Source organism: Paraburkholderia eburnea (assembly GCF_002917095.1).
Classification (GTDB): domain Bacteria; phylum Pseudomonadota; class Gammaproteobacteria; order Burkholderiales; family Burkholderiaceae; genus Paraburkholderia; species Paraburkholderia eburnea.
In genome coordinates, this window is the sequence record NZ_PQGA01000010.1 from 172,323 (window position 1) to 215,731 (window position 43,409).

Annotated in this window: 40 protein-coding genes and 1 riboswitch (1 of these 41 only partly in view); of the genes, 24 read left to right on the forward strand and 16 right to left on the reverse strand. The window is 66.5% G+C overall.

Annotated elements, in window-relative coordinates; all coding sequences use genetic code 11:
- From flgE to B0G62_RS19085, 10 genes are all read left to right on the forward strand, one after another.
- Window positions 1-255, forward strand: partial view of a flagellar hook protein FlgE gene (gene flgE / locus B0G62_RS19040; RefSeq protein ID WP_103705768.1) — the 3' end only. It extends 990 nt beyond the left edge of the window; the window shows 255 of its 1,245 coding nt (coding positions 991-1,245); the start codon falls outside the window, past its left edge; its stop codon occupies window positions 253-255.
- A gap of 32 nt (window positions 256-287) precedes the next feature.
- Window positions 288-1,046: a flagellar basal-body rod protein FlgF gene (flgF, locus tag B0G62_RS19045; protein WP_103705769.1), complete on the forward strand. Its 759-nt coding sequence runs from the start codon at window positions 288-290 to the stop codon at window positions 1,044-1,046.
- A gap of 64 nt (window positions 1,047-1,110) precedes the next feature.
- Window positions 1,111-1,899, forward strand: a complete 789-nt coding sequence (gene flgG, locus B0G62_RS19050) for a flagellar basal-body rod protein FlgG (RefSeq protein WP_103705770.1) — start codon at window positions 1,111-1,113, stop codon at window positions 1,897-1,899.
- A 152-nt stretch (window positions 1,900-2,051) separates the two neighbouring features.
- The gene (locus tag B0G62_RS19055) at window positions 2,052-2,720 is read left to right on the forward strand and encodes a flagellar basal body L-ring protein FlgH (protein ID WP_103705771.1); all 669 of its coding nucleotides are present in this window, start codon (window positions 2,052-2,054) and stop codon (window positions 2,718-2,720) included.
- Window positions 2,714-3,913, forward strand: coding sequence for a flagellar basal body P-ring protein FlgI (locus B0G62_RS19060; RefSeq protein WP_103705772.1), 1,200 nt, complete (start codon window positions 2,714-2,716; stop codon window positions 3,911-3,913). Before B0G62_RS19055 ends, B0G62_RS19060 begins: the two co-directional genes overlap by 7 nt.
- Before the next feature lie 11 nt (window positions 3,914-3,924).
- Window positions 3,925-4,923, forward strand: coding sequence for a flagellar assembly peptidoglycan hydrolase FlgJ (flgJ, locus tag B0G62_RS19065; protein ID WP_103705773.1), 999 nt, complete (start codon window positions 3,925-3,927; stop codon window positions 4,921-4,923).
- Between the two features lie 314 nt (window positions 4,924-5,237).
- Complete coding sequence (locus tag B0G62_RS19070; protein ID WP_103705774.1) at window positions 5,238-5,993, forward strand: flagellar brake protein; 756 nt, start codon at window positions 5,238-5,240, stop codon at window positions 5,991-5,993.
- 306 nt (window positions 5,994-6,299) lie between these two features.
- Window positions 6,300-8,318 (forward strand): flagellar hook-associated protein FlgK, encoded by a 2,019-nt coding sequence (gene flgK, locus B0G62_RS19075; protein ID WP_103705775.1) that lies wholly within the window; start codon window positions 6,300-6,302, stop codon window positions 8,316-8,318.
- A 14-nt stretch (window positions 8,319-8,332) separates the two neighbouring features.
- Complete coding sequence (gene flgL, locus B0G62_RS19080) at window positions 8,333-9,574, forward strand: flagellar hook-associated protein FlgL (protein ID WP_103705776.1); 1,242 nt, start codon at window positions 8,333-8,335, stop codon at window positions 9,572-9,574.
- A gap of 229 nt (window positions 9,575-9,803) precedes the next feature.
- Window positions 9,804-11,006, forward strand: a complete 1,203-nt coding sequence (locus B0G62_RS19085; protein WP_103705777.1) for a Fic family protein — start codon at window positions 9,804-9,806, stop codon at window positions 11,004-11,006.
- Window positions 11,007-11,021: 15 nt separating this feature from the next.
- On the opposite strand, the gene fliR is transcribed toward B0G62_RS19085, so the two are convergent.
- The 13 genes from fliR to fliF all read right to left on the reverse strand — a co-directional run bounded on the left by fliR (window position 11,022) and on the right by fliF (window position 23,106).
- Window positions 11,022-11,813, reverse strand: a complete 792-nt coding sequence (gene fliR, locus B0G62_RS19090) for a flagellar biosynthetic protein FliR (RefSeq protein ID WP_103705778.1) — start codon at window positions 11,811-11,813, stop codon at window positions 11,022-11,024.
- A gap of 49 nt (window positions 11,814-11,862) precedes the next feature.
- Complete coding sequence (fliQ, locus tag B0G62_RS19095) at window positions 11,863-12,132, reverse strand: flagellar biosynthesis protein FliQ (RefSeq protein WP_103705779.1); 270 nt, start codon at window positions 12,130-12,132, stop codon at window positions 11,863-11,865.
- Window positions 12,133-12,143: 11 nt separating this feature from the next.
- Window positions 12,144-13,055: a flagellar type III secretion system pore protein FliP gene (gene fliP, locus B0G62_RS19100; protein ID WP_279629760.1), complete on the reverse strand. Its 912-nt coding sequence runs from the start codon at window positions 13,053-13,055 to the stop codon at window positions 12,144-12,146.
- Window positions 13,056-13,616 (reverse strand): flagellar biosynthetic protein FliO, encoded by a 561-nt coding sequence (fliO, locus tag B0G62_RS19105; protein ID WP_103705781.1) that lies wholly within the window; start codon window positions 13,614-13,616, stop codon window positions 13,056-13,058.
- A complete protein-coding gene (fliN, locus tag B0G62_RS19110; RefSeq protein ID WP_103705782.1) occupies window positions 13,613-14,107 on the reverse strand; it encodes a flagellar motor switch protein FliN in 495 nt (164 codons plus the stop codon). Before fliN ends, fliO begins: the two co-directional genes overlap by 4 nt.
- Window positions 14,100-15,098: a flagellar motor switch protein FliM gene (gene fliM / locus B0G62_RS19115; RefSeq protein ID WP_103705783.1), complete on the reverse strand. Its 999-nt coding sequence runs from the start codon at window positions 15,096-15,098 to the stop codon at window positions 14,100-14,102. The genes fliN and fliM overlap by 8 nt, the downstream gene beginning before the upstream one ends.
- Window positions 15,099-15,144: 46 nt before the next feature.
- Complete coding sequence (gene fliL, locus B0G62_RS19120) at window positions 15,145-15,648, reverse strand: flagellar basal body-associated protein FliL (protein WP_103705784.1); 504 nt, start codon at window positions 15,646-15,648, stop codon at window positions 15,145-15,147.
- A 303-nt stretch (window positions 15,649-15,951) separates the two neighbouring features.
- Window positions 15,952-17,451 (reverse strand): flagellar hook-length control protein FliK, encoded by a 1,500-nt coding sequence (locus B0G62_RS19125; protein ID WP_103705785.1) that lies wholly within the window; start codon window positions 17,449-17,451, stop codon window positions 15,952-15,954.
- Window positions 17,452-17,526: 75 nt separating this feature from the next.
- Window positions 17,527-17,976, reverse strand: coding sequence for a flagellar export protein FliJ (gene fliJ, locus B0G62_RS19130; protein WP_103705786.1), 450 nt, complete (start codon window positions 17,974-17,976; stop codon window positions 17,527-17,529).
- A 32-nt stretch (window positions 17,977-18,008) separates the two neighbouring features.
- Window positions 18,009-19,655 (reverse strand): flagellar protein export ATPase FliI, encoded by a 1,647-nt coding sequence (fliI, locus tag B0G62_RS19135; RefSeq protein WP_103705787.1) that lies wholly within the window; start codon window positions 19,653-19,655, stop codon window positions 18,009-18,011.
- Complete coding sequence (gene fliH / locus B0G62_RS19140; protein WP_103705788.1) at window positions 19,649-20,338, reverse strand: flagellar assembly protein FliH; 690 nt, start codon at window positions 20,336-20,338, stop codon at window positions 19,649-19,651. Before fliH ends, fliI begins: the two co-directional genes overlap by 7 nt.
- Window positions 20,331-21,326 carry a flagellar motor switch protein FliG gene (gene fliG / locus B0G62_RS19145; protein WP_103705789.1) on the reverse strand — a complete coding sequence of 332 codons (996 nt, stop codon included), beginning with the start codon at window positions 21,324-21,326 and terminating at the stop codon, window positions 20,331-20,333. The genes fliH and fliG overlap by 8 nt, the downstream gene beginning before the upstream one ends.
- Window positions 21,316-23,106 (reverse strand): flagellar basal-body MS-ring/collar protein FliF, encoded by a 1,791-nt coding sequence (gene fliF / locus B0G62_RS19150; RefSeq protein WP_103705790.1) that lies wholly within the window; start codon window positions 23,104-23,106, stop codon window positions 21,316-21,318. Before fliF ends, fliG begins: the two co-directional genes overlap by 11 nt.
- Before the next feature lie 318 nt (window positions 23,107-23,424).
- Here fliF and fliE point away from each other — a divergent pair, with 318 nt between their 5' ends.
- The 5 genes from fliE to B0G62_RS19175 all read left to right on the forward strand — a co-directional run bounded on the left by fliE (window position 23,425) and on the right by B0G62_RS19175 (window position 26,722).
- Window positions 23,425-23,760: a flagellar hook-basal body complex protein FliE gene (gene fliE, locus B0G62_RS19155; RefSeq protein WP_103705791.1), complete on the forward strand. Its 336-nt coding sequence runs from the start codon at window positions 23,425-23,427 to the stop codon at window positions 23,758-23,760.
- 158 nt (window positions 23,761-23,918) lie between these two features.
- Window positions 23,919-24,365 carry a flagellar export chaperone FliS gene (gene fliS / locus B0G62_RS19160; RefSeq protein ID WP_103705792.1) on the forward strand — a complete coding sequence of 149 codons (447 nt, stop codon included), beginning with the start codon at window positions 23,919-23,921 and terminating at the stop codon, window positions 24,363-24,365.
- The gene (locus B0G62_RS19165) at window positions 24,362-24,694 is read left to right on the forward strand and encodes a flagellar protein FliT (RefSeq protein ID WP_103705793.1); all 333 of its coding nucleotides are present in this window, start codon (window positions 24,362-24,364) and stop codon (window positions 24,692-24,694) included. The genes fliS and B0G62_RS19165 overlap by 4 nt, the downstream gene beginning before the upstream one ends.
- A 142-nt stretch (window positions 24,695-24,836) precedes the next feature.
- Window positions 24,837-26,339 (forward strand): flagellar hook-length control protein FliK, encoded by a 1,503-nt coding sequence (gene fliK / locus B0G62_RS19170; RefSeq protein WP_103705794.1) that lies wholly within the window; start codon window positions 24,837-24,839, stop codon window positions 26,337-26,339.
- Window positions 26,336-26,722 (forward strand): EscU/YscU/HrcU family type III secretion system export apparatus switch protein, encoded by a 387-nt coding sequence (locus B0G62_RS19175; protein ID WP_103705795.1) that lies wholly within the window; start codon window positions 26,336-26,338, stop codon window positions 26,720-26,722. The genes fliK and B0G62_RS19175 overlap by 4 nt, the downstream gene beginning before the upstream one ends.
- 34 nt (window positions 26,723-26,756) lie before the next feature.
- Here B0G62_RS19175 and B0G62_RS19180 read toward each other — a convergent pair whose 3' ends face one another.
- Together B0G62_RS19180 and B0G62_RS19185 are read right to left on the reverse strand one after the other, a co-directional pair.
- The gene (locus B0G62_RS19180) at window positions 26,757-28,211 is read right to left on the reverse strand and encodes a coniferyl aldehyde dehydrogenase (protein WP_103705796.1); all 1,455 of its coding nucleotides are present in this window, start codon (window positions 28,209-28,211) and stop codon (window positions 26,757-26,759) included.
- A gap of 25 nt (window positions 28,212-28,236) precedes the next feature.
- Entirely contained in the window at window positions 28,237-29,997 is a 1,761-nt protein-coding gene (locus B0G62_RS19185; protein ID WP_103705797.1) for an isovaleryl-CoA dehydrogenase, read from the reverse strand.
- 475 nt (window positions 29,998-30,472) lie between these two features.
- On the opposite strand from B0G62_RS19185, the gene B0G62_RS19190 reads away from it, so the two are divergent.
- A complete protein-coding gene (locus B0G62_RS19190) occupies window positions 30,473-32,107 on the forward strand; it encodes a GMC family oxidoreductase (RefSeq protein ID WP_103705798.1) in 1,635 nt (544 codons plus the stop codon).
- 249 nt (window positions 32,108-32,356) lie between these two features.
- Window positions 32,357-34,141 carry an OmpA family protein gene (locus B0G62_RS19195; protein WP_103705799.1) on the forward strand — a complete coding sequence of 595 codons (1,785 nt, stop codon included), beginning with the start codon at window positions 32,357-32,359 and terminating at the stop codon, window positions 34,139-34,141.
- Window positions 34,142-34,193: 52 nt separating this feature from the next.
- On the opposite strand, the gene B0G62_RS19200 is transcribed toward B0G62_RS19195, so the two are convergent.
- Window positions 34,194-35,141 carry a LysR family transcriptional regulator gene (locus B0G62_RS19200; RefSeq protein WP_103705800.1) on the reverse strand — a complete coding sequence of 316 codons (948 nt, stop codon included), beginning with the start codon at window positions 35,139-35,141 and terminating at the stop codon, window positions 34,194-34,196.
- 151 nt (window positions 35,142-35,292) lie between these two features.
- Between B0G62_RS19200 and B0G62_RS19205 the strand changes: the two genes are divergently transcribed.
- The 7 genes from B0G62_RS19205 (at window position 35,293) to B0G62_RS19235 (ending at window position 42,979) form a co-directional block, all read left to right on the forward strand.
- Window positions 35,293-35,754 (forward strand): CidA/LrgA family protein, encoded by a 462-nt coding sequence (locus B0G62_RS19205; protein ID WP_103705801.1) that lies wholly within the window; start codon window positions 35,293-35,295, stop codon window positions 35,752-35,754.
- Window positions 35,755-35,821: 67 nt separating this feature from the next.
- Window positions 35,822-36,544, forward strand: a complete 723-nt coding sequence (locus tag B0G62_RS19210; protein WP_103705802.1) for an LrgB family protein — start codon at window positions 35,822-35,824, stop codon at window positions 36,542-36,544.
- Window positions 36,545-36,743: 199 nt separating this feature from the next.
- Window positions 36,744-37,505 (forward strand): glycosyltransferase family 2 protein, encoded by a 762-nt coding sequence (locus B0G62_RS19215; protein ID WP_103705803.1) that lies wholly within the window; start codon window positions 36,744-36,746, stop codon window positions 37,503-37,505.
- A gap of 75 nt (window positions 37,506-37,580) precedes the next feature.
- A riboswitch (S-adenosyl-L-homocysteine riboswitch) is annotated at window positions 37,581-37,688 on the forward strand.
- Window positions 37,689-37,721: 33 nt separating this feature from the next.
- Complete coding sequence (gene ahcY / locus B0G62_RS19220; RefSeq protein ID WP_103705804.1) at window positions 37,722-39,140, forward strand: adenosylhomocysteinase; 1,419 nt, start codon at window positions 37,722-37,724, stop codon at window positions 39,138-39,140.
- 198 nt (window positions 39,141-39,338) lie between these two features.
- Entirely contained in the window at window positions 39,339-39,692 is a 354-nt protein-coding gene (locus tag B0G62_RS19225) for a phage holin family protein (protein ID WP_103705805.1), read from the forward strand.
- A gap of 52 nt (window positions 39,693-39,744) precedes the next feature.
- Window positions 39,745-40,575, forward strand: a complete 831-nt coding sequence (gene metF, locus B0G62_RS19230) for a methylenetetrahydrofolate reductase [NAD(P)H] (RefSeq protein WP_103705820.1) — start codon at window positions 39,745-39,747, stop codon at window positions 40,573-40,575.
- A 190-nt stretch (window positions 40,576-40,765) separates the two neighbouring features.
- Window positions 40,766-42,979 (forward strand): tetratricopeptide repeat protein, encoded by a 2,214-nt coding sequence (locus B0G62_RS19235; RefSeq protein ID WP_167401308.1) that lies wholly within the window; start codon window positions 40,766-40,768, stop codon window positions 42,977-42,979.
- The last annotated feature ends 430 nt before the right edge of the window (window positions 42,980-43,409 follow it).

A 43,409-nucleotide genomic window follows, 5' to 3' on the forward strand; every position in this document is an offset into this window, starting at 1 on the left:
AACTTCAACAACCCGAACGGCCTGCAGAACCTGGGCGGCAACCAGTTCCAGGAAACGGCGGCTTCGGGCGTGGCGCAGGTCTCCACGCCGGGCAGCACGAACCACGGCACGCTCACGGGCGGCGCGGTGGAATCGTCGAACGTCGACCTGACCAACCAGCTCGTCGATCTGATCACGGCGCAGCGCAACTATCAGGCCAACGCGCAGACCATCAAGACGCAGCAGACCGTCGACCAGACGCTGCTGCAGATGTAAGCACAGTTGTTGACTAACGCACCGGGCACATCATGGACCGACTGATCTATACCGCGATGACGGGCACGAGCCAGGCGCTCGAGCAGCAGGCCGTCGTCGCGAACAACCTGGCCAACGTCTCGACCACGGGTTTTCGCGCGCAACTGGCGAATTTCCGCTCCGTGCCGATGTCGTTCGGCGACGGCTCGACCGTCAACGACTCGACCACGCGCACCTTCGTGCTCTCGGCGACGCCAGGCTCCGACATGACGCCCGGTGCGATCTCGAAGACCGGCAACCCGCTCGACATCGCGATCCAGGGCAACGGCTTCATGGCCGTGCAGACCGCCGACGGCAACGAGGCGTACACACGCGCGGGCAACCTGCACGTGGACGAAAACGGCCAGCTCGTGACGGCCAGCAACCAGCAGGTGATCGGCGGCGGCGGCCCGATCGCCGTGCCGCCGGGTTCGGCGGTGACGATCGGCTCGGACGGCACGGTTTCGGCGATTGCGCCGGGCAGCCCTGCCAGCGCCATCGCCATGATCGACCAGATCAAGTTCGTGAATCCGCCCGCCGGGTCGCTGCAGCGCGGCGACGACGGACTGTTCCGCACCGCCGACGGCAATCCGGCCGACGCGGACCAGACGGTCCAGATCGCCACGGAATCGCTCGAAGGCAGCAACGTGAACCCGGTCGCCGCGATGGTCTCGATGATCACCAACGCGCGCCAGTTCCAGATGCAGACCAAGCTGCTGCAGACCGCCGACCAGAACGAACAGAGCGCCAACCAGCTGCTCAACTTCAGCTAAGCATTTTTAAGGCCGCCGGTCTCGCAGACACGATTTGCGGACTACGCGCCGGGAGAAAGACACCGTGAACCGATCGCTCTACATCGCCGCCACCGGCATGAACGCCCAGCAGGCGCAGATGGACGTGATCTCGAACAACCTCGCGAACGTGAGCACCAACGGCTTCAAGGGTTCGCGCGCCGTGTTCGAGGACCTCATGTACCAGACGCTGCGTCAGCCGGGCGCGAACTCCACGCAGACCACCGAGATGGCCTCCGGCAGCCAGGTCGGCACCGGCGTGCAGCAGGTCGCGACCGAGCGCCTCTACACGCAGGGCAACCTGCAGCAGACCGGCAACTCGAAGGACGTGGCGATCAACGGCGCGGGCTTCTTCCAGGTGCAGATGCCCGACGGCACGACGCAGTACACGCGCGACGGCTCGTTCCAGACCAACTCGCAGGGCCAGCTCGTGACGTCGAGCGGCTATCCGGTGATGCCCGCCATCACGGTGCCTGCCAACGCCACCTCGCTGACCATCGGCAGCGACGGCGTGGTGACGGTGACGACGCCGGGCTCCACCGGCAACACGACGATCGGCTCGCTGCAGGTCGCCATGTTCATCAACCCGGCCGGCCTGCAGAGCAACGGCGAGAACCTGGTGTCGGAGACGGCTTCGTCGGGTGCGCCCACGGTGACGACGCCGGGGCTGAACGGCTCGGGCACGCTCAACCAGGGCTATGTCGAGTCGTCGAACGTGAACGTGGTGCAGGAACTCGTGAACATGATCGAGACGCAGCGCGCTTACGAAATCAACAGCAAGGCGCTGACGACGTCCGACCAGATGCTCCAGACCTTGAGCCAGATGCAGGTCTAAGTCCGGGTCTAAGTTCAAGTCGCGGAGACACTTCCGGCGCCGCCGGGAACCTGAAGCAACAGTAATAGCAGCACGCAATAGAAGTGGTGAGGAACATGGGCCAGTCCGTTCAATTCAACTCTCGCTCGCGGCAGCAGCCAGTGCGCCGGACGATGCCGCGCGCCGCGATGGCGACGGTGTCGCTCGCGCTCGCCGCGCTGGCGGGCTGCGCCTATGTGCCGAACCGGCAGCCGATCGTGCAGCAGCCGATGACGGCCGTGCCGCCGCCGCCGCCCGTCAACAGCTCGCCGGGTTCGATCTACAACCCCGGCTACGTGGGGCGGCCGCTCTTCGAGGACCAGCGCCCGCGCAATACCGGCGACATCCTCACCATCGTCATCTCGGAAAACATCAACGCGACCAAGTCCTCGGGCGCGAACACCAAGCGCGGCAGCACCACGAGCTTTTCGGGCACCGCGAACTTCCTGCCGGGCGTCTTCAACCGCGCGAACCTGAATTCCCAGGGCGCGAACCAGTTCGACGCGACGGGCGGCGCGAACGCGTCGAACACCTTCACGGGCGTCATCACCGTGACGGTCACGAACGTGCTGCCCAACGGCAACCTGGTGGTGTCGGGCGAAAAGCAGATGCTCATCAACCAGGGCAATGAGTACGTGCGCTTTTCCGGCGTCGTGAATCCGAACACTGTTGCCGGAGACAACTCCGTGCTCTCGACCGACGTTGCCGACGCGAAGATCGAATACTCCGCGAAAGGCGTAATCGACGAAGCCGAGACCATGGGCTGGCTGCAACGCTTTTTCCTGAATGTCGCACCATGGTAAAGATCCGTTTCCAGCGCACGCGCCGCTCGCGCGCGAAAGACCTGCTGGCCGCCTTCGGCGTGGTGGCGGGCTTCGTGGTCGCGTGTTCGGCGCTGCTGACTTACGCGACGCCCGCGCGCGCCGAGCGCGTGAAAGACCTCGTCACCTTCGCGGGCGTGCGCGACAACCCGCTGATCGGCTATGGCCTCGTGGTGGGTCTGGACGGCACGGGCGACCAGACGACCCAGGCGCCGTTCACGACGCAGACGCTCGCGAACATGCTCGCGAACCTCGGCATCTCGATCAACAACACGTCGAGCTCGACGGGTTCCTCGCAGACGCTCAACAACATGCAGCTGAAGAACGTCGCGGCCGTGATCGTGACGGCGACGCTGCCGCCGTTCGCGCGTCCGGGCGAGCAGATCGACGTGACGGTGTCGTCGCTGGCGAACGCCAAGAGCATTCGCGGCGGCACGCTGCTGCTCACGCCGCTCAAGGGCGCGGACGGCCAGGTCTACGCGCTGGCCCAGGGCAACGTGGCGGTGGGCGGCGCGGGCGCGTCGGCCAACGGCAGCAGGGTGCAGGTGAACCAGCTCGCGGCGGGCCGCATCTCGTCGGGCGCGACGGTCGAGCGCGCGGTGCCTTCGCCGGTTTCGCAGCCCGGCGGCCTGCTGCAGATGGAAGTCAACGACATGGATTACGACACGACGCAGCGCATCGTGGCGGCGGTCAACAATGAGTTCGGCGCGGGCACGGCGGCGGCGGTCGACGGCCGCACGATCCAGGTGCGCGGTCCCGGCGATCCGGCCTCGCAGGTGGGCTTCATCGCGCAGATCCAGAATCTCGACGTGCGCCCGGCGCAGCCGGCGGCAAAGGTGATCCTCAACGCGCGCACCGGCTCGATCGTCATGAACCAGATGGTTACGCTGGAATCGTGCGCGGTGGCGCACGGCAATCTTTCGGTGGTCGTGAACACGCAGACGGCGGTAAGCCAGCCGGGCGCGTTCTCCAACGGGCAAACGGTCGCGGCACGCCAGTCGCAGATCCAGCTCAAGCAGGACAACGGCGCGCTCAAGCTCGTGACGGCGGGCGCCAATCTCGCGGAAGTCGTGAAGGCGCTCAACGCGCTCGGCGCGACACCGGCGGATCTGATGTCGATCCTGCAGGCGATGAAGGCGGCGGGCGCTTTGCGTGCCGACCTCGAAATTATCTAAGGACGTGAAAAATGGATAACTCGAATATCGGCAACGGCAATCTCGACCTCACGAACCGCTTCGCGCTGGACGTGCAGGGCTTCGACGCGATGCGCGCGGCGGCCAACGCTTCGCCGCAGCAGGGCGTCAAGGCGGCCGCCAAGCAGTTCGACGCCGTGTTCACGCAGATGATGCTCAAGAGTATGCGCGATGCGACGCCCTCGGACGGCCCGCTCGACTCCAACGACGGCGCGCAGTTCCAGTCGATGATGGATCAGCAGCTCGCGCAGCAGATGTCGAACAAGGGCATCGGCGTGGCCAATGCCATGATCAAACAGCTCATGCGCAGCATGGGCGGCGATTCCAGCGGCGCCGGTGGTGCAGGCGGCGCGGGCGGCATCGCCGGCGCGATGCAGGGCCTGTCGGGTTCGGCCGGCAGCGGCAACGAAGGCAACATGGCGATGCTCAGCGCGCTTGGCCGCGCCTACGGCAACGCCTCGGCGAACGGCGCGCTCGGCAAGGGCGCGGGCTGGGACGCCAACAGCGCGCTCACGCCGGCCGTGCGCAGCAGCGGCGACGACAAGGTCGACGCCTTCGTCAACAAGCTCGCCAACGCCGCGCAGCAGGCCAGCGCGTCCACCGGCATTCCGGCGCGCTTCATCGTCGGCCAGGCCGCGCTCGAATCGGGCTGGGGCAAGCGCGAGATCATGAAGGCGGACGGCTCGACCAGCCACAACGTATTCGGCATCAAGGCGGGCAAGGACTGGACCGGCAAGACCGTCTCGACCATGACCACCGAGTACGTGGATGGCACGCCGCATCGCGTGGTGGAGAAGTTCCGCGCCTACGACTCGTACGAAGACGCGATGAGCGACTACGCCAACGTGCTCAAGAGCAATCCGCGCTACGCCTCGGTCATCAACGGCTCGCGCAGCGCCGAGAGCTTCGCGCAGGGCATGCAGCGCGCCGGTTACGCGACCGACCCGCACTACGCGAAAAAGCTCATGTCGATCATGCAGCGCATGGCCTGATCCGCCGATCATTTCCTGATGCACCGCGCATAATATGTCGCGTGCCCTGTTCCGTGGCAGCAAACGTTGCCTTGGCGACGTTATGTCCGATTTGGCGAGCGATCGCGGCGCGATCGCGAAGGAAAGACGTCCGGCGCCTGCCGGACCGATTCGCGGATCGCAGAATTTTTCCGCGGAGCCCCTAAATTTCCGCGTCGTCCTGCCGCTAATGCAGGCGAGATCCAAAAGAATCAGGGGCGGCGAAGACCGCCCGGACGGCGCGCGACGAGACCTTTCGTGGCGCGCCGGCATGTCCACGAAATTCCGGCAAGCCGATGAATACCGCTCAGTCGAATCAACAGGAAGAAGTCGATGGCGAAAGCCCCGACTATGGCCGTCGCAACCCGCTCGAAGTCGGGGTGCAGTTGCGCAATCTCGCCAATCGCGGCGACTTCCTGACCTTGCAATACCGCGCAGGCCAACTGGTCACGCGCATCCTCGACGTCAATACGCGCGAGCGCACGTTCACGTTCGACTGGGGCGGCGTGTCCGAGCAGAACCGCGAGGTGCTTGCGCAGCAGACGTGCCAGTTCCATGCCTCGCCGGACGGCGTGCGCGTGGAATTCACCACCGGCACGCCGCGCGAAACGGTGTACGAAGGGCGTCCCGCCTTCGAGGCCACGTTCCCCGAAGTGCTCTACTACGTGCAGCGCCGCGAATATTTCCGCGTCGATACGCCGGTGATGGAGCCGTGCATCGTGCGCGGCGCGCTGCCGATGGACGGCCAGCGCTTCCAGTTCGAGGTGCACGACATCTCGTTGGGCGGTCTGGGCCTGCGCACCACGGACGAACGCGCGGCAGCGCTCGACATGGGCCTGAAGCTCGTGGACGTGGAGCTGGATCTGGGCGGTCACGGCACCTTGCGCGTCGATCTCGCGCTCATGGTGCTGCGCTTCATCGACCTGCCCAACGGCGATCGCCGCTATCACCTCGGCCTGCGTTTCGATACGCTGCCGGGCGCGGCGGAAAACAGCCTGCAACGCTATATCACGCAGCTCGAAATGAAGCGGCGCGCGTTCCAGCGCGCTTAAACACTCGCCGCGGCGGCATCGCTGCGGCGGCGGCCATCGTGGCTGCTGCCGCGCCTGCGGCAACGCTCGGGGCGCTCCACGCCCGCAGACTTCGCGGCGCGCCGTTCGCGTGTGCCGCACGCATTTCCGATGCGCCGCCCATGCGCGCACGGCGGGATGCAACACGCCCCTCGCGCCAAACGTTTCCCCCGCGAAATTCTCCCTTACCGCAGCTTAATTTCGGCGCTGCGCTGCCGTTATCACATAAGTTCACCCACGCGGCCCCTCCGACCGAGACGTCGGGCAGGCCGTCCACGAGGATCATGCATGTCCAACATTTTCTCGATCGGTCTCTCCGGGTTGCAGGCGGCCCAGATCGGCATCGCCACAGCCGGCGAGAACATCAGCAATTCGTCGACCGCGGGCTACAACGTGGAAAGCGCGGTGTACAGCGAGGCGAACGGCCAGGCGACCAGCTCGGGTTATATCGGCGGCGGCGTCAACACGGCGACCGTGCAGCGCGCCTATAGCCAGTACATCACGACCGCGCTCAACAACGCGCAGTCGACCAACGGCTCGCTTACCGCGTCGTACACGCTGGCGACCCAGCTCTCGAATCTCGTCGGCAGCCCGACGTCGGGCATCGCGTCGTCGATCACGTCGTTTTTCTCGGGCCTGCAGGACGTGTCGAATTCGCCGGACAGCAGCTCGGTGCGCCAGACCGCGCTGTCCGATGCGCAGACGCTCGCCGACCAGATCAACTCGGCCGGCGCGCAATACGACTCGCTGCGCCAGAGCGTGAACACGCAGCTCACCAACGCCGTCTCGCAGATCAACACCTACTCGCAGCAGATCGCGCAGCTCAACACGCAGATCGCCACCGCGAGCGCGGGGGGACAGCAGCCGAACCAGCTGCTCGACCAGCGCGACCAGGCTGTCTCGAACCTGTCGCAACTGGTGGGCGTGCAGGTCGTGCAGAACAGTAGCGGCTATAGCGTGTTCCTCGGCAACGGCCAGCCGCTGGTGGTGAGCGGCCAGAACTACAACCTCACGACCCAGGCGTCGAGCAGCAACCCGTCGGAGCTGACCGTGGCGTGGCAGGGCCTGCCCGGCTCGACCACCGCGGCGCAGTCGCTCTCCAGCGCCGCGCTCACGGGCGGCACGGTGGGCGGCCTCGTGTCGTTCGTGCAGAACACGCTCGACCCGGCCGAATCGCAGCTTGGCGCGATCGCCACCAGCTTCGCCGCGCAGGTGAACTCGCAGAACTCGCTGGGCCTCACGCTGAGCGGCTCGGCGGGCAGCAACCTCTTCACGGTGGGCGCGCCGGTCGTCACGGGCAATCGCAACAATACGGGCACCGCGACGGTTGCCGCGACGCTCACCAACGCCGTCAGCCCGCCGACCGACAACTACACGCTCTCGTATTCGAGCGCCTCGGGCGGCACCTGGACGCTGACCGATTCGACCACCAATACCGTGGTCGGCACGACGAACACGCAGCCGAGCGCAACCAGTCCGTTCGCGGCGGCCGGCCTCTCGATCACCTCGTCGGGCACGATGAACGACGGCGACTCGTACGCGATCCAGCCGACCGCGGGCGCGCTCGACAGCTTCGCGGTGGCCACGAGCGATCCTTCGGCGATTGCGGCATCCGCGCCGGTGCTGGTGTCGGCCGCGACCGCCAACGCCGGCACGGCGAGCGTCACGCAAGGCACGGTGAGCGCGGGCTACACGGTGTCCTCGACGCCCACGACGCTGACCTACACGGCGGCCACTTCCGGCACGGGCGGCACGCTTTCCGGCTTCCCGCCGAATTCGACCGTATCGGTGACGGTGCCGGGCTCCAGTTCGCCGCAGAGCTACACGATCGACGCGGCCGGCGACACGCCGGTGGACTACGACCCGAGCACGGGCGCGACCTTCACGATCACGTCGAGCACGACCGGCGACACCAACAACGTGAGCTTCACGATGACGGGCACGCCCTCGACGGGCGACACCTTCACCATCGGCAAGAACACGAGCGGCACGCAGGACGGCCGCAACGCGCTGGCGCTCGCGAACCTGACTTCGGGCACCTCGTTTACGGACTCGCAGACGCTCACCAACGCGTACTCGAACTACGTGAACGCGATCGGCAATACGGCGAGCCAGTTGCAGGCGTCGAGCACTTCGCAGACCTCGCTCGTCACGCAGCTGACCTCGCAGCAGCAGTCGGTGCAGGGCGTGAACCTCGACGAAGAAGCGGCAAACCTGCTGCAGTACCAGCAGCTTTATCAGGCCAACAGCAAGGTGATCCAGACGGCGGCGTCGCTGTTCCAGACCTTGATCGGCATTTTCCAGTGAGGCGCTGACCAACCATGCGTATCGCGACTTCCCAGATTTACTCGTCGAGCCTTTCGACGATGGAAAACCAGCAGTCCCAGCTTCTGGCTGTGCAGCAACAGATCTCGACGGGCATCGCCATCTCGAATCCGGCGGACAACCCGCTCGGCGCGGCGCAGGCCGTGCAGCTTTCGGCCACGAGCGCCAGTCTCACGCAGTACGCGAGCAACCAGAACACCGCGCTTTCGTCGCTGCAACTGGAAGACTCGACGCTCTCCAGCGTGACGACCACGCTGCAGGCGATGAGCCAGCAGATCCAGTCGGCCATCAACGGCTCGCTCAACGACTCCGACCGCCAGGCGCTGGCCAAGCAGTTGCAAGGCGAACGCAGCCAGTTGCTCACGCTCGCCAATACCACGGATGGCGCGGGCAACTACCTGTTCTCGGGCTTCCAGAGCACGTCGGCGGTGTTCACCAACCAGTCCGGCGGCGGCGTGACGTACAACGGCGACCTGGGCCAGCGCACGGTGCAGGTGGCGGGCTCGCGCTCGATCGCCATCAGCGACACGGGTGCGGCGGTGTTCCAGAGCGTGTCGTCGGTGGGCACCTCGGCGGTGGCGTCCGGCAGTCTGGGCAACCAGGGCACGGGCACGATCAGCGGCGTCACGGTGACGGACCCGACTCAGGCGACCAATGGGCACAACATGTCGATCGTCTTCGGCGGCACGAGCGGCGCGCTCACCTACACGGTGACCGACAACACGACCCAACCCGCCACGGTGCTGGCGCAGGACCAACCGTACACGGACGGCTCGACGATCGATCTCGGTACGGGCATGAACGTGACGATCTCGGGCACGCCGGTGGCGGGCGACAATTTTTCGGTGACGCCGGCGACGGCGCCGCAGAACAGCAGCGTGTTTTCGAGTATCGATAGCGTGATCGCCGCGCTGCAAACCTCCGCGACGGGCAACCCGACCGCGACGGCGACGCTGCAAAACTCGCTGCAGGCGGGCCTCACGCAGATCGGCAATTCGACCTCGAACGTGATTACGCTGCAGGCTTCGGTGGGCGGTCGCGAGCAGGAAGTGAAGGCGCTGCAGACCGTCACGTCGACGAACTCGCTGCAGATCACGTCGAATCTCGACGATCTGGTGAGCACGGACACGGTGGCGGCGATTACGCAGTACGAGCAGATCTCGAACGCGCTGTCGGCGTCGCAGAAGAGCTTCGCGGCCACGCAGCAGCTTTCGCTGTTCCAGTACATCAATCCTTGATGGCCTGAGGTAGCGGGTTGGCGTTGGAAAAAACGGCGGCAGGCCTTGGGGCCTGCCGCCGTTTGTGTTTTTGGGGCTGATTGCCTGGAACCCTACTTCAAACCCTACAGGGAACTCTACATAGATTTCGATGTAGAATGTGAAAAACTAATAATATTCAACGATATAGGTGATTAATTTTCGCCCTCTGAACCCTACTTGAAACTCTACTCGTAACCCTCTCGGACAAATGACTTCCGTTGCCACCTTCGAGCCATTGTTCCCCGAAGATCGCGTGCTGGATCCACTCGTCGAGCGCGCGGCCGGGCTTGCCGATTCGTCGCAGAAGCTGATCACCGTGCGCCAGACGCCGCTTGCGGCAGCGCTGGTGCCACAGCTGCGTGCGATGAATTCGTACTACACGAACAAGATCGAAGGGCAACACACGACGCCGGCCAGAATCGAGTCCGCGCTCAAGCGCGACTATTCCGCCGATGCTGCCGAGCGCAAGAAGCAGCGCCTCGCCATCGCACATATCGAGACCGAAACCGCATTCGAGCGGGAATGGAGTGGACTGCCGGTGTCGGCGCTATTCGAGCCTGCACGTATTCCGGCATTGCATGAGCGGTTTTTTTCCGGGCTGGCCGGCGAGGAGCGATTCACCGATAACGGCGATCCGCTTGTCCCTGGCGAGATTCGCCGGGTGGACGTTACCGTCGGGCGTCATCTCGCGCCGGAGCCTGAAGTGATTGAGCCGTTGCTTGGTGCATGGGCGACCCGCTATGCCCGTATTCGGGCGAGGGAGTATCAACTCATCGGCATTGCCTGCTCGCATCACCGTCTGACCTGGATTCACCCCTTTGTCGATGGCAACGGACGGGTGGCCCGCCTTCACTCGCATCTGGCATTGAGTGCCGCAGGTCTCACGCAAGGCTTGTGGTCACCGCTGCGGGGCCTCGCGCGTGCGCACGAGGACTACTATCTGCGGTTGAGCGATGCCGACCAGACGCGCCGCAACGACCTGGACGGGCGCGGCAATCTGAGTCAGGAGGGGCTGGTGCGGTTCGCGCAGTTTTTTCTCGACTCATGCACGGACCAGGTCGACTTTATGGTCCATATGACGGGATTCGACGGCATCACTGACCGCCTGCGCGATCTGCTGGCGTATCTGGAATCCAGTCCCTGGCAGATCGGCTCGGAAAAGTCGCTGGTCAAACCCGAGGCTTCGGCGCTTGCCATGGAGTTTGTGATGCTTCGACGCAGCGTGTCTCGCGCGGAGTTCTCGCAGATGCTCGGCGTCACGGATGTCATGGCGCGCAGAATCACGCGCTCGTTGATCGACTATGGTCTGCTGACTTCGCCTTCCCATCGCGGCGAATTGTCGTTTGCCTTGCCGCTGAAAAGCCTGCGATTCCTGTTTCCGCGCCTCTGGCCGGAGGTCGATCAGGAGTGAGGCCTGTCCTCACCCTCACCCCGGCGGCTTGAGCGCCGCCGCAACGCGGCCCATCTGCTCGATACCGCTATCGAACAGCCTGGCGAAATAGGGAATCAGACTGGGCATCATCAACTGGATCAGCAGCAGGCCCACGAGCATCGTGACCGCGAAGCCGATCTGGAACACGCCGATCTGCGGCGCCGCGCGGTTGAGAATACCCAGCGAGATATTGGTGATGAGCAGCGCCACCACCACGGGCAGCGCCAGCAGCAGCCCGGAATTGAACACCGTCGCGCCCCAGCCCACCAGCAGGCGGTAGCCATTCGCGCCGAGCACGTTGGCCGACACCGGCACGCTCGTGAAGGTCTCGACGATGGCGGCGATCATCTGCAGATGCCCGTCGAAGGCGAGAAAGGCCAGCATCGCCATCATGTTGAACCACGACGACAGCGCGGGCGTGGTCGTGTTGGCCTGCGGATCGAAGAACGACGCGAAGCTCAGGCCCATGCCGGCGCCCATCAGGTCGGCGGCCGCCGTCACCACGGCGAACACCAGCTGCATCGTGAAGCCGAGCGCCACGCCGATCAGAAACTGGTTCACGAGTATCCACACGCCCTCGGCCGAGAACACAGTGACCTGCGGCATGGCCCCAAGCGTCGGCGCCACGATCAGCGTGATGAACGCCGCAAGGCCAATCTTCACGCGCGTGGCGATCGAGCGGTTGCCGACCACGGGCGCGGTCGCGATCAGCGCGAGGATGCGCGTGAACGGCCACAGGAACGCGGTGAGCCAGAGATTGAGCTGCGCGTAGGTGACGGTGAACATCGCGAGGTGAAAAGGGCGGCGCGCCCGCTTTAGACAGCGAGCAGCACAATCAGGCCGCGAGGGCGGGGATGCTCGTGAACATGCGATGCATGTAATCGAGCATGGTGGTGAGCATCCACGGTCCGGCGATCACGAGCGTGAGCGCAATCGCGACCAGCTTGGGAATGAACGAAAGCGTGCTTTCGTTGATCTGGGTGGCGGCCTGGAAGAGGCTCACCACCAGACCGACGACCAGCGACACGAGCAGAAGCGGCGCGGCCAGCAGCAGCGCCACGTACATCGCTTCGTGCGAGAGGGTCATGACCATTTCGGGCGTCATCGCGTCTGTCCCTAGCTGAAGCTCTGCGCAAGCGAGCCGATAAGCAATTGCCAGCCGTCCACCAGCACGAACAGCATCAGCTTGAACGGCAGCGAGATTGTCGCGGGCGACACCATCATCATACCCATCGACATCAGCACGCTCGCCACCACCATGTCGATGATGAGAAACGGGATGAAGATCGTGAAGCCGATCTGGAAGCCCGTCTTCAGCTCGCTCGTCACGAACGAGGGCACCAGCAGCGTGAGCGGCACGTCTTCGGGGCCCTGCATGGGCGGTGCGTGCGAGATGCGCGCGAACAGCGCGAGATCGGACTCGCGGGTCTGGCGCAGCATGAAGGTCTTGAAGGGCGCGACGCCGCGCGCGACGGCTTCGTCCATCGGCAGGGTGCCGGCCGCGAACGGCTTGTAGCCGTCGTTATAGGCCTTGTCGAGCACCGGCGACATGATGAACAGCGTCAGAAACAGCGCGAGGCCGACGATCACCTGGTTGGGCGGCGTCGTCGTCGTGCCGAGCGCCTGGCGCAGCAGCGACATCACGATGATGATGCGCGTGAAGCTCGTCATCATCAGCACCATCGCGGGCAGGAACGACAGCATCGTGAGCAGCAGCATCGTCTGCACGCTCAGCGAATAGGTCGTACCGCCGCCGGGGCCGGGGCTCGTGTTGAAGGCGGGCAGGCCCTGCGGCTGCACGCTCTGGGCGTGCGCGAGATGCGGCAGCATCAGCGCGACGGCGGCCAGCGCGAACAGCAGCGCAAGCGGCAAAGCCGCATGGGCAAGGCGCGCCTTGAAGCGGGAAAAGAAGCCGTTATGGCCGGAAGGTGACGTCACGATCGAAGAAGAGTGCGCGCGGGCGGGTGGGGGTGTAACCATCGGTGTAGCCATCGCCGCCACCGCGTCGGAAAGGGAACTGCCTTGCATTTACTGCGCTCCGCCGTCGTGACGCCTGAAACGTTTGCCCGCTTCGTGTTTTAGCGCGTCACGAAAGCGCTGTCCGAAGCTGCCCTGAAGGGCCGGATCGCCGGTGGACGCCGCCTTTGCCGCAGCCTGTGCCGGGTTCGGCAATTCGCCCGCGGGCATTGTGTGCAGCAGACGCACGCTGCCGGGCGCCGCGCCCAGCACGAGCCAGGTATCGCCGATCTCGACCACGGCCACGCGTTCCTTGCCGCCCAGCGATGCGCCGCCCACCGTCTTGACGAGGGCGTTCTTCGGGCCGTGCTGCAGCCCGAGACGCCGCGCCAGCCAGCCGCAGCCGAACACCACCGCGATCACCAGCACGAGGCCGAACACGGTTTGCAGCACCGCGCCAAAGCCGAGCGACGGCACCGCGCTGCCCGTGATCACCGCCGAAGCGCCCGAAGCCGAGCGCGCCGCCTGGTTCACCGCCTGCAGATCGGCGGCGCGAGCCGCGACGCTTGCGAGTGCGAGCACCGCGGCGAGCACCGCGAAAGCGAACGAAGCGCGCACGGCCCGGGATGTCATCGGTTCAGCTTCCGGATCCGTTCGGAGGGCGTGATGATGTCCGTCAGGCGGATACCGAACTTGTCGTTCACGACCACCACTTCGCCCTGGGCGATCAGGCAGCCGTTCACGAGCACGTCCATCGGCTCGCCCGCGAGGCCGTCCAGTTCCACCACCGAACCCTGCGCCAGTTGCAGCAGGTTGCGGATGGCGATCTTGGTGCGGCCGAGTTCGACGGTCATCTGGACGGGAATGTCCAGAATCATGTCGATGTCGTTGCGCGTCGAGTTCTGGTCAACCTTCGAAAGCGGCTGGAACACGGCCGCAGGCGCGGCTGCGGGTGCGTCGTTGCTGTTCTGCTCGGCCAGTGCGGCGGCCCAATCGTCCATCGCCATTTCGTCTTCCGTGCTCGTTGCACTCGTGGTATTTGCTGCGCTTGCCTGGGCCGCGGCCTCCGGGCCGTCGGGATCGAGCACCGGTTCGTCGGCGCTCGTGCCGTTGATGTCACTCATATCCACCTTCCTTCATCGTGTCGGCTGCGCTGATCATCTTCTGGACCCGCAACGCGTATTGACCATTGAAAATTCCGTAGCCGCATTCCATCACCGGCACGCCGTCCACCCTGGCGACGATGTGCTCGGGCACGTTCATCGGCAGCACATCGCCCTTCTTCATGTTCAGGATCTGCTCGAAGGTGATGGGCACCTGCGCCAGATCGGCGGTGAGTTCCACCTCGGCGGCCTGCACCTGCTGCGAGAGCACGCGCACCCAGCGGCGGTCCACGTCGAGCACTTCGCCCTGCAGGGGCGAAGCCAGCACGTCGCGGATCGGCTCGATCATCGAATACGGCATGCAGATGTGCAGCGTGCCGCCGGTCGGGCCGAACTCGATCGAAAACTGCGTGACGATCACGATTTCGTTGGGCGTCGCCACGTTCGCGAACTGCGTGTGCATTTCCGAGCGCACATATTCGAAGTTCAGCGGGCGCACGCTCTTCCACGCGTTCGTGTAATGCTCGAACACCAGATTGAGCAGCTTGCTGATGATGCGCTGCTCGGTCTGCGTGAAGTCGCGCCCTTCGACACGCGTATGGAAACGCCCGTCGCCGCCGAACAGGTTGTCCACCACGAAGAACACCAGATTCGGATCGAACACGAACAGCGACGTGCCGCGCAGCGGCTTGACGTGCACGAGGTTCAGGTTGGTCGGAATCGGCAGGTTGCGCGTGAACTCGCTGTACTTCTGCACGCGCACCGGCCCGACCGAAATTTCGGCGGTACGGCGCATGAAGTTGAAGATGCCCACGCGCATCAGACGCGCGAAACGCTCGTTGATGATTTCGAGACCGGGCATCCGGCCGCGCACGATGCGTTCCTGGGTCGCGATGTTGTACGGCCGCACGCCCTGCTTTTCAGCCTGGCTCGATTCCGTATCGACTTCGCCGGTGACGCCCTTGAGAAGGGCATCGACCTCCTCCTGCGACATGAATTCGTCGTGACCCATGCTCATGATGCGAAGCCCTCGAATGTCTGCGCGCTATGCATGGCTCTTACTGGACGACGAATTCGGTGAAGAGAACGTCCTGAACCTTGGCCGGTTCGGCGCGCGGGTCGGACGGCTGGGCAATCAGCTTCGCCAGTTCGGCCGCCAGATTGCGCTTGCCGTCGAGCGGCGCGAGATCGGTCGGGTTCTTGTTCGACAGCGCCAGCAGCACGCGGCTGCGGATCTCGGGCATACGCGCGACCAGCGCGTCCTGGGTCGCCTGGCTGTCGAGCTTGAGCGTGAGGCCGATGCGCAGGTAATGGGTTTCGCCGTCGTCGGACTGCAGGTTCACCGTCATCGGCTCCAGCGCGTAGTAGACGGGCACGGCGGGCAGCGCCGGGGCGCTCGCCACCGGGGCGCTCGCGGCATGGCGCGACATGAAGAACCACACGCCCGCGCCGGCTGCACTGGCGGCGACGATTGCGATGATCGCAATAAGAAGGATGCGCTTCAGCGGTCCGGGTTTTGCGCCTTGCGGGGCGGCTTGCTGGTTTGCGGTCGTGGTCGCCATGTCGGTGTGCGGATCGGGTGCGTTCGGTGACTTCTGGGGTTCGGATCGCGGGTGACGCCTTATCGGCGTGACACGCGCATTCATTCCGGCAGCCTGCATTGTTCCGGCTTTTGCCTTACAGCGATGGGAGGAATAGACGGGGGATTTCCGGCTATCTCGTGGCTTTGTGCCGGGTGTCCGGCGAACGATGCAGGGGGAATGGGGGAAGGAGCGTAGCAGGAAGGCCGGCTCGCGGGCGAGTCCCCGCGAGCCGGCGCGTGCGCGGCGCACGGCGCGGGGAGCGCCGGGCCGCGTGCTCAGGCTTTAAGCGAAGGTGTCGATCAGGCCGACAGTGCGTACCGTACCGGAGGCGGCCGTGCTGGCGGCGCTGTCCGCCGCGTCGTCCACGCCGCCCGTCGAGGCGATGCCCGCCGTCCCCGGGCGCGCCGAACGCGAGCCGCCGTCCTGTTGTTGTTGCTGCGCCTGCTGGTTCATCTGGCGCGCGAAGCCGTCGGTCACGCTCGCGCTGCCCAGACCGATGCCGTTTTCCTGCATCTGCTCGCGCAGCTTCGGCAGGGCCGCTTCGACGGCTTCGCGCACCTGCTGGTGCTGCGAGACGAAGAGGGCGTGCGCGTGGTTGTCCGCGACCTGCAGCACGACCTGGAGCGGACCCAGATCCTTCGGGTTGAGCGTGAGTTCCGCCGACGACTGATGCGCGTTCGAGAGGAACACGACCTTCTGGCTGAGCGCGTCCTCCCAGTCCGAGGTGCCCACTTGCGGCGACAGCGTGGTCGATGCCGCCGCGGCGGCGGCCGTCGGGTTGGTCGCCGCGGCGGCGGCCTGGGTCGCCTGCGCCTGCGCTGCCGCGGCCTGAGAGGCGGCCAGTGCGTCGGTGACCGTGTTCGTGGCGCTCGACGTGTCGGTCGTGGTGGCTTGCGCCGCCGCTGCGAGCGCCGCGTCGGCGGTCTGCGCGGTCGCGTCGGTGGTGGCGCCCGCCACGGTTTTGGCCGCGCCGGCGGTGGCGCTCTTGTCGTCGATGACGGTGCCGAGCGTCTTCGACTTCGCCTGCGCGCCCAGATGGGTCGCGAAGCTGCTGGCGATGCCCGCGCCGCCCGAGGCCGCACTGGCGTCCGTCGCCGTCGATGCCGCGCCGCGCGTGCTCAGCGTGGCCGCGCCGCTGCGCAGCGTGTTGAGCGCGGCGGTGAGGGCGTCGTTGGCCGATTTCGAGGTGGCGGCCGTCGTGCCGTCCGCAGCCGTGCCCGTGGCGTCCGCGCCTGCCGATGCGGCCGCCGCCGCGACGCCGGCGAGCGTGGCGTCGCCGCCGTCGGCGCTCGAATCCTGGTCCTGGCCTTGCGCGGCCTGCTGGGCCTGTTGCGCTTGCTGGGCCTGTTGCGCCTGCGCGGCGGCCGCCTGGCCTGCCGCATCGGCTTGCTGTTGCTGCGTGCTCGCGTCGCTGGCGCGATGGCCGGTCTTCGACGCGTGCTTCGTGCCTTGCGTCGACGAACTGCTGCCCGACGATTGGCTGGACTGGCTGGATTGATTCGACTGCGCGGATTGACTCGACTGAGCAGATTGCGAGTTCTGCGACGCCTGCGCGCTTTGCTGCGCGGCATTGGCGTTCCAGCCCTGCGAGGCTTGCGCGCTTTGCTGCTGAATAACCTGCTGGCTATTGTTCTGGGCCTGGCTGGCCTGCGCGGCGATGCTCTGCTGCAGCGTCTGCGCAAAGCCCTGGCTTGCCTGGTCCGCCTGGCTGGCGCTGGCGTTGCCGCCGGTGGCGGCGTTCACGGACCCAAAGAGCGAACTGACTGCGGAAAGAAGCGACATGAGGTCTGCTCCGGATAACTTGATCGATTAAATCGCCTGCAAATCGCCTGCAAATCGCCTGCAAACAGCGCCGCCTTATAGCGGCGACGTGCGCATACGCAGCGCGCGGGCGGCGAACTCGTCGGAGTCGCGCTGATCGCGCCTGGCTTCCTTGCGCGCCTGCACGGCGTCCTGGCGTGTCTGCAACACTTCGTACGAGCCGAGTTTCTGCTTGCTGCGCGCCCATTCCGGCTTGGCCGCTTCCACGCGCTGGGTCGCCTGGTCGAGCATGCGGCGCTGCTGCTCGATGGCGGCGTCGAGCGTGTCGATGAACGCCTGGAAGTTGCGCACGTTGCCCGCGGCCATGCCGGCGCGCGCGGATTCGGTGAAGCGCACGTGGTACTCCTCGCGGTAGTCGATCAGCGCCTTGAGCTGCTTTTCGACTTCGCCGCGCTCGCGCTGCACGCGCCCGAGGCGCTGCGTCGCGGCGTCCACGTCGTCCTGCGCGAGACCGATGAGGGTTTGCAACGCGGTCTGTTTCGTCATGTCGAAAATTCCTCGCTCAGTGGGCGGGTGCGTCAGGCGCGGCCCGCTCCGACATTGCCAAGCAGTGCGCCGAGCATGCCGACGCTCTGGTCATAATCCGCCGTTTCGCGGAAACCTTGCTGCAAAAACGCCTCGATGCGCGGGTACAGCTGGATCGCGCGGTCGAGCACGGCGTCGCGCCCGCTCACATAAGCGCCCACATTGATGAGGTCGCGGTTGCGCTGGTAGCGCGACAGCATCTGCTTGAACGCACGCGTCTGGTTCAGATGCTGGTCGTCGATCAGCGCGGTCATGGCCCGGCTGATGGAAGCTTCGATATCGATGGCCGGATAGTGCCCCGCTTCCGCGAGCGTGCGTGACAGCACGATATGGCCGTCCAGGATCGCGCGCGCCGAGTCGGCGATCGGGTCCTGCTGGTCGTCGCCTTCGGTGAGCACGGTGTAGAACGCCGTGATCGAGCCGCCGCCCGCCGGGCCGTTGCCGGTACGCTCGACGAGCGCGGGCAGCTTGGCGAACACCGAAGGCGGATAACCCTTGGTCGCGGGCGGCTCGCCGATCGCCAGCGCGATTTCGCGCTGCGCCATCGCGTAACGCGTGAGCGAATCCATCAGCAGCAGCACATGCTTGCCCTGATCGCGGAAATATTCGGCGAGCGACGTCGTGTACGAGGCCGCCTGCATGCGCAGCAACGGCGAGACATCGGCGGGCGCGGCCACCACGACCGAGCGCGCGAGGCCTTCTTCGCCCAGAATCTGCTCGATGAATTCCTTCACTTCGCGGCCCCGCTCGCCGATCAGGCCGATCACGATGACTTCGGCGCTGGTCGCGCGCGCCATCGTGCCGAGCAGCACCGATTTACCGACGCCCGAGCCCGCGAACAGCCCCATGCGCTGACCGCGCCCGACCGTGAGCAGCGCGTTGATCGCGCGCACGCCCACGTCGAGTACCTTGTGGATCGGCTCGCGGTTCAGCGGGTTGATGACGGGCGAGGTGAGCGGTGCGTCGGCTTCCGTGTTGAGCGGGCCGAGGCCGTCGAGCGGCTTGCCCGAGGCGTCGACCACGCGGCCGAGCATGCCCCAGCCGACCGGCAGACGCTTGGCGCCCGCCATCGGATCGGCGATCGGCGCGCTTTCCAGCGGCCACACCCGCGCGCCCGGCAAGAGGCCCGCGACTTCGGTGGTCGGCATCAGGAACAGCTTGTCGGCGGCGAAGCCGACCACTTCGGCTTCGGCCATCGGCAGCGAACTGCCGGGCGGCAATTCGATCATCACTTCCGAACCCACGGCCAGGCGCAGGCCCACGGCTTCCAGCACGAGGCCCGCCGCGCGCGTGAGGCGCCCGCAGCCGCGCAGCGGCAGCGCGAGGGCGTTGCGCTCGCGCACACGGTTCAGATGCGCGTTCCAGACGCCCAGATGCGGGTTGTTCGGGTCGTAGTTGGCGGGCGGCACGTAGGGCGGGATTTCCGCCGGGGCGACGCTTAGGCCCGCGCCGTCGTCTTCATCGGCGGCCGCAGCGGTTTTGTCCGCCTTGGGTTCGTCGTCCACCAGCACGGCAGCCGTCTGCGCCGGGTCATGCGCGCCGGGGCCGAACGAGGCCAGCGCCAGTTCCTGTTCGAGCGGCGTGAGGCCGCCCGTGTGGATGGCCTGCTGCACGGTCTGATGGAGCGCCGTATTTACCATGGCCGCGCCTTGCCGAGCGCCGCCGTGACGCGCTCCCAGCGCGTGGCGATGCCCGCATCGGTTTCGCCGGTCGCGGCCTGCGCGCGGCAGCCGCCGCGCTCCAGCGCGGGGTCGGTGCGCACGGTCCAGCCGCGCGCCTGCAAGTCTTCCATCAGATACGCCTCCACCACCGGCAGATCGGCGGGACTCACCACGAGTTGCGGCGAGCCGATCAACTGCGGCTCGCGTGCCAGCACTTCGCGCGCGGCGGCCAGCAGCGCCGTGGGGTCGTGCTGCACATGCTGACGCACCACCTGCTGCGCGATATCGAGGGCCAGTTCGACGAGCGTTTCGGCCACACCGGCCTCGACGGTCTGAAGCGCGTCCGAAAAACGCTGCGCGAGCTGCGCCAGCTGGTTCGCCTGGCCACGAGCGAGTTCGAGACCGTGCTCGAAACCCTGCTTCTGGCCCTGCTCGTAGCCCGCCTGGTAGCCGAGCGCCTGGCCCGCCACGTGGCCTGACGCGAGGCCTTGCTGATGGGCGTCGTCGCGCAGGCTTTGCAGCTGGGCCGCGAAGGCGGCTTGCTCGTCGGGCGTGGGCGGCGGCGGGGGCGGAGGAGGCGGGTCGAAGGACGCCATCTCCCAGCGTTGATACGCCGAGTGCGCGCGCCGCCGCGCGGCCTCTTGCGTGGCGTCGTCAGACATAAGCGTCTTCTGCCTTGCCGCCTAGAACGATCTGGCCGCTCTCGGCGAGGTTGCGCACGATTTGCAGGATACGCCGCTGCTGCGCCTCGACTTCCGAAACGCGCACGGGGCCGCGCGCGTCCAGGTCTTCGGCGAGCAGTTCCGCGGCACGCTGCGACATGTTCGCGAGGAACTTCTGGCGCAGCGCCGGCGGGGCGCCCTTGAGCGAAATGATGAGCGATTCCGACTCCACTTCCTTGAGCAGGAGCTGGATCGCGCGATCCTCGAGGTCGAGCAGGTTTTCGAACACGAACATCTGGTCGATGATCTTCTGGGCGAGTTCGGCGTCGTACTGCTTGACGTTCTCGATCACGCCTTCTTCGTGCTGGCTCGTCATGAAGTTGAGGATTTCGGCGGCCGTGCGGATGCCGCCCATCGGGCTGCGCTTGAGGTTGTCGCTGCCCGAAAGCAGGCCCGTGAGCACATCGTCGAGTTCGCGCAGCGCCTGCGGCTGGATGCCGTCGAGCGTCGCGATACGCAGCAGCACGTCGTTACGCAGCCGCTCGGTGAAGCACGAAGCGATCTCCGAAGCCTGGTCGCGGTCCAGGTGAACGAGAATCGTCGCGATGATCTGCGGGTGCTCGTTCTTGATGAGTTCCGCGACCGAACCCGAGTCCATCCACTTCAGGCCTTCGATACCGCTCGTGTCGCCGCCCTGCAGGATGCGGTCGATCACCGCGCCGGCCTTGTCCTCGCCGAGCGCCTTGGTCAGCACGTTGCGGATGTAGTCGTTCGAGTCGAGCGAGAGCGCCGTGTGCTGCTCCGCTTCCTTGACGAACTCCTGCAGCACGACGTCGATTTCCTCGCGCTTGACGTTCTTCAGCGCGGCCATGGCGGCGCCGATCTTCTGCACTTCGCGCGGCCCGAGGAACCTGAAGACCTGAGAGGCCTCTTCCTCGCCGATCGACATGAGCAGCAACGCGCTCTTGACGGCTCCTTCAGCGCTCATCGTTCACCCAGCTCTTGACAACGGTTGCAACAATTTTCGGATCCTGGCGCGCGATGTTGCGGGCGAATTCCAGGTTGCGTTCAAACTTGTGTTTCTCGTTTTCGAGCGCGAGAAGGGCCGGATCGCCTTCGATCTCGCCGCCCGTGCCTTCGATCTTCTCGACCTGCGGCAGGCCGTCGAGCAGCAGCGGTTCGCTGTCGCTGCCCAGCGCGGCGGCTGCCGCCGGCTGCGGCGGCGGGAAGGCGCGGCGCAGCGCCGGCTTCACCATCACGAAGTAGAGGAACAGGGCCACCACGCCGATGCCCACCCACGTCGCGATCTGTTTGGCGAGCGCGAGGATGTCCGGCTGGCGCCACCACGGCAGGCTGGCGTTCGGATCGACGTCCTGCTGGAAGGCGGCGTTGACGACGTTGACCGAGTCGCCGCGCTTCTCGTCGTAGCCCATCGCGTCCTTCACGAGCTGTTCGACCTGGGCGAGCTTTTGCGCGTCGAGCGGCTGCATCGTCGCGTGGCCCTTGGCGTCCACCTTCGGCTGATAGTTCACGATCACGGCCACCGACAGGCGCTTGATGTCGCCCGCGGCCTGCTGGTAGTGCCGCACGGTCTTGTCCAGCTCGTAGTTCGTGGTGGTGTCGCGGTGATCCGAGATCGGCGTCGAGGTGGCCGCGCCGCTTGCGCCCGCCGGGGCGACGATCGGCGCCGAGGCCGGCTGCGGCGGCTGGTTCGACAGCGCGCCCGGCACGCCGCCGGCGCTGGTCTGCGCGGAGTCCGTGGCGATGCTCTGCTGCTGGCTGCGCACCGAGGCCTGCTGCGGGTTGCCGTTCGGGCCGTAGTTTTCGGAGGTCTGCTCCAGATTCGAGAAGTCGAGGTCGGCGCTCACCTGCGAGCGCGCGTTGCCCGAGCCGAACAAGGGGGCCAGGATCTGGTCGATGCGCGATTGCGTGTCGTGCTCGACCTGACGCACGTACTTGAGCTGCGAGGCGTCCAGACCCGCGCTGGTGGTGCTTTGCGTGAGCAGGTTGCCGTCCTGGTCGACCACGGTGACGTTGCGCACCGGCAGATCGGGCACGGCGGAGGCGACCATGTGCGTGATCGCGGCCACCTGGCCGTCGTCGAGCACACGGCCCGGGTACATGTTGACGAGCACCGACGCCGACGGCGCTTCGCGCTCGCGCACGAACACCGAAGGCTTCGGAATGGCCAGATGCACGCGCGAGGACTTCACGCTCTGGATCGACTGAATCGTTTGCTCAAGCTCGCCTTCGAGGGCGCGCTGGTAGTTCACCTGCTCGGCGAACTGGCTGATGCCGAACTTCTGGTTGTCCATCAGCTCGAAGCCGACCGAGCCGTTCTTGGGCAACCCTTGCTGGGCAAGGCGCAGACGCATTTCGCCGACCTGCTCGGACGGCACGAGAATGGCGCTGCCGTTGTCCGACAGCTTGTAGGGCACATTGGCGGCCTGCAGCGCGGTGATGATCGAGCCGCCGTCGCGATCCGACAGATTGCTGTAGAGCACCTTGTAGTCGGGCGCGCGCGACCAGAGGATCAGACCGGCGATCACGGCGATGAGCACCGCCACGGCGATGATGAGCGGCGCGCGCGGATTGCCGCGCACGCTGCGCAGCGACGACAGCGAACCCAGGCGCTGCGCGAAGCCGCCGCCGAGGTCCTCCGCGCCGCCTGGCATGGCGCCGCCGGCGGCCGCGCCCGTGGCGGCGCCGCTGGTGGCGAGGCCCATGCGGGCGTCGGGGTTGATCAAAGAGTTGGCAGACGAATCCATGCGACGGGTATCTCCGGGAGACTTGCATGTCCCGCCGCGGCCCGGAAATCGGGGCGTGCGACGGAGACTTTCACGACAGCGATTATCCGGAGCCGGTGACAACCCGATTGCGCGAATAGAGCCGGGTTTTCCCCCTAGTTTCGGGGCTTTCGGAAATAGCCCGCTGCTATGCTCTCGACCAGACTCGGAAATGTGTATGCAGACCGGGTTCTGGCGGGCGAGATCAGCTCACCGCGCGGGCCGGACCGGGGCCGCGCGAACAGGTGCGAACGACACCGGGCGCCGCCGCCAGCACACTCTCTTAATCGTGGAGCAAACATGACTGTGCCAGTCAACCCACTCACGTCGGCCCTCGCGCAGATGCAGGCCATGGCCACGCAGGCGGCCGGCGCGACGGCTGCGGCCGATGGCGCCTCGGGGGCGGCGAACGCGGGCGAATTCGCCTCGGCGCTCAAGGCATCCATCGACAAGATCAGCGGCGACCAGCAAAAGGCCGTCGGCGAGTCGCAGGCGTTCGAGCTGGGGGCCAGCAACGTGTCGCTCAACGACGTGATGGTCGACATGCAAAAGGCCAATATCGGCTTCCAGTTCGGGCTGCAGGTCCGCAACAAGCTGGTCTCCGCCTACACCGACATCATGCAGATCCAGGTGTAGGAAGGAGTCGTAAAGCGCTCCCCATGCGCTCGCGTTGTCATGTTCATTAAAGCTTCTCGCTTCTCCTTCCGATAACCCTGCTAGAACCGGTTCGCGCCCCCAGGGCAAAGGGCCGGATGCACCGTATCCACAGCCGCACGTTTGAAGGAGAAGCGCCGATGTTTTCCCCTGCCCAGTCTGGAGCCAACGCCTATGCACGCGTCGGTGTCGAAACGGGGGTGATGAGCGCGAGTCCGCACAAGCTGATCGCGCTCCTTTACGAAGGCGCGCGCAAGGCGATTGCACAGGCCCGCATGCATCTGCAGATGGGCAACGTGGGGCCGCGTGGCGAGGCGATCGGAAAGGCGATCCGGATCGTCGAAAGCGGGCTACAGCTGGCGTTGAACGTCGAGGCGGGCGGCGAAATCGCCCAGCGCCTGAACTCACTTTACAGTTACATGACGCGACGTTTGCTGGAAGCCAATATTCAACAGAGCGAGTCCATGCTGGTCGAAGTCGATGGCCTGCTGGCAACGCTCGAAGAAGCCTGGCTGGGGATTGCGCCGGAAGTGGCAAGGATGGCCGCGCAGGCCTCCGGACCATCGTCCGGCTCATTGACGAGATGAGTTCGAAAGCAGACTACTTCGCCCACTATGAAGCGATCGCGACGGTTTCGGGGCAGATGCTCAGCGCCGCGCGCGACGCGCACTGGAACGACCTGATTGGCCTCCAGGAGGAATACCGGCACCTCGTAGATGCGCTCAAGGACGCCGATTTCGGCGTGCGGCTGACCATCGCCGAGCGAACGCGCAAATTCGAGTTGATCCGGCAGATTCTTGCCGACGACGCCGCGATCCGCGACCTTGCCAGCCCGTGCATGGCGCGCCTGTCGGCGCTCTTTCACGGCACCGCGCATCCCGCACGGGTGCTGCAGGAGATGTACGGGGCGCGCTGATTTTGCGCGGACCGTGCGTCTTCGGTACGTGAGGCCTGAAGGCTCGATCACTGCCTGGCTCACCGCCGGGCGAACACAATAAAGCCGCGACGCCGCCCGCATTGACGGGCGCGCGCGGCGTAACACCAGGCCCACGCTCCGCATGAACGGAATCGACACCAGCGCCGCGTCGCTGCTCGCGAGCCGCATTGGCGCGCTGGGCCCAGGCGCCCAAGGCAGCGCCGGCACCGCGCAGACGGGCGTGTCCGCGCTCGCGGGCGGCGCCGTCGCGCTGCCCGACGCGCAAAGCGCCGACACGCCGCAGGCGTCGGCGCAGACCGTGCTGTCGGCGGTCGCGCTGGCGCTCGACGCGATCATCCGCTCGGGCGGCGAGGCCACGCCCGCCGTGGTCGGCCGCGCACCGGTCTGGGCCGATCCCGACGCCGCCGATGGCGGCGACGCGCAGTCGCTGCCGCTGCCGGGACTGTCGAATCCGGCCAATCCGGCGAGCGCCGCCGCGCAGGCGCTCGAAGCGGCCCTGCTCGCGGAACTCGAAACGCAGGCCGGGCTGGCGGCCGGTGCGCAGGACGCTGAAGGCACCGACGGCACCAACGCGAACGCCTCGAATACGACTAACGGTTCCGCCGCGCAAACCGCCGAGGGCGCGCAGAACGCCAGTGGCGTCGCGCTCGCTGCTCAATCGGGGCCGGTTGCCGCGCTTGCCGCGTCGCTCGCGCAGACCGTCGCGACCAGCGGTCTGTTCTACGAATCGCATCTGGCTCAATGGCTGCGCGGCCAGCGCACGCTGGGCGAACTCGCCGACGAAGCGCAGAACCGCCTGACCGGCGGCGCGCAATTGCCGCTCGACTGGAGCGAGGCCGCCGACGATATCGACGACGTCTTCTGGACCGACTTGCCGAATGCGGGTCAGCAGAACGCGCGCGCGGCGGCCAATGCCGCGCAGGGCGCGCAACAGCCGCCGTCCGCGGCCTTCGCACGCAACGCCGAAGCCAACGCCGCCGCGTTCGCGCAGGACAACGCGCGCGGCAACGCGGCCGCGTCGTTCGGCGACACGCTGTTGCCCGCCGTGCATGTGCCGGGCGGCGCGGGTGCGGGCGTCGGCGTGCATGAAGCGCTCTTGCCGCTCGTGCGCCAGCAGCTCGACCTGCTGGCGACCGGCGAATTCCGCTGGACCGGCGAGGCGTGGCCCGGCGTGCGGCTCGACTGGACCATTCAGCCGGAAGACTACGACGCGCGCAATGGGCACGATCAGCATTCCGGCCGGGGCATGGACGAGGATACGACGCCTTGGCATACGCGGCTCACGCTGTCGCTGCCGTCGCTGGGCACCGTCGATGCGGAACTGACGCTCACGGGGGCGACGCTCGCCGTGCGCGTGCAGGCCAGTCCTGGCGGCGCGCAACGCCTGACCGACAACAGCGAGGCGCTGCGCGGGCGGCTGGAAGCACTCGGGCTGTCGCTTGCCGGACTGTCGATCCGCGAGATCGGCGGGGTGGCGCCGCACGCGGGTTCGGCGGACGCGGCGCGCGCCGCCGATGCCTACGCGCGCAACGCCGCTACCCAGACGCAAACTCCGGCACAAGAAGCGCAGGCCGCCGAAGCCGCCGCCGATTCAGCCGATCCGAACCATTGGGAGCGCGGATGAGCCACACCAGCCGCAAGAGCGCCGCGGCGCTCGCCTACGACGATCCGGTTTCGCGCGACGGCGCGCCGCGCGTGGTGGCGAAGGGCTATGGCCTCGTCGCCGAGATGATCGTGCAGCGCGCCAAGGAAGCCGGCCTCTACGTGCACGAGGCGCCCGAGATGGTGTCGCTGCTCATGCAGGTCGATCTGGATTCGCAGATTCCGCCCCAGCTCTATCAGGCCGTGGCGGAACTGCTCGCGTGGCTGCACGGACTCGAAGCCGTGGACAGCAACGAGAAAGCCGCCGCAAAACAGGCGTCGGCCAATCCGGCCAGGCAGGCCGGCACGCCCGACGCCAAGGCGCTCACGATCAATCCGTTCCGTTTTCCGGCGCTGACGCGTTGATCGCGCACGTCGCGCACATTGCACACATCGCGCGCTAGAACTTCAGCATCACGCGAATCAGCGTATTGAACAGCTTGCCGTAGGGCGGCGCGATCAGATGCCGCCCGTTCAGGCGCGCCTGCGTGAACACGGGCTTCATCTTCGAGAACGTGCAGAAGCCCTCGTAGCCGTGGTACGAACCCATGCCGCTTGCCCCGACGCCGCCAAACGGCAGCCCTTCGGCGGCGATATGCATGAGCGTCTCGTTCACCGACATGCCGCCCGCAATGGTTTCGCGCGTCACGCGATCGACGGTGCGCGCGTCGTCGGCGTAGAGGTAGAGCGCCAGCGGCCGGGCGCGCGCGTTCACGTAGCGCAGGGCCTCGTCCAGCGAGTCGTACGGCACGATCGGCAAAAGCGGCCCGAAAATCTCCTCCTGCATCAATGGGGTATGCGCGCTCGCGCCCGTCACCAGCACCGGCGCGAATTGACGCGTGGCCGCGTTGCGCGGACCGAGTGCGTGTAACTGTGCGCCTTCGGCCTGTGCTTCGTCGGCGAGCCGTTCCAGCCGTTCGTAATGCCGCGTCGAGATGATCGAGGTGTAGTCGCGGTTGTTCGCGAAGTCCGGATACAGCTCGTTAAAGCGCACGCGCGCGCGGGCGATGAAGGCGTCCTCCTTGCCGCGCGGCAGCAACACGTAATCGGGCGCGATGCAGGTTTGCCCCGCGTTGAGCGTCTTGCCGAGCAGCAGGCTGTCCACGGCGTAGTCGAAGCGCGCGTGCTCGCCGATCAGCGCGGGCGATTTGCCGCCCAGCTCCAGCGTGACCGGCGTGAGGTTCGCGGCGGCCGCGCGCATGACCTCGTGGCCGATGCGGGTCGAACCGGTGAACAGCAGATGATCGAACGGCAGCGCCGTGAACGCCGCGCCCACGGCGGCGTCGCCGTTGACGACCGTGACGTGGTCGGGCGCGAAGGTCTGCGCGATCAGATCGGCGAACAGCGCCGAGGTGCGCGGCGTCAGCTCCGACATCTTGATCATCGCGCGGCAGCCCGCCGCGAGCGCGCAGACGAGCGGTCCCGCGGCGAGCTGCAGCGGATAGTTCCACGGCACGACGATGCCCGCCACGCCGATCGGCTGCGGCACCACGCGCGCGCGGCCCGGCATCAGCCATTTGCCGGCGCGGCGGCGCTGCACGCGCATCCAGCGCTCGCCATGCCTGAGCGCCGAATCGATCTCCTGCTTGAGCACCAGGAATTCCGCGAGCGCGACTTCGGCTCTGGAACGCTGGCCGAAGTCGGCGTTCATTGCGTCGGCCAGTGCGTCCTGATTGGCGAAGAGGATGTCGCGCAGCGCGCGCAGGTGGCGTGCGCGTTCGCTCCATGCCGGAAACGGCGCGCGCAGATACGCTTCGCGCTGCGCCGCGAGCAGGGCGCTGAGGTTCGATACGCTCGCGTCGGCTTGAGCCTGGCTGTCGGCGCGCGCGACGGCTTCGGGCAGATCCTGCTTCATGGTCGGTCCTTGTTTGTCTCGTATCTCAGAAGCCGCTAGCGGGAGCGGTGACGGGAAACGCGCGCTCGATCAGCGCCGCGTGGTCGAAGCGCGCGGGCAGAGTACCGAACACGCGGCCGCAATCGCCGTCATGCTCGTCCAGACGCGTGGCGATGAAGGCGTCGGCGACTTCGGGCGGTCCCGCGCGCAGCAGCATGGCCTGAGCGATCAGCACGATCTGCTGGGCGATGCGCCGCGCGCTGGCCTCGCGCGTGCCGGGTGCGCCGTTGAGGAGCGCGGACAGGCGGTCGAGCGCCGCGCCCAGCGCCGGATGTCCCGCCGCCTCGCGCCGCCACGCCAGAAAGAGCGCCTGCGCGGCGTCGGCCTCGCGCTCAAGCGCCCGCAGCACGTCCAGGCACATCACGTTGCCCGAACCTTCCCAGATCGAGTTGACGGGCGCTTCGCGGTAGAAGCGCGCCATCGGCCCTTCCTCGACGTAGCCGTTGCCGCCCCAGACCTCCATCGCCTCGCCGGTGAAGGCGAGCGCGCGCTTGCAGACCCAGAACTTCGCGGCGGGCGTGACGATGCGCCGCCAGGCGCGGGCCACGCGGGCGAGGTCGCTTTCCTCGGCTTGAGTCGCTTGAGCGGCGCTTTGCTCGAAGGCGTGAGCGAGGCGCATGAACAGCACGGTCGCGGCTTCGGATTCCAGCGCCAGATCGGCGAGCACGTTCTGCATGAGCGGTTGTTCGGCGAGCGGGCGGCCAAAGGCGCTGCGGTGGCGCGCGTGATGGATCGCCTGCACGAGCGCCGCGCGCATGAGCGCCGCGCTGCCGATCACGCAGTCGAGCCGCGTGTAGTTGGCCATCTCGATGATGGTGGGCACGCCGCGCCCTTCGTCGCCGATCATCACGCCGTAAGCGTCGAAGAATTCCACCTCGCTGCTGGCGTTCGAGCGGTTGCCGAGCTTGTCCTTCAGGCGTTGCACGTTGACGGCGTTTTTCGTGCCGTCGGGCCGAAAGCGCGGCACGTAGAAGCAGGACAGCCCGGCGTGGTCGGCGGTGCGCGCCAGCACCAGATGCGCGTCGCATTGCGGTGCGGAAAAGAACCACTTGTGGCCGGTGAGGAGATAGTCGGCGCCGCGCCCGCTCGCGACGCCGGCCGGCCGCGCTTCGGTGCGGTTGCTGCGCACGTCCGAGCCGCCTTGCTTCTCGGTCATGCCCATGCCGATCATCATGGAGCGCTTGTGCGCGAGCGGCACGTCGCGAGCGTCGTGCTCGCGCGTGTAGAGCTTGTCGCGCAAGGTGTCGAACAGCGCCGGCTCGTTTTGCAGCACGGGAATGCTCGCGAACGTCATGGTCAGCGGGCACAGCGACCCCGATTCGAGCTGCGCGTGCAGGAAATAGCCTGCGCAGCGCGCGGCCATCGCGCCGGGGCGCGGCTCGGAGAACGGCAGCGCGTGCAGGCCCTCGGCGCGCAGCAGGGCGAGCAGGTCGTGCCAGGCCGGATGGAATTCGAGGGCGTCGATGCGCTCGCCGCGCGGCGTGTGCGTGTGCAGCTCGGGCGCGTGGCGGTTGGCGAGATCGGCGAGTTCCAGCGTGGCCGCGAGGCCCAGCTTCGCGCCGTGCTGCGTCAGCGCTTCGCGGTGCCAGTCGGCGCCCGCGCGCGTGAGCGCTTCGCCCAGCGCGGCATCGCAGGCAAAAAGGTTGTAATCGGCGAGCGGCGGCGCCTGATTCGTGACTTCGTGCGTCGTGCCGGGACGGTGCGCGCCGGTCTGCGTCGCGTTTTGCGTCAATTCGAGCGGTTCCATCGTGACCTGTCTCCATCGGCGGCGCGCTGGTGGGCTGGTGAACCCGTGAGCGCGGCCGGTCGTGTTGTCTTGATGTTCTCGATGCGTTGTTGCGGGAGGCGGCTGCGGGTGCGCTCGATCAGCGCCCGAGGTGTGACGTACCGCGGTCGATGCGGTACGAGAGGCTCCGGCGCTCCCTGTGATGCTTGCCGGAATCTTTCAGCTCTGTCGGCTGAACCGTCCTTCATGGTAGCCGCCCCGCGCCCCTCATACGCTCGTCAGAATTAGAGGATGCGCTCTGACATAAATGCTGACCCGGGCTTCGGACGCTTCCTACAATGCGCGATACAACGAAATCGAACGAGCGTGCATCTAGCGTGCCTCATCCCGACGCCGGCTGCAACGCAATCCAGAGAGACGCGTGCGCCGCTGGGACCGGAGTAAGCCGCCAAAACGGCAACTCTGGCCGACAGCTCCGCATGGACAGGGAGGAGGCATGGAGCAATACGACTACATCATCGTAGGCGGCGGCTCGGGCGGCGCATCGCTCGCCGGACGCCTGGCGCAGCGCTGTCCTGAAGCCAGCATCGCGCTGGTCGAGGCCGGGCCGCACACCGATCGCAATCTCTTCGTCAACATGCCGATGGGCGTGGCGGCGCTCGTGCCGTTTCGCACCCAAAACAACTACGCCTATCAGACCGAACCGCAGCCGGGCCTCGCCGGGCGGCGTGGCTACCAGCCGCGCGGACGCGGCTTCGGCGGATCGAGCGCCATCAACGCGATGATCTATACGCGCGGCCATCGGCTCGATTACGACGAGTGGGCGCAACTGGGCTGCGAGGGCTGGGCGTGGGACGACGTGCTGCCGTACTTCCGGCGCGCCGAGGACAATTCGCGCGGCGCCGATGCGTGGCACGGCGCGGGCGGGCCACTGGCCGTCTCCGATCTGTGCGAGCGCAATCCGGTGGCGCAGCGTTTCGTCGCCGCCGCGCGCGAGGCGGGCTTTCCGGCCAATGACGATTTCAACGGCGCGCAACAGGAAGGCGTCGGCTTCTATCAGGTCACGCAGCGCGGCGGCGAGCGCTGCACCGTGGCGCGCGCCTATCTCTACGGCTCGCCGCGCGCGAATCTGCATCTGATCGCCGACGCCACCGTGTTGCGCGTGGTCTTCGACGGCACGCGCGCAAGCGGCGTCGAGATCGCGCGGGGCGGCCGCACGGACACCCTGTACGCGCGCGCCGAGGTGATCCTCGCGGCGGGCGCGTTCAATTCGCCGCAACTGCTGATGTGCTCGGGCATCGGTCCCGCCGATCAACTGCGCGAGCACGGTATCGCCGTGCTGCACGATGCGCCCGAGGTCGGCCGCAACCTGATCGACCATATCGACTTCACCTATAACAAGCGCGTGCATTCGAGCGAGACCGTGGGCTACTCGCTGCGCGGCGCGGCGAAGATGGTGCCGGGCCTCGTGCGTTACCTGAGCCGGCGGCGCGGCATGTTCACCACCAACGTCGCCGAGGCGGGCGGCTTTCTCAAGAGCCGCCGGGAACTCGATCGGCCCGATCTGCAACTGCACTTCTGCACCGCGCTCGTTGACGACCATAGCCGCCGCCTGCACTGGGGCCACGGTTACTCGCTGCATGTGTGCGTGCTGCGCCCCGCGAGCCGTGGCACGGTCGCGCTCGCAAGCGCCGATGCGCGCGTCGCGCCCGTGATCGACCCGTGCTTTTTCTCCGATCCGCGCGATCTCGACCTGCTGGTGGAGGGCACGCGGATCGCGCGGCGCATTCTCGACGCCGCGCCGCTCGCGCAACTGGGCGGGCGCGAGATCTACACGCACGCGGGCCAGAGCGACGCCGAACTACGCGCGACCATCGCCGCGCACGCCGATACGATCTATCACCCCGTCGCCACCTGCCGCATGGGCGGCGACGCGCGCTCGGTCGTCGATGTGCAACTGCGCGTGCGCGGCGTCACGCATCTGCGCATCGCGGATGCATCCGTGATGCCGACGTTGATCGGCGGCAACACCAACGCGCCGACGGTCATGATCGGCGAGCGCGCAGCGGATTTCATCGCCGAAGGCCGCCGCACAGACACCGCCACGCACGCGGCGAACGTCGTCGCCTGATAGGCGATTTCTACTTTTCTCAACGCTTCGTTCGCTTCTTCCTTCAAAGCGCAGACACGACGCAAAAGCGAGGCGCCCTCTGCCTCGCTTTTGACGTTGCATGACGAAACCGGGCTTTTTCATGGGGTTTTCGTCAAAGAGTGTGCGGCATAAACGCTTCCCGCATTTTCGAGATTTCGGACTCCCTATAATCGCGCGGCACCTTGGGCGTGTCAGTTGGCGCGTCCGCGAACTGGAGGAACCGCCTCGATGAGCATCAATGTCTTTCAACTGCTGGACGCCGTCATGAACGATGACGTGGTCCGCACCCTGGCCGGGCGCTTCGGCCTGACACCGGATCTCGCCCGCAAAGTCACCGGCGCCGCCGCACCCGCGATCGTCGCCGCCATCATGCATCGCGGCAGCACGGCGGAAGGCGCGCGCGGCCTGTTCTCCACCATCATGTCGCCGGACGTGAACGCGCTGATCGGCAGGCAACTGCCCGATCTGCTCACGACCACGACGGGCCTGAACCAGCTCGAAACCTCGGGCCGCGAACTGATCCAGCGCGCCGCCGGCGTGAACGTGGGCGCGCTGTCCGACGCCGTCGCGGCGCAAACCGGCGCGGCGCAATCGACGGTCTTTTCGCTCACCGGCGTGGTTGGCGCGGTGCTGATGGGCATTCTTAAGCAGCACTTCGCGTCTTCCCAGGGCGTTGTAGGTCATCTGCCTACGCTGCTCGGCCATCAACTTTCGTCGGTCAACGCGAGTCTGTCGGATCGTCTCGCCCATGCCGTGGGACTGGGCACCGCGGCTGCATTCGCCGGCTCGATCCTCACGCGCCTGAAGGACGTGTCGGCGCATCTGGAGCATCCGCAGCCGGTCGCGCGTCCGGTTCCTGCTGCCGCGCCGCCGCAGACCGTCGGCACATCGACACCGCCGATCGAGCCGCATAAGCGCAAGCACTCGTGGCTCTGGTGGCTGCTGGCCGCCATCGCGCTGATTCTCGCGTTTTTCGCGCTGCGCTCGTGCCAGAAGGATGAGGCCACGCAGGACACCGCAGCCGCGACGACTGCCTCGGCTGTTGAGGTTGCTTCGGCGGCGAGCGCGCCTGCCGTCGTCGCGGCTTCCGACGCCAGCGAGAGCGTCGCGGCTTCGGCTGCGGATGCCAGCGCACCCGTCGTCGCTTCGGCTTCGGCTGCGGCTTCGGACGCTTCCGCGGTGAGCGCAGCTTCTTCCGCAAGCGACGCCGCACCGGCGCCGACGCAGGATTCGCATCTGTCGTTCACGGTCGACAAGGCCGGTGCGCCGACGATCAACGCGACGGTCGGTTCGGACGCCGAAAAGGCTCAACTGATGGACGCGCTCACGAAAAAGTTTGGCGAAGGCAAGTTCACCGCCAACGTGACGGTCGATCCGAAGACGAAACCCGCCGACTGGCTCTCGCACCTCGACGGTCTGCTGCCGCTGATGGCGCTGCCCGGCTCGGAAGTGAAGATCGACGGCTCGCATGTCGAACTGAGCGGCACGGCGGCCGACGCGAAGCTCGGCTGGCTCGACAGGCTCAAGGCGCTGTTCGGCTCGGGCTTCGATATCGGCGTGTTCAATGTGCAGAAGGCCGTGGCCGACGCGACGCAGTCGTTCCAGGACGCCGTGAAGGGCCTGTTCGGCGCCGACGCTTCGTGCGCGGGCGCCGATGTGGCGAAGGTGCTGAACCTGCAAGTCGTGAACTTCGGCACGGGCAGCGTGACGATCCCGGCGTCGGCGGGCGACGATCTGCGCAAGTCGGCCAAGGTGCTCAAGTCCTGCGCGCAACAGGGCAAGCCGGTGCATCTGGAAGTGGCGGGCTATTCCGATAACGTGGGCGACAAGAGCGCCAACCTCGCGCTCTCGAAGCGGCGCGCCCAGGCCGTGCTGACATATCTGGTCACGCAAGGCGTCAGCGCCTCGACGCTTACCGCCGCCGGTTATGGCGACGTCGATCCGGTCGACAGCAACGATACGGAAGGCGGCCGCTTCCACAATCGCCGCATTGCCTTCACCGCGAAGCAGTAAGCAGGGCAGTCCTCAAAACGAAAAGCCGTCCGGCGCGAGCCGGGCGGCTTTTTTATCGCGCTTCGTCGGCGGGTTTTTCAAGACCTGGCGGGCGCACGAAATCGTCGAGAAACGTCGACGGCTTGCCGTATTCCTCGCGCGCCACCGCAAGCCACGCGCGCGCCGCATGGGAGAGATAGCCGTTGCGCTTCCAGCCGATCGCCATGTCCCAGGTGATCTGCGGATCGGCGACGGGCAGGCAGGTGAAGCGCGCCGCGTCGAGCCGCCGCACATAAGGCGCGGGTAACAGCGCGATGCCCACGCCCGCGAGCACGAGCGCGGCCATCAGATCCCAGTGGCCGCTACGGCCGACGATCTGCGGCGTGAAACCGGCGGCGCGGCAGGCGTTGAGCACGACATCGTTGAGCGCCAGGCTTTCGCCGTAGAACACGAACGGCTCCGCCGCGAGATCGGCGAGCGGCACGTTTTGCGCGCCGTCCCAGCGCGAGCCGCGCGGCGCGACCAGCCACAGGAGTTCGTGCGAGATCGGCAGCACGTCGATCTGCTCCGGGTCGATCGGCAGCAGCACGCCGCCCAGTTCGAGTTCGCCGGAAATCAACGCGGCCTCGATCGCGCGCGAGCCTTGCTCGAAGAGCTTGAGTTCGATCCTCGGATAGCGCTGGCGGAAGGCGGCGATCGCGGGCGTGAAGAGCGAGCCGCCCATCGGCGGAATGCCGATGGTGACTTCGCCGCGCCCGAGCGTGCCGAGGTCGGCGAGTTCGGCCTGCAACTGCGCATGCGCGGCGAGCACGTCCTGGCCGCGCTGATAGACGATGCGCCCGGCGTCTGTGAGCACCATCTGGCGCGCGTCGCGCAGCAACAGCGGCGTGCCGGTTTCGTCTTCCAGCGCCTTCACCATCTTGCTGATGGTGGGCTGGGTGACGTGCAGCGCTTCGGCGGCGGCGGTGAAGCTCTGCTGCCGCACCACCTCGATGAAATAGCGTAGCGCGCGCAATTCCACGGTCGTGCCTCCTGTTTTTACTCGCGGGCCGCGACGGTTCGCGGCCTTCGCGCATTCCATTATGGAATGAAGTTGATGATTACAAGTCATTATATTTATGCTGCGACGCACCCTATACTCGGTTTCATTCCACTGTCACTTAGGGTTTGCCATGACTGCTCCGAACACCTCCGCACCTGTCCCGCAAAAGGGCCTGATGTCGCGTGCTGGCCGGATCGCGGCGCAGTCGGCCTTGCTCGCCGGTGTCTGGTATGTGGCCGACGCGCTCACGCGTACCGCGCATCTGCCGGTACCGGGCGGCGTGGTGGGCCTCGTGCTGCTGCTCGCCCTGCTGTTCTGCGGCGGCGTGACGCCGCGCTGGGTCAAGGCGGGCGCGGACTGGCTGCTCTCGGACATGCTGCTGTTCTTCATCCCGGCCGCCGTGGCGGCGGTGCAGTACGGCGGCCTGTTCCGCGCCGACGGCTGGCGCCTCGCGCTGGTGGTGGTCGGCGGCACGCTGATGGTGATGTTCGCCGTGGCTTTTGCGGTGGAGCAGGCCGCGCGGCTCGAACGCCGCCTCGCGCTGCGCCGCGTGCAAAACGTGCGTCACGCCCGCCATCTGGCGCGCGCCTGATTTGACGCGGACTTTACGCACACCCTTTACGCACACCCTTTACGCACACCCAAAGGATGATCCCGTCATGAACGCGTTTTATGCATCCCTGTTCGCCGACGACGCCTCGCGGCTGATCGCCGCCGGCTGCTTCATCCTGACGGTCGTGCTCTATTTCGCGTCGAAGTCGCTCTATGCGCGCTTTCGCTCGCCGTGGCTCACGCCGCTCGTGGCCGTGCCCGCCGTGCTGGCCGCGCTCGTGCTGTTGCTGCACATTCCCTATCCGGTCTACTTTCAGGACACGCGCTGGCTGATGTGGCTGCTCGGCCCGGCGACCGTCGCCTTCGCCGTGCCGATCTACGAATACCGCGATCTGCTCAAGCGTCACTGGATCTCGCTGACCGTGGGCGTGACGGTGGGCATCATCGTGGCGGTCGGTGGCTCGCTGGTGCTCGCGAAGCTGCTGCATCTGTCGCCGGACCTGCAGCGCAGCCTGATGACGCGCTCGATCTCGACGCCGTTCGCGCTCGCCGTCTGCGACAAGATCCACGCGCCGCGCGACCTCACCGCGCTGTTCGTGATCGCCACGGGCGTGTGCGGCATGCTGTTCGGCGAGCTGGTGCTGGGGCTCGTGCCGCTGCGCACGCGCCTGGCGCGCGGCGCGCTGTTCGGCGCGGCGGCGCATGGCGTGGGCACCGCGAAGGCGCGCGAACTGGGGCGCGAAGAGGGCGTGGTGGCCAGCCTCACGATGATGATCGCGGGCGTGGTGATGGTGCTGCTTGCTCCGGCGCTGGGTTTTCTGCCGGTTTGATCGGCGGGTTTGATCGCCTTTTAAGCGCTTAACGCGCTTAACGTGTTTAACGCGCGATCGAACAAATACGACGGGTGGACCCGGACCGTTGCCACGCGGTCCAAAACACGCCGGCATTTCGCGACGCAACTATGATCCACGCTCCGGCGGCGAGCCCTGAGGCTCGATCGGCCGGTTCGGTCCACTCGTGTTGCGTTTCATGTCCCCCATTTCGATCATCATCCCGTGTTTCAACGGCGCCGCGACGATTGCGCGCGCGCTGCAAAGCTGCCGTGCGCAACCCGAAATCGCGCAGATTTTCGTCGTCGATGACGGCTCGACCGATGCCTCGGCGTCGATCGTGCGCACCTACGCCATGCACGACGACCGTATCCGGCTTTTGCAGACCGGGCGCCATGGCGGCGCGGCCCGCGCGCGCAACTGGGCGGCGCTGCACGCAAACACGCCGTTGATCGCCTTTCTCGACGCCGCCGACGAGTACCTTCCCGACGCCCTGGCTCCGGCACTGGCGCATCTGGAGCGGCATCCCCATGCCGCTGCCGTTCGCCTGGACGTCGAATTCGCCGGCTTTCCTTTGCGGATCACCGGGCATCCCGATTTCGAGCGTCATGCGGCGGTGCTCAGCAATACCGTGCCGGGCAGCCTCGTGATTCGCCGCAGCGTGTTTCTCTCGCTGGGCGGCTTTCCGATGGACGAGGTGTTTCGCCGTCATGGCGGCGAGGATGGCGCGCTGTCCTGGGTGCTCAGCGAAATCTTCGAGCAGTGCCGCCTCACGGATGCGAAGCGCGTGCGCGTGCATTATCACGGCAGGATTCACGCGGAAGCCTTCCTGAACATCCAGATGGGTTTCACGCAAGCGGACCCGCTGGTGGCCGGCGAAACGCTGCGCGCATCGCGGGCGTTCCTCGATGCCGCCTGCGCGAATCTGCGCCAGTTGCGTGCGGTCGAGCCGGTCTGCTGAAGCTCGACGCATTCATGCGGCGGCCTGGCGAGTCCGCCGCGCGGCTGTCATCGCGTTTTGCTACAATCACGCCTCGTCTTCGAGGAGCGTTGCGACGGGTTTCTCCAATCCGCCAGGCTCGAAGGTGCTCAATACGATTGACTTCCTTGAAGCAATCGCACTGAAAAACGGCGCTCACGTCTTTAATTTCTAGTCACTTTTAGAAAGGAGGGCGTGATGAACGCCGCAATTCCGCAAGATCAAGCCAACGATTTCGTCGTCGCCGATATGTCGCTTGCCGCCTGGGGCCGCAAGGAACTCGATATCGCCGAAACCGAAATGCCCGGCCTCGTGCAAACCCGCGAAGAATACAAGGCGCAGCAGCCGCTCAAGGGCGCGCGCATCGCAGGTTCGCTGCACATGACGATCCAGACGGGCGTGCTGATCGAAACGCTGACGGCACTGGGCGCCGACGTGCGCTGGGCCTCGTGCAACATCTTCTCGACGCAGGATCACGCTGCCGCCGCCATCGCGCAGGGCGGCACGCCGGTGTTCGCGTTCAAGGGCGAATCGCTCGACGAATACTGGGAATTCTCGCACCGCATCTTCGAATGGCCGAACGGCGAATTCGCCAACATGATCCTTGACGACGGCGGCGACGCAACGCTGCTGCTGATCCTCGGCGCCAAGGCTGAAAAGGACCGCTCGGTCATCGCCAAGCCGACGAACGAAGAAGAAGTCGCGCTGTACAAGTCGATCGAAAAGCACCTCGCGATCGACCCGGCGTGGTACTCGACGCGCCTGTCGCACATCAAGGGCGTGACCGAAGAAACCACCACGGGCGTGCACCGCCTGTACCAGATGGAAAAGGAAGGCCGTCTGCCGTTCCCGGCCATCAACGTCAACGACTCGGTCACGAAGTCGAAGTTCGACAACCTGTACGGCTGCCGCGAATCGCTCGTGGACGGCATCAAGCGCGCGACCGACGTGATGATCGCGGGCAAGATCGCCGTGGTCGCCGGCTACGGCGACGTGGGCAAGGGCTGCGCGCAATCGCTGCGCGGTCTGGGCGCGACCGTGTGGGTCACGGAAATCGATCCGATCTGCGCGCTGCAAGCCGCGATGGAAGGCTACCGCGTCGTGACGATGGAATACGCCGCCGACAAGGCCGACATCTTCGTGACGGCGACGGGCAACTTCCACGTCATCAACCACGACCACATGAAGGCGATGCGCCACAACGCGATCGTCTGCAACATCGGTCACTTCGACTCGGAAATCGACGTCGCTTCCACGCGCCAGTACCAGTGGGACAACATCAAGCCGCAGGTCGACCACATCATCTTCCCGGACGGCAAGCGCGTGATCCTGCTGGCCGAAGGCCGCCTCGTGAACCTGGGCTGCGCCACGGGCCACCCGTCGTTCGTGATGTCGAACTCGTTCACGAACCAGACGCTCGCGCAGATCGAACTGTTCACGCAAGGGCAGAAGTACGAGAACAAGGTCTACGTGCTGCCCAAGCACCTCGACGAAAAGGTCGCGCGCCTGCACCTGGCACGCATCGGCGCGAATCTGTCCGTGCTGTCCGACGAGCAGGCTTCGTACATCGGCGTCGAGAAGAACGGCCCGTTCAAGCCGAACCACTACCGCTATTAAGCGAACCAAGCCAACCAAGCCAACCAAGCCATTACCCGGCGCATCGTTACGGCTGGATACAAAAGCGCGATGAGACGTCCCTTATTTTTAAGACGTCTTTAAGCCACCAGCCCGAAGCTATGCACACGCCCGCGCGCTATTTTTAACGTGCGCGGGCGCACCGCATAACCACGACGCAAGAGGAAAGAGGACCTATCCATGACCGTGCTGCTCACCTGGCTTGTCAATGCGCTCGCGCTGCTGATCATCACGTGGCTCGTACCGTCGATCCACGTGCGCAGCTTCGGCACCGCGCTCATCGTCGCGCTCGTGCTCGGCCTTATCAACGCCGTGCTGCGCCCGGTGCTCATCGTGCTGACGCTGCCCGTGACCATCCTCACGCTCGGCGTGTTCATCCTCGTGGTGAACGCACTGTGCTTCTGGCTGGCCGCGTCGCTGCTCAAGGGCTTCGAGGTGTCGGGATTCTGGTCGGCGTTCTTTGGCTCGATCCTCTACAGCATCGTCTCGTGGCTGCTGTCGGCGCTGATCTTCGGCAACCGCAGCCTCGGCTGACGCTCGCATGGCCGGGGCTTCGCGCTTCGGCCTGCTCATCAATACAGCGATCATGAAACCGATCGAACTCTCATTCGAATTCTTCCCGCCGAAGACCGCGGAAGGCGTCGAGAAGCTGCGCGCCACGCGTGCGCAACTGCTCATGCACAAGCCGCGCTTCGTGTCGGTGACCTTCGGCGCGGGCGGCTCGACGCAGCAGGGCACGCTCGACACCGTGGCCGAGATCGCGAAGGAAGGCGTCGATGCGGCGCCGCATCTTTCGTGCATCGGCGCGACCCGCGACAGCCTGCGCGACATCCTGAGCCAGTACCGCTCGCACGGCATCCGTCACATCGTCGCGCTGCGCGGCGACCTGCCTTCGGGCATGGGCGAGATGGGCGAGCTGCGCTACGCGTCGGATCTCGTCGCCTTTATCCGCGAGGAAACCGGCGACGCGTTCCATATCGAAGTGGCCGGCTATCCCGAATACCACCCGCAGGCGCGCTCCCCGCGTCACGATCTGGAAGCGTTCGCGCAGAAGGTGAAAGCGGGCGCGGACTCGGCGATCACGCAGTACTTCTTCAACGCGGATGCGTATTTCCGCTTCGTCGAAGACGCGAAAAAGCTCGGCGTCGATATCCCGATCGTGCCCGGCATCATGCCGATCACGAATTACTCGCAGCTCATGCGCTTCTCGGAAATGTGCGGCGCGGAAGTGCCGCGCTGGGTCGCGAAGCGCCTGGAAAGCTTCGGCGACGATCGCGAATCGATCCGCGCGTTCGGCCTCGACGTGGTGACGGACCTGTGCCGCCGCCTGGTCGATGCGGGCGCGCCCGGTCTGCACTTCTACACGCTCAATACGGCGGGTGCGACCAAGGCGATCTGCGAGCGGCTTGCGCTCTGATTGCATACGTCTGCTGCACAGACGAACCGCGCGGTTCCGGACTTCCGGGCCGCGCGGTTTTTTTATGGACAGCGCGCAGTGGCTTGATGAATATCAAGATTAAACTTTCGAGACAGTGCCGATAATCGAAGGTTATCTTTTCCCGATAGCCTGCGCGCCACGGCTTTCCCATGCGATGCGGGCCGCTCTCATGACGTCTCCTTCCGCACACGACCCCGCCGCGTCCGTCCCGCCCCCCGCATTGACCTTCGCCGATGCGCTTGCCGCGTGGCGCGCCGGCGCGCATGACGAGGCTCGCCGGTATTGCGCGCAATTGATCGAGATCGATCCGCGCAACGCCGACGCCCTGCATCTGGCCGGCGTCCTCGACATCGGCCGGGACCGGCTGGCGGCGCGTGCGCTGATCGAACGGGCGCTCGCGCTGCGCGAAGATCCGCACTTCCTCGTCAACTTCGCGCTCACCTGCGAGCGCGGCGCCGAAAGTGGTCTGGCCATCGCCGCGCTCACGCGCGCGCTCGAACTGAAGCCCGATTTCACGCACGCGCTCAACAATCTGGCCAATCTGTATGACGCCGGGGGCGAGCGCGAACGCTGCGCTGCGCTGCTGGAGCGCGTGGTGGCGCTGGAGCCGGACTATGGCCTCGCGCATTACAACCTGGGCAGCGTGTTGTTCGCGCAGGGCGATCTGACGCGCGCCGAAGCCGAACTGCGCCGCGCGGTCGATCTCGACCCGGCTCACGTCAGCGCATGGAACAACCTCGCCAACGTGCTGATCGCGGGCAATCGCCGCTCCGAGGCGCAGGCGCTGCTGGAACATGCGCTCACGCTCGCACCTGATTCCACCGATGTCCTGACGAACCTGGGCATCCTGCTGCGCCACGTCGGCTGCATCGACGAGGCGCGCGCCATGCTGGAACGCGCGCTCGCGCTGGCGCCCGGCAATGCGCCCGCCTGGAACAACTACGGCAACATCTTCATCGAACTGGGCGACCCCGACGAGGCGCAGCGCGCCTTCGAGCGCGCCATCCAGCTGCGCCCCGATTTTGCCGATGCCTGGAGCAACTACGGCAACGCGCTCAAGGCATCGGGCCGCATCCATGGCGCGCTGGAAGCCTACCGGCGCGCGCTGGCCTGCGATGCGGGCAACGAAGGCGCGCACTGCAATCTCGTCTACGCGACGATGTTCGCCACCGAGGACAGCATGGCGATCCGCGCCGAAGCCGAGCGCTACGCGGCCCGCTACGATACGCCGCATCTGGCCGCGCCCGCGCCGCAGTATGCGAACGTGCCCGATCCGGCGCGGCGGTTGCGCATCGGCTATGTCTCGCCGGATTTTCGCAATCACTGCCAGTCGCTCTTCACGCTGCCCGTGTTCGCGCATCACGACCACGCGGCCTGCGAGATCGTCTGCTATTCCAGCGCGCAGCCCGACGAGATCACGGCGCGGCTCGCGTCGATGTCGGATCTCTGGCGCGACGTGCGCGACTTCGACGATGCGCGCCTCGCGCAGCAGATCCGCGACGACCGTATCGATGTCCTCGTCGACCTCACCATGCATATGGCCGACTCGCGGCGCGCGGTGTTCGCGCGGCGTCCCGCGCCGGTGCAGGTCGCGTGGCTCGCGTATCCGGGCACCACGGGCAGCCCGGCGATCGGCTGGCGGCTCACCGATCCGTGGCTCGATCCTCCCGGCGTGCCCGGCATCGACGCGCAATACACCGAACGGTCGCTGCGTCTGCCCAATGCATTCTGGTGTTACGCGCCGCTCGAAGCGCCGCAAGACGTGAATGCACTGCCCGCGCTCACGGCGGGTCATGTCACCTTCGGCTGTCTGAACAACCCCTGCAAGCTCACCGACGCCACCCTTGCGTTGTGGTCCGGGGTATTCGCGGCGCTGCCTGACGCACGGCTCGTGCTGATGGCTCAACCGGGCAGCGCGCGCGAGCGCCTGTTGACGCGGCTGGCCGCTCACGGCCTCGATCCGGCCCGCGTGCGCTTCGTGGGCTTTCAGGCGCGGGGGGACTATCTGCGCACCTGGGCGCAGATCGACATCGCGCTCGACACTTTCCCGTACAACGGCCACACCACGAGCCTCGATGCATTCTGGATGGGCGTGCCGGTGCCCACCCGCGTGGGCCGTTCGGCGGCGAGCCGCGCGGGGCTGTCACTGCTCGCCAATCTGGGGCTGACCGAACTGGTGGCGCACGATGACGCGGGCTATGCGCAAACCGTCGTCGCGCTCGCTCGCGACCTGCCGCGTCTCGCCGCGCTGCGTGCCAGTTTGCGCGCGCGGATGAATGGCTCGCCGCTGATGGACGCGGCGCGCTTCGCCCGCAACATGGAAGCGGCATACCGGCTGATGTGGCGCGACTGGTGCGAGCGCGGCGAGTCTGGCTGCACGTGAATTAACGGTGCGCCAAGGTCGGTATCCGACTATTCGGGCACGCGCGACCACGCCGGCGCAGCGCTTGTGCGTCGCCACGCGCCGCGTCTGGGGGCGGTCTCGACGCCAATAACCCTGTAGCAGCGGCAAAAATTCCCACCCAGCAGCGAAACGCGCGATACGGCCGGATCAAACTCGCGCCAGAGCAGCACAAGCGCCGCCAAAAGGAGGAGACAGCCGCAAGGAACATCGGCGACTAAACACCAAAGGCGGGCCTAAGCAAGCCTGTCAACCAGGCGTTTTCCACGAGAGACGGGCCTTTTTGGCTAGCTTGTGAGCGCAGCCCCCGCTCTTGTAAGATCGCGCTACGCTGGCTCCGGCCGGCACCGAACTGGAGGAAACATGAAACAAAACAAACTGTTGCGTGCTGCACGAATGACGTCTTTCGTGG

Bases quoted from the DNA above. Each gene is read 5' to 3' on its own strand.
- flgF (WP_103705769.1), top strand. From the start codon at position 288: ATGGACCGACTGATCTATACCGCGATGACGGGCACGAGCCAGGCGCTC.
- B0G62_RS19055 (WP_103705771.1), top strand. From the start codon at position 2,052: ATGCCGCGCGCCGCGATGGCGACGGTGTCGCTCGCGCTCGCCGCGCTG.
- B0G62_RS19060 (WP_103705772.1), top strand. From the start codon at position 2,714: ATGGTAAAGATCCGTTTCCAGCGCACGCGCCGCTCGCGCGCGAAAGAC.
- flgJ (WP_103705773.1), top strand. From the start codon at position 3,925: ATGGATAACTCGAATATCGGCAACGGCAATCTCGACCTCACGAACCGC.
- B0G62_RS19070 (WP_103705774.1), top strand. From the start codon at position 5,238: ATGAATACCGCTCAGTCGAATCAACAGGAAGAAGTCGATGGCGAAAGC.
- flgK (WP_103705775.1), top strand. From the start codon at position 6,300: ATGTCCAACATTTTCTCGATCGGTCTCTCCGGGTTGCAGGCGGCCCAG.
- flgL (WP_103705776.1), top strand. From the start codon at position 8,333: ATGCGTATCGCGACTTCCCAGATTTACTCGTCGAGCCTTTCGACGATG.
- B0G62_RS19085 (WP_103705777.1), top strand. From the start codon at position 9,804: ATGACTTCCGTTGCCACCTTCGAGCCATTGTTCCCCGAAGATCGCGTG.
- fliR (WP_103705778.1), bottom strand. From the start codon at position 11,813: ATGTTCACCGTCACCTACGCGCAGCTCAATCTCTGGCTCACCGCGTTC.
- fliQ (WP_103705779.1), bottom strand. From the start codon at position 12,132: ATGACGCCCGAAATGGTCATGACCCTCTCGCACGAAGCGATGTACGTG.
- fliP (WP_279629760.1), bottom strand. From the start codon at position 13,055: ATGCAAGGCAGTTCCCTTTCCGACGCGGTGGCGGCGATGGCTACACCG.
- fliO (WP_103705781.1), bottom strand. From the start codon at position 13,616: ATGACATCCCGGGCCGTGCGCGCTTCGTTCGCTTTCGCGGTGCTCGCC.
- fliN (WP_103705782.1), bottom strand. From the start codon at position 14,107: ATGAGTGACATCAACGGCACGAGCGCCGACGAACCGGTGCTCGATCCC.
- fliM (WP_103705783.1), bottom strand. From the start codon at position 15,098: ATGGGTCACGACGAATTCATGTCGCAGGAGGAGGTCGATGCCCTTCTC.
- fliL (WP_103705784.1), bottom strand. From the start codon at position 15,648: ATGGCGACCACGACCGCAAACCAGCAAGCCGCCCCGCAAGGCGCAAAA.
- B0G62_RS19125 (WP_103705785.1), bottom strand. From the start codon at position 17,451: ATGTCGCTTCTTTCCGCAGTCAGTTCGCTCTTTGGGTCCGTGAACGCC.
- fliJ (WP_103705786.1), bottom strand. From the start codon at position 17,976: ATGACGAAACAGACCGCGTTGCAAACCCTCATCGGTCTCGCGCAGGAC.
- fliI (WP_103705787.1), bottom strand. From the start codon at position 19,655: ATGGTAAATACGGCGCTCCATCAGACCGTGCAGCAGGCCATCCACACG.
- fliH (WP_103705788.1), bottom strand. From the start codon at position 20,338: ATGTCTGACGACGCCACGCAAGAGGCCGCGCGGCGGCGCGCGCACTCG.
- fliG (WP_103705789.1), bottom strand. From the start codon at position 21,326: ATGAGCGCTGAAGGAGCCGTCAAGAGCGCGTTGCTGCTCATGTCGATC.
- fliF (WP_103705790.1), bottom strand. From the start codon at position 23,106: ATGGATTCGTCTGCCAACTCTTTGATCAACCCCGACGCCCGCATGGGC.
- fliE (WP_103705791.1), top strand. From the start codon at position 23,425: ATGACTGTGCCAGTCAACCCACTCACGTCGGCCCTCGCGCAGATGCAG.
- fliS (WP_103705792.1), top strand. From the start codon at position 23,919: ATGTTTTCCCCTGCCCAGTCTGGAGCCAACGCCTATGCACGCGTCGGT.
- B0G62_RS19165 (WP_103705793.1), top strand. From the start codon at position 24,362: ATGAGTTCGAAAGCAGACTACTTCGCCCACTATGAAGCGATCGCGACG.
- fliK (WP_103705794.1), top strand. From the start codon at position 24,837: ATGAACGGAATCGACACCAGCGCCGCGTCGCTGCTCGCGAGCCGCATT.
- B0G62_RS19175 (WP_103705795.1), top strand. From the start codon at position 26,336: ATGAGCCACACCAGCCGCAAGAGCGCCGCGGCGCTCGCCTACGACGAT.
- B0G62_RS19180 (WP_103705796.1), bottom strand. From the start codon at position 28,211: ATGAAGCAGGATCTGCCCGAAGCCGTCGCGCGCGCCGACAGCCAGGCT.
- B0G62_RS19185 (WP_103705797.1), bottom strand. From the start codon at position 29,997: ATGGAACCGCTCGAATTGACGCAAAACGCGACGCAGACCGGCGCGCAC.
- B0G62_RS19190 (WP_103705798.1), top strand. From the start codon at position 30,473: ATGGAGCAATACGACTACATCATCGTAGGCGGCGGCTCGGGCGGCGCA.
- B0G62_RS19195 (WP_103705799.1), top strand. From the start codon at position 32,357: ATGAGCATCAATGTCTTTCAACTGCTGGACGCCGTCATGAACGATGAC.
- B0G62_RS19205 (WP_103705801.1), top strand. From the start codon at position 35,293: ATGACTGCTCCGAACACCTCCGCACCTGTCCCGCAAAAGGGCCTGATG.
- B0G62_RS19210 (WP_103705802.1), top strand. From the start codon at position 35,822: ATGAACGCGTTTTATGCATCCCTGTTCGCCGACGACGCCTCGCGGCTG.
- B0G62_RS19215 (WP_103705803.1), top strand. From the start codon at position 36,744: ATGTCCCCCATTTCGATCATCATCCCGTGTTTCAACGGCGCCGCGACG.
- ahcY (WP_103705804.1), top strand. From the start codon at position 37,722: ATGAACGCCGCAATTCCGCAAGATCAAGCCAACGATTTCGTCGTCGCC.
- B0G62_RS19225 (WP_103705805.1), top strand. From the start codon at position 39,339: ATGACCGTGCTGCTCACCTGGCTTGTCAATGCGCTCGCGCTGCTGATC.
- metF (WP_103705820.1), top strand. From the start codon at position 39,745: ATGAAACCGATCGAACTCTCATTCGAATTCTTCCCGCCGAAGACCGCG.
- B0G62_RS19235 (WP_167401308.1), top strand. From the start codon at position 40,766: ATGACGTCTCCTTCCGCACACGACCCCGCCGCGTCCGTCCCGCCCCCC.